The 57671-nt window shown below is 66.0% G+C and carries 50 protein-coding genes, 2 tRNA genes and 1 pseudogene (1 of these 53 only partly in view); 31 read left to right on the forward strand and 22 right to left on the reverse strand.

The annotated features are described in order from the left end of the window. Positions 1–510: 510 nt before the first annotated feature. Positions 511–822, forward strand: coding sequence for a WhiB family transcriptional regulator (locus C5E41_RS22300; protein WP_081879546.1), 312 nt, complete (start codon positions 511–513; stop codon positions 820–822). 115 nt (positions 823–937) lie between these two features. On the opposite strand, the gene C5E41_RS22305 is transcribed toward C5E41_RS22300, so the two are convergent. Continuing rightward, positions 938–2281 (reverse strand): ABC1 kinase family protein, encoded by a 1344-nt coding sequence (locus C5E41_RS22305; RefSeq protein ID WP_104377727.1) that lies wholly within the window; start codon positions 2279–2281, stop codon positions 938–940. 242 nt (positions 2282–2523) lie between these two features. On the opposite strand from C5E41_RS22305, the gene C5E41_RS22310 reads away from it, so the two are divergent. From C5E41_RS22310 to C5E41_RS22325, 4 genes are read left to right on the forward strand one after another with little or no spacing between them, the layout of a single operon-like run. Beyond that, the gene (locus tag C5E41_RS22310) at positions 2524–3543 is read left to right on the forward strand and encodes a J domain-containing protein (protein ID WP_104377728.1); all 1020 of its coding nucleotides are present in this window, start codon (positions 2524–2526) and stop codon (positions 3541–3543) included. Between the two features lie 5 nt (positions 3544–3548). Then, positions 3549–4529: a hypothetical protein gene (locus C5E41_RS22315; RefSeq protein ID WP_104377774.1), complete on the forward strand. Its 981-nt coding sequence runs from the start codon at positions 3549–3551 to the stop codon at positions 4527–4529. A gap of 36 nt (positions 4530–4565) precedes the next feature. Next, the gene (locus tag C5E41_RS22320; protein WP_104377729.1) at positions 4566–5828 is read left to right on the forward strand and encodes an adenylosuccinate synthetase; all 1263 of its coding nucleotides are present in this window, start codon (positions 4566–4568) and stop codon (positions 5826–5828) included. Between the two features lie 9 nt (positions 5829–5837). After that, positions 5838–6485 carry an NUDIX hydrolase gene (locus C5E41_RS22325; RefSeq protein WP_104377775.1) on the forward strand — a complete coding sequence of 216 codons (648 nt, stop codon included), beginning with the start codon at positions 5838–5840 and terminating at the stop codon, positions 6483–6485. A 128-nt stretch (positions 6486–6613) separates the two neighbouring features. Here C5E41_RS22325 and C5E41_RS22330 read toward each other — a convergent pair whose 3' ends face one another. Further along, positions 6614–7519 carry a TOMM precursor leader peptide-binding protein gene (locus C5E41_RS22330; RefSeq protein WP_104377730.1) on the reverse strand — a complete coding sequence of 302 codons (906 nt, stop codon included), beginning with the start codon at positions 7517–7519 and terminating at the stop codon, positions 6614–6616. A gap of 235 nt (positions 7520–7754) precedes the next feature. On the opposite strand from C5E41_RS22330, the gene C5E41_RS22335 reads away from it, so the two are divergent. Then, positions 7755–8735, forward strand: coding sequence for an FAS1-like dehydratase domain-containing protein (locus C5E41_RS22335; RefSeq protein ID WP_104377731.1), 981 nt, complete (start codon positions 7755–7757; stop codon positions 8733–8735). A 33-nt stretch (positions 8736–8768) separates the two neighbouring features. Here C5E41_RS22335 and C5E41_RS22340 read toward each other — a convergent pair whose 3' ends face one another. Beyond that, positions 8769–10298, reverse strand: coding sequence for a zinc-dependent metalloprotease (locus tag C5E41_RS22340; RefSeq protein ID WP_104377732.1), 1530 nt, complete (start codon positions 10296–10298; stop codon positions 8769–8771). Positions 10299–10348: 50 nt separating this feature from the next. On the opposite strand from C5E41_RS22340, the gene C5E41_RS22345 reads away from it, so the two are divergent. Beyond that, entirely contained in the window at positions 10349–11374 is a 1026-nt protein-coding gene (locus C5E41_RS22345; protein ID WP_181063367.1) for a YlbL family protein, read from the forward strand. Here C5E41_RS22345 and C5E41_RS22350 read toward each other — a convergent pair. Further along, positions 11371–12018: a PPA1309 family protein gene (locus tag C5E41_RS22350; protein WP_439956463.1), complete on the reverse strand. Its 648-nt coding sequence runs from the start codon at positions 12016–12018 to the stop codon at positions 11371–11373. The two genes, C5E41_RS22345 and C5E41_RS22350, sit on opposite strands and share 4 nt — an antisense overlap. 134 nt (positions 12019–12152) lie before the next feature. Here C5E41_RS22350 and C5E41_RS22355 point away from each other — a divergent pair, with 134 nt between their 5' ends. Then, entirely contained in the window at positions 12153–15167 is a 3015-nt protein-coding gene (locus tag C5E41_RS22355; protein ID WP_181063368.1) for a UPF0182 family protein, read from the forward strand. 129 nt (positions 15168–15296) lie between these two features. Here C5E41_RS22355 and C5E41_RS22360 read toward each other — a convergent pair whose 3' ends face one another. After that, positions 15297–15836, reverse strand: coding sequence for a transglycosylase family protein (locus C5E41_RS22360; RefSeq protein ID WP_104377736.1), 540 nt, complete (start codon positions 15834–15836; stop codon positions 15297–15299). A gap of 645 nt (positions 15837–16481) precedes the next feature. Between C5E41_RS22360 and C5E41_RS22365 the strand changes: the two genes are divergently transcribed. Beyond that, positions 16482–16555: transfer RNA gene (locus C5E41_RS22365), tRNA-Met, on the forward strand. Between the two features lie 483 nt (positions 16556–17038). After that, positions 17039–17112 (forward strand) — tRNA-Met (locus C5E41_RS22370). A gap of 545 nt (positions 17113–17657) precedes the next feature. Here the strand turns inward: C5E41_RS22370 and C5E41_RS22375 are convergent. Continuing rightward, a complete protein-coding gene (locus C5E41_RS22375; RefSeq protein ID WP_146097638.1) occupies positions 17658–18053 on the reverse strand; it encodes a tyrosine-type recombinase/integrase in 396 nt (131 codons plus the stop codon). 297 nt (positions 18054–18350) lie between these two features. On the opposite strand from C5E41_RS22375, the gene C5E41_RS33410 reads away from it, so the two are divergent. Together C5E41_RS33410 and C5E41_RS22380 are read left to right on the forward strand one after the other, a co-directional pair. Continuing rightward, positions 18351–18686 carry a hypothetical protein gene (locus C5E41_RS33410; protein WP_146097639.1) on the forward strand — a complete coding sequence of 112 codons (336 nt, stop codon included), beginning with the start codon at positions 18351–18353 and terminating at the stop codon, positions 18684–18686. Positions 18687–19128: 442 nt separating this feature from the next. Then, positions 19129–19707, forward strand: a complete 579-nt coding sequence (locus C5E41_RS22380) for a TetR/AcrR family transcriptional regulator (protein ID WP_036525928.1) — start codon at positions 19129–19131, stop codon at positions 19705–19707. A gap of 84 nt (positions 19708–19791) precedes the next feature. Here C5E41_RS22380 and C5E41_RS22385 read toward each other — a convergent pair whose 3' ends face one another. The 4 genes from C5E41_RS22385 to C5E41_RS22400 form a co-directional block, all read right to left on the reverse strand. Continuing rightward, positions 19792–20223 (reverse strand): LysR substrate-binding domain-containing protein, encoded by a 432-nt coding sequence (locus tag C5E41_RS22385; RefSeq protein WP_104377776.1) that lies wholly within the window; start codon positions 20221–20223, stop codon positions 19792–19794. After that, complete coding sequence (locus C5E41_RS22390) at positions 20163–20870, reverse strand: cyclase family protein (RefSeq protein WP_104377738.1); 708 nt, start codon at positions 20868–20870, stop codon at positions 20163–20165. The genes C5E41_RS22385 and C5E41_RS22390 overlap by 61 nt, the downstream gene beginning before the upstream one ends. Positions 20871–20980: 110 nt before the next feature. Continuing rightward, complete coding sequence (locus C5E41_RS22395; RefSeq protein WP_104377739.1) at positions 20981–22198, reverse strand: cytochrome P450 family protein; 1218 nt, start codon at positions 22196–22198, stop codon at positions 20981–20983. 10 nt (positions 22199–22208) lie between these two features. Further along, positions 22209–23414: a cytochrome P450 gene (locus C5E41_RS22400; protein WP_181063374.1), complete on the reverse strand. Its 1206-nt coding sequence runs from the start codon at positions 23412–23414 to the stop codon at positions 22209–22211. Positions 23415–23801: 387 nt separating this feature from the next. On the opposite strand from C5E41_RS22400, the gene C5E41_RS22405 reads away from it, so the two are divergent. Further along, complete coding sequence (locus C5E41_RS22405; RefSeq protein WP_104377740.1) at positions 23802–24314, forward strand: mycothiol transferase; 513 nt, start codon at positions 23802–23804, stop codon at positions 24312–24314. Here C5E41_RS22405 and C5E41_RS22410 read toward each other — a convergent pair. Continuing rightward, positions 24311–26899: a cytochrome P450 gene (locus C5E41_RS22410; protein WP_258081167.1), complete on the reverse strand. Its 2589-nt coding sequence runs from the start codon at positions 26897–26899 to the stop codon at positions 24311–24313. The two genes, C5E41_RS22405 and C5E41_RS22410, sit on opposite strands and share 4 nt — an antisense overlap. An 89-nt stretch (positions 26900–26988) precedes the next feature. Here C5E41_RS22410 and C5E41_RS22415 point away from each other — a divergent pair, with 89 nt between their 5' ends. Continuing rightward, positions 26989–28266, forward strand: a complete 1278-nt coding sequence (locus C5E41_RS22415; RefSeq protein ID WP_104377741.1) for a glycosyltransferase — start codon at positions 26989–26991, stop codon at positions 28264–28266. A 2-nt stretch (positions 28267–28268) separates the two neighbouring features. Beyond that, positions 28269–29021, forward strand: a complete 753-nt coding sequence (locus tag C5E41_RS22420; RefSeq protein WP_104377742.1) for an ABC transporter permease — start codon at positions 28269–28271, stop codon at positions 29019–29021. A 116-nt stretch (positions 29022–29137) separates the two neighbouring features. Here the strand turns inward: C5E41_RS22420 and C5E41_RS22425 are convergent, their stop codons facing one another. The 5 genes from C5E41_RS22425 to C5E41_RS22445 form a co-directional block, all read right to left on the reverse strand. Further along, entirely contained in the window at positions 29138–29692 is a 555-nt protein-coding gene (locus C5E41_RS22425; protein ID WP_104377779.1) for a GNAT family N-acetyltransferase, read from the reverse strand. Positions 29693–29902: 210 nt separating this feature from the next. Further along, a complete protein-coding gene (locus C5E41_RS22430; protein ID WP_104377743.1) occupies positions 29903–30559 on the reverse strand; it encodes a hypothetical protein in 657 nt (218 codons plus the stop codon). 180 nt (positions 30560–30739) lie between these two features. Beyond that, a complete protein-coding gene (locus tag C5E41_RS22435; protein WP_181063370.1) occupies positions 30740–31138 on the reverse strand; it encodes a DUF4254 domain-containing protein in 399 nt (132 codons plus the stop codon). A gap of 183 nt (positions 31139–31321) precedes the next feature. Next, a complete protein-coding gene (locus C5E41_RS22440) occupies positions 31322–31519 on the reverse strand; it encodes a hypothetical protein (protein ID WP_104377745.1) in 198 nt (65 codons plus the stop codon). A gap of 169 nt (positions 31520–31688) precedes the next feature. Next, entirely contained in the window at positions 31689–31883 is a 195-nt protein-coding gene (locus C5E41_RS22445; RefSeq protein WP_146097642.1) for a hypothetical protein, read from the reverse strand. Positions 31884–32291: 408 nt separating this feature from the next. On the opposite strand from C5E41_RS22445, the gene C5E41_RS22450 reads away from it, so the two are divergent. The 6 genes from C5E41_RS22450 (at position 32292) to C5E41_RS22475 (ending at position 41018) form a co-directional block, all read left to right on the forward strand. Continuing rightward, positions 32292–33155 carry a Scr1 family TA system antitoxin-like transcriptional regulator gene (locus C5E41_RS22450; RefSeq protein WP_104377747.1) on the forward strand — a complete coding sequence of 288 codons (864 nt, stop codon included), beginning with the start codon at positions 32292–32294 and terminating at the stop codon, positions 33153–33155. A 14-nt stretch (positions 33156–33169) separates the two neighbouring features. After that, positions 33170–33547, forward strand: coding sequence for a DUF397 domain-containing protein (locus tag C5E41_RS22455; protein WP_104377748.1), 378 nt, complete (start codon positions 33170–33172; stop codon positions 33545–33547). Positions 33548–33733: 186 nt separating this feature from the next. Next, complete coding sequence (locus C5E41_RS22460; RefSeq protein WP_181063371.1) at positions 33734–34735, forward strand: Rpn family recombination-promoting nuclease/putative transposase; 1002 nt, start codon at positions 33734–33736, stop codon at positions 34733–34735. 108 nt (positions 34736–34843) lie between these two features. Beyond that, on the forward strand, positions 34844–36352 hold the full coding sequence (locus tag C5E41_RS22465; RefSeq protein WP_104377750.1) for a type I restriction-modification system subunit M: 1509 nt from the start codon (positions 34844–34846) through the stop codon (positions 36350–36352). Beyond that, positions 36349–37503 (forward strand): restriction endonuclease subunit S, encoded by a 1155-nt coding sequence (locus C5E41_RS22470; protein ID WP_104377751.1) that lies wholly within the window; start codon positions 36349–36351, stop codon positions 37501–37503. The genes C5E41_RS22465 and C5E41_RS22470 overlap by 4 nt, the downstream gene beginning before the upstream one ends. A 14-nt stretch (positions 37504–37517) precedes the next feature. After that, on the forward strand, positions 37518–41018 hold the full coding sequence (locus C5E41_RS22475) for a DEAD/DEAH box helicase family protein (RefSeq protein ID WP_104377752.1): 3501 nt from the start codon (positions 37518–37520) through the stop codon (positions 41016–41018). Positions 41019–41151: 133 nt separating this feature from the next. Here C5E41_RS22475 and C5E41_RS22480 read toward each other — a convergent pair whose 3' ends face one another. From C5E41_RS22480 to C5E41_RS22490, 3 genes are all read right to left on the reverse strand, one after another. After that, positions 41152–41952 (reverse strand): SAM-dependent methyltransferase, encoded by an 801-nt coding sequence (locus tag C5E41_RS22480; protein WP_258081168.1) that lies wholly within the window; start codon positions 41950–41952, stop codon positions 41152–41154. 575 nt (positions 41953–42527) lie between these two features. Beyond that, positions 42528–43235 (reverse strand): hypothetical protein, encoded by a 708-nt coding sequence (locus C5E41_RS22485; RefSeq protein WP_104377754.1) that lies wholly within the window; start codon positions 43233–43235, stop codon positions 42528–42530. Positions 43236–43380: 145 nt separating this feature from the next. Continuing rightward, complete coding sequence (locus tag C5E41_RS22490; RefSeq protein WP_104377780.1) at positions 43381–44013, reverse strand: TetR/AcrR family transcriptional regulator; 633 nt, start codon at positions 44011–44013, stop codon at positions 43381–43383. Between the two features lie 88 nt (positions 44014–44101). On the opposite strand from C5E41_RS22490, the pseudogene C5E41_RS22495 reads away from it, so the two are divergent. Next, positions 44102–44230 (forward strand): annotated as a pseudogene (locus C5E41_RS22495) (short-chain dehydrogenase); the annotation flags it as partial. A gap of 18 nt (positions 44231–44248) precedes the next feature. On the opposite strand, the gene C5E41_RS22500 reads toward C5E41_RS22495, so the two are convergent. From C5E41_RS22500 to C5E41_RS22510, 3 genes are all read right to left on the reverse strand, one after another. Further along, positions 44249–44668, reverse strand: coding sequence for a DUF6508 domain-containing protein (locus C5E41_RS22500; protein WP_146097643.1), 420 nt, complete (start codon positions 44666–44668; stop codon positions 44249–44251). Between the two features lie 83 nt (positions 44669–44751). Further along, complete coding sequence (locus C5E41_RS22505; protein WP_104377756.1) at positions 44752–46257, reverse strand: phosphatase PAP2 family protein; 1506 nt, start codon at positions 46255–46257, stop codon at positions 44752–44754. 52 nt (positions 46258–46309) lie between these two features. Next, the gene (locus C5E41_RS22510; protein WP_104377757.1) at positions 46310–47017 is read right to left on the reverse strand and encodes a MerR family transcriptional regulator; all 708 of its coding nucleotides are present in this window, start codon (positions 47015–47017) and stop codon (positions 46310–46312) included. Between the two features lie 282 nt (positions 47018–47299). Between C5E41_RS22510 and C5E41_RS22515 the strand changes: the two genes are divergently transcribed. The 9 genes from C5E41_RS22515 to C5E41_RS22555 form a co-directional block, all read left to right on the forward strand. Then, entirely contained in the window at positions 47300–47776 is a 477-nt protein-coding gene (locus C5E41_RS22515; RefSeq protein WP_146097644.1) for a hypothetical protein, read from the forward strand. A 48-nt stretch (positions 47777–47824) separates the two neighbouring features. Next, on the forward strand, positions 47825–48718 hold the full coding sequence (locus tag C5E41_RS22520) for an ROK family protein (protein WP_104377759.1): 894 nt from the start codon (positions 47825–47827) through the stop codon (positions 48716–48718). 254 nt (positions 48719–48972) lie between these two features. Next, positions 48973–50121 carry a GAF domain-containing protein gene (locus C5E41_RS22525; protein WP_104377760.1) on the forward strand — a complete coding sequence of 383 codons (1149 nt, stop codon included), beginning with the start codon at positions 48973–48975 and terminating at the stop codon, positions 50119–50121. A gap of 65 nt (positions 50122–50186) precedes the next feature. Continuing rightward, the gene (locus tag C5E41_RS22530; protein WP_258081169.1) at positions 50187–51200 is read left to right on the forward strand and encodes a conjugal transfer protein; all 1014 of its coding nucleotides are present in this window, start codon (positions 50187–50189) and stop codon (positions 51198–51200) included. 17 nt (positions 51201–51217) lie between these two features. After that, positions 51218–51478 carry a hypothetical protein gene (locus C5E41_RS22535; RefSeq protein WP_030517937.1) on the forward strand — a complete coding sequence of 87 codons (261 nt, stop codon included), beginning with the start codon at positions 51218–51220 and terminating at the stop codon, positions 51476–51478. Then, positions 51475–51993: a hypothetical protein gene (locus C5E41_RS22540; RefSeq protein ID WP_258081170.1), complete on the forward strand. Its 519-nt coding sequence runs from the start codon at positions 51475–51477 to the stop codon at positions 51991–51993. Before C5E41_RS22535 ends, C5E41_RS22540 begins: the two co-directional genes overlap by 4 nt. Further along, entirely contained in the window at positions 51994–54516 is a 2523-nt protein-coding gene (locus C5E41_RS22545) for an ATP-binding protein (RefSeq protein WP_104377762.1), read from the forward strand. It begins immediately after the preceding gene. Positions 54517–54665: 149 nt separating this feature from the next. After that, positions 54666–56978 carry a hypothetical protein gene (locus C5E41_RS22550; protein ID WP_146097645.1) on the forward strand — a complete coding sequence of 771 codons (2313 nt, stop codon included), beginning with the start codon at positions 54666–54668 and terminating at the stop codon, positions 56976–56978. 38 nt (positions 56979–57016) lie between these two features. Next, positions 57017–57671: the 5' portion of an NlpC/P60 family protein gene (locus C5E41_RS22555; protein ID WP_146097646.1), read on the forward strand. It continues 197 nt past the right edge of the window; only the first 655 of its 852 coding nucleotides appear in the window; its start codon is at positions 57017–57019; its stop codon lies off the right edge, out of view.

The raw sequence follows: 57671 nt of genomic DNA on the forward strand, positions 1-57671 counted from the left end.
CACAGTGATCAGTCGGATAACGAGTAGGAGGGAGGTAGACAAAATGAACAACATCGTGACTCTCGCTTCGAGAAGCGTTGTGGCACCGGTGGTTTCTGTCGTGTCCGCCTCCCGGGGGGTCCTCGCCTTGCAGGGGACCGGTCTGTCTGTCGCAAGCATTATCGGTGCTCGACCGCAAGCGCCCGCATATGCAATTGCCGCAGACAAGTCCGCGTGGGGTTGGCACCCGGCACACGTCGGTTTCCACACCGGCGCAGCCCACGCCTTCGCAGTCGAAGCCGATCGTATGACGGCGAATCTGCAGGCAGCCCGCCTCCGCAACGCACACCCAGCGACCGTGATCAGTAACCGACACCGAGGTCGGTTCAGGTAGCACCCACTACCACAGCCTCCTGGCCACGGATCGCCCGAAGCGAAACCGTGGCCATAGTTCTTTTCGGCCTCCAGCCACCGGCACCGGTTTCGCGGAAGACAACGAAACCACCGCTGCACGAGCTGAAGGAGCAAGACGTGTCCACCGCGACCGTTACTCGCGCGACATGCCGATCGACCCAGGCCTCGAGGCCGGCCCGCACCCGCGGTGTCGCGCTCACCCTGCCCTGCCGAGTCGGTGACCCGGACCTGTGGTTCGCCGAAAGCCCGACCCAGCTGGAAGAGGCCAAGGCACTGTGCGCTTCCTGCCCGATCCGCAAGGGGTGCCTCGCGGCTGCCCTGGATCGCGCCGAGCCCTGGGGTGTCTGGGGCGGCGAGATCTTCGAACAGGGCGTCGTGATCGCCCGTAAGCGGCCGCGCGGCCGCCCGCGTAAGGTCGCACTGGCGTGATCGGCGCCGGTTCGGGCCGAGCGCGGATCCGCCTCGGCCACCTCTGGGAACACGAACGAGCCCCGCATCTCATGTCGGATGCGGGGCTCGTCCCATATTCGGCGTGGGTGAACGATCAGCTGGCGCTTCGGTATTCGGCGTAGCCGGGCACCCAGTCGTGCATCAGCCTCATGAACGGAACCTCGGCGTCGAGCTGCGCGCAGATGCCGATCGAACCCATCAGCACCCGGAACACCATGATGTGTTCGGCCGGAAGTTGCAGCGACAATCCGGTTTTCATCTCCGGGCGGCTCACGTCGGTGGCCTTGCCTGCAACGCGCTGCATCCACTTGCGGGTGAAGTGGAACGAATCCTCGCGGATGGGGTCGGTGAACGGGCGCAGATAGTCGGCGATCTCGGCGTGGGTGACGGTGCGGCCGGGAATCACCCAGCCGTTGCTGTACATCAGCTCGGTCAGTTCCTCGAACCGATCCTCGACCGCCATCGCCACCATCTGGCCGAGCACCGGCGGGAACCCGTCGGGCAGCGGTGCGCAGGCACCGAAATCGAGCACTGCCAACCGGCCGTCGTCGAGCATCATGAAATTGCCGGGGTGCGGGTCGGCATGCAGCAGTCCGGCCAGGGCGGGGGAGGAGAAGTGGAATTCAGCCATCAGGGTTGCCACGCGGTTGCGCAGCTCGACCGTGCCCGCCGGATCCTGGTGGCCGCGCTGGATGATCCCGGAGACCGCGGTGCCGTCGAGCCACTCGGTGACGATCACCTTCGGTGCCCCGGCCACCACCTTGGGTACCAGGAACCGCGGGTGGCCGTCGAATGCCTTGGCGAAGCGGCGCTGGTTGGCGGCCTCGGTGCGGTAGTCGAGCTCTTCCTCGGTGCGTTCGGTGATCTCGGCAAGGATGGGTTTGATGTCGGCGCCGGGGATGACGGCGCCGATCATGCCGGCCATCCGATTGAGTGTCTTGAGGTCCGCGCGCAGCGCCTCGTCGGCACCGGGGTACTGGACCTTCACCGCCACCGTGCGGCCGTCGGACCATTCGGCCTTGTGGACCTGTCCGATACTGGCCGAGGCGGTAGGGGTGTCGTCGAAGGAACGGAAGCGCTTGCGCCACGCCGTACCCAGTTGCTGGTCCAGCACCCGGTGCACCGCGCCGGCCGGCAGCGGCGGCGCGGCGGCCTGCAGCTTGGTCAATGCCTCGCGATAGTGCTCGCCGAATTCCTCGGGTACGGCGGCCTCCATCACCGACAGCGCCTGGCCGAATTTCATTGCGCCGCCCTTGAGCTCGCCGAGAACGGAGAAGATCTGCTCGGCGGCCCTCTGATTCAACTCGGCATTGATCTCGCCCCGGTCGCCGCCGGCGAGTTTGCGGCCGAACCCCACAGCGGCCCGTCCCGCGATACCGAGTGGAATCTTCGCCAACTTGGCATTGCGGGATGAGCTACGGCGCACAATCTCAGACACACCCCCATCATGGCTGACCCATCGTGTCGCGTGCCATGTGAATTGCGTGAACTCCACCCCTGGACCGGGGCGTGTCATCTGTCACAGCAGGGCGGTTCGGGGCGGTGGTCTGCGTGCGGGAAGCCCTGGGAAACGGCTTATCGGTGGTGGTCGGCGGGTGTCCGTTGGTCGTTTTGGTCATCTCGACAAAAAGTTGGCGCGAAAGTATGGGCGAGAGCGTTTTAGTCGTCTAGACTAAAACTATGACGACATGGCGAGCAGCCGCGGCGACGCTGCGGGAGGTGCGCCGTCCGGAAGACCTGTTCGGCGCGGCGACAACGGATTCCGCCGCTCGCCGCATCGCGCATCGGACGTATCTGCGGCTGGCCGCCGCGCTGCATCCGGACCGGGTAGCCGCGTCCGACGCCGAGCGGGCCACCGCGGCATTCGTCCGCCTCGGCGAGCTGTACCGGAGCTGGCTGGCGGCCGAGCAGACCTTCGAGGTGTGCGGCACGCGGGGGCGCTATCGCCTCGGCGCACTGCACGCCCGCGGCTCGGTCGCGGACCTGTACCGCACCGACTCGGCGGGCGCCGTGGTGAAGATCGCACGGCGGCAGGCCGCGAATTCGCTACTGGCGAACGAGCGAAGCGCGCTGACGGATATCGCCGTGCTCACCGGCGAGCACGACTGGCTGACGCCGTACTACCCGCGCCTGATCGACGCCGTCGACCACACCGATACCGAATCCGGCGAGGTGCGCGCGATCAACGTGCTCCAGGCGCTGACCGACGGGTTCGTGACGCTGGCTCGAGTCCGCGCCGCCTATCCGTGCGGACTCGACCCACGCGACTACGCGTGGATGCACCGTCGGCTGTTGCGCTGCCTGGCCGGTGCCGCGACCGCGCACTGGGTGCACACCGCGATATCCGCGGAGAACGTGCTCATCCATCCCCGTCTGCACGGGGTGGTGCTGGTCGGCTGGTCGTTCGCGACCCGGCCCGGGCGGGTGCCGGCGGCCACGCAGGCCTCGATCGACTACCCGCCCGAAACGGGCAGCGGGGTCTGCCCGCGCACCGATGTGTACCTGGCCCACCGACTCCTGCTCACCATGCTCGGCGACCGCGCGCCCGCACCGATGCGTGCCTTCGCCGAGGGCTGCCTCCAATCCGCGCCGCGGCTGCGGCCCGATGCTCGCACCCTGCTCGACGAATTCGACGACCTGCTCGACCGGCTGTACGGCGCCCGCCGCTTCCGGCCGTTCGAACTACCGAAAGGACAGTGATCACCATGGGTTACGGACAGTGGGACGACAGTGCCTACGACGCCGCCCGCACCTTCCGCGCCGCGCGTGGACTCGACGACTTCGGCTACACCGCCGACATGCGGGCCAAGCCCTATGCGGAATGGGTCGCGCATCCGCTGCTCGACCCCTTCGGTGTCGGAGTGCGCGAATCCCGCGACTCCGCCGAACACGGGGCCTCGCTGCCGATCGCGGTGCTATTCGACGTCACCGGGTCGATGGGGCGGGTCCCGCGCATCATGCAGGAGAAGCTGGCTACCTTGCACGGCCTGTTGCAGCGCAAGGGATATGTGGGGGATCCGCAGATTCTGTTCGGCGGAATCGGCGATGCCGACTCTGATCGAGTGCCGCTGCAGATCGGGCAGTTCGAATCCGACAATCGGATGGACGAACAGCTGCGCCTGATTCTGCTCGAGGGAGGTGGTGGCGGACAGAAATCCGAAAGTTACGAACTGGCCGCGTATTTCATGGCTCGGCACACGGCCACCGACGCGTGGGACAAGCGCGGACGCAAGGGTTATCTGTTCATCGTGGGTGACGAGCTGAACAAATCGCGCCTCGCCGCTACGCATGTACGCCGGGTGATCGGCGACGATGTGCCACAAGACATTTCGGTTCCCTCGATCTACCGGGAACTGGCCGATCGGTGGCATGTGTACTACATCCTGCCGAATCAGTCCCACTACTACACCGACCCGGAGATTCTCGAGCACTGGCGGGGAGTGCTCGGAGAGCGGGTGCTGCGCCTGGACGATCCCGCGGCGGTGTGCGAACTCATCGCGCTGACCATCGGCATCGGCGAGGACCGTGTCGATTTGGGTGCCGGCCTGGCCGATCTGCGTGATATCGGATCCGATGCCGCCGACGTCGTCGGTAAGGCACTGGCCCCGATCGGTACACCCGTCCGCACCCGCAGTGCGGGCGCACTGCCGGCGGCCACCCCGGGCGACGACGACGTCCGGTTCTGATCGCGAACCCGATCCGACAAGCGAAGGGAACAGATCATGTTCGGTGACCGGCATGTGATCGTGGTCGATCTGGGATTCGGCGACGCCGGAAAAGGCGCCACCGTGGATTGGCTGTGCTCGCCACAGGCCGGCCTGGAGGTGGCGGCCGTCGTGCGCTTCAACGGTGGCGCGCAGGCCGCGCACACCGTGATCGCCGACGGCCGGCGCCACACCTTCCGGCAGTTCGGATCGGGCACGCTGTCGGGCGTGCCGACGGTGCTGTCGCGGCATGTGCTGGTGGATCCGATCGCCCTGGCGGCCGAGGCCGAGGCGTTGGCCGCGGTGGGCGTCGCCGATCCGCTGGGATCGATCTTCGTCGACGAGCGCGCGCTGCTGACCACCCCGATCCACGGAGCCGCCAACCGCTGCCGGGAGGATGCGCGAGGTGCCGCGCGGCACGGTTCCTGCGGTATGGGCATCGGGGAGACTGTGCGCTACGCACTCGAGCACGATGCGCCTCGGGTCCGGGACTGTCGTAGCCCGGATGTCTTGCGTCGCAAGCTGTTCGCGCTGCAGCGGCACTACGCGCCGCTGCTGGCGAGCGGTCGGCACGGCTGGGAGCCGATCGACGCCCTCGTCGAGGTGTATACGGAATTCGCGCGGACGGTCGCACTGGTGCCGGGCGAGCAACTCGCGGTCTTCGCCGCCGCGGGCCGGCTGGTCTTCGAGGGTGCCCAGGGCGTGCTGCTCGACGAATGGCGGGGCCTGCACCCCTACACCACCTGGTCGACGGTGGAACCCCGCCATGCCCGCGCCATGCTCGCACGCATCGGCGCACCCGGCACAGTACTGGGAGTGACACGTGCGTACCAGACTCGCCATGGCGCGGGCCCTTTTCCGACCGAGGACGCGGCATTGGCGATTCCGGAGCCGCACAATGCCACCGGTCCGTATCAGGGGATCTTTCGCGTCGGCCATCTCGATCCGGTTCTGCTGCGCTATGCCGTGGAGGCGTGCGGGGGAGTCGACGCGCTCGCCGTCAACCACCTGGATCTCGTGGCCGGTCGTGACGACTTCCGTGCTGCCGCAGGGTATTTCGCCCCGGACGGATATCGGGACCGGCTCGATTGCGGTGCCTGGCGGGATCTGGACCATCAGCGGTGGCTGACAGGTCTCGTCGCGCACAGCACCCCGGATCTCGTTCCCTTGCCGGCGGATGTTCCGGAATTCCTGGAACGCCGGCTCGGCGCGCCGGTGGTGCTGACCGGGCACGGTCCCGATCGCGCCGATCGCGTGGCCCGGGTCGTGGCTGCGGCATGATGGTTGGCCGTGGAGCAGCAATCCGCCGTATCGCTCGATGTCGTCGCACTGCGATTCGGCGCCGACGACCCGGCCGTCACCTTCGGAGTGGCGCCTCGGCAGTGGGAGCCGTTCGCCGGCGAGCTCGCCCTGCCCGGTGTGCTGCTCGGCCGCGGTGAGCGACTCGCGACCGCGGCCCGCCGCGCGGTACACAGCAAACTGGGCGTGCCCGCCGATGCGACTCTCGCCGTCGGTCAGCTGGTCACGTTCGACGAACCGCACCGCGATCCGCGCGGGCCGACTCTCTCGATCGCGATGTGGGCGGTCCTCGCGGATCCCACAACACCCACCGGTGCTCAGTGGGTTCCGTTCGATGCGGTCCCGCCGCTGGCCTTCGACCACAACATGATTGTCCAGGTCGCCCGGGAACGGCTCGCCGACATGCTGTGGAAGGACCTGGCTTTCACCCGCGCGCTGATCGGCGAGCAGTTCCCGGCCACGCGCGCGGTCGCCCTCGCGACCGCACTGTCCGGTACTCGTCCCGACCCCGGCAACCTCAACCGCACCCTCGCCACGATCCCCGGCCTCACCCGCACAGGGGAACGAATGCGGACCAAGGCCACCGGACGCCCGGCGGCCGTCTGGTCCTTCACCGACTCGGCCACCAGCGAGCGCTGACCCGACCGAACCCGCCCACCTCGCGACCGAGACGACGGCCGCCCGGCTCTTGTGCGGGACAGCGGCGACCTCACCGAGGCGAGTCCCGGTCATCGCCTGCGTCACCGCGCGGACCACCGTCGACGCGTTCATGCGTGTCCTCCGGCCACGGATGCCGCGCGATCGTCGGCCGCCGGTTCAGTTACCGTGGCGCCGATTCGTCGGCACGCGCAGTCCGCGTGCGGGGTCCAGCGGCGCCGGGCGACGCGCCTGGTGCATGGATCGAATTCCAGTGTGGTGTCCAGGGTTCGGGGCGGGTCGTCGGCGGCGTCATCGATGATCGATTCGATTTCGCGCAGTGTCAGAGCGGCGGTGGCGGCAATGGTCGCGGGGGAGGCGTAGCCGGTCCGGCCGAGCAGTTGCGCCGCCAGATGCGGCCATTCCGCGTCGAATTCGGTGCGAGTCAGGTCGGCGCAGCGCAGACAGCTGGTACCGCCGGGCAGCACGAGGGGCCCGATCACACCGTGCCCGTCGCGGATGCGAACCTGCAAATGCGGGATTCGGCGCACCAGCAGCATGCTGACCAGTTCCGGTACCGGCACCAGTGCATCGGTGAGTATCACCAGATCGGTGGACGGCAGCGAATCCGAAGTACCACCGCGGTATTCGCTCGAACGCGTCGGAGTGATTCCCAGTCGCCGAATACCGCCGTGCAGCGAATCCGCCAGGGGCCCGCGGCCATGTATGTGCACGGTCCGCACGCGAGTGCGGCGTGCCCGCGGCCAGACCAGCAGTCCGGCCGCGTCGATATCTCGTAACAGTTCCAGGGCCACGCCACCGAGACCGAGTTGTCCGGCCTCCCACAGGAGCTGAGGATGGCTGTGCAAACCGTCGAGCAGCCGGACGAAGGCGAGGACCGCATCGGTGTCGTCGGCGGGCGGGTGGAGGAGTACCGCGCGTTCGGGATCCCATCCCAATTGCACCGCACCCGAGGGCCGGCGCAGAACCGCCACCCGCGGATGCAACATCGGTCCACGTGCGTGTGACAACGTCATGGCCTCAGTATTGTCGTCGGCCGCGCTCGAACCTGGAGGAAAACCGCTGGTTATCCACAGGTTCGGCGTTGTCCACAGGGTGCTTCGACCGATGTCGCGGCGCCTCTGTAAACGCACCGTTTCACAAAACTCGCCGACGACCCGCCGTGAAATTTCCAGACCGGTGCCGAGAGTGCTAACGCCCGGCCACCCGCGGCCGACAATCGGGTCGATCCGGGTCGGTTAAAGGAGCAATATGGTCAGCGCATCCCTCGACGTGCCGCCGATGGCGTCGCTGCACGGCGAACATCGGTTTCGAACCCGCGGCGATCGTCCGATCGCGGCGGACGCGATTCGCGAGTACGCCCGGGCGATAGGCGCCACCGACCCCATCCACTGCGACGAACGTGCCGCCGCCGCTCGCGGATTCGGCGCCCTGGTGGCCCCGCCGACCTTCGCCACCACGGTATGGATGCGCGCCGAGGTAAGCACGCTCGACGCACTCGTGCCGGGTTTCCACAACGGGCGCGTCGTGCACGCCGACCGCACGCTGGAAATCGTGCGCCCACTGCTGGCCGGCGACCGCATCAGCTGCGAAATCGGATTCGAGTCCTTCCGCCACTACCGCGACTACGACGTGGTCTCGGTGACCACCCTGCTGCGCGACGACGACGGCCAGGTCGTGACCAGCGGCTCCTCGACGCTGCTGGTGCACACCCAACCCGGAACCTGTGCGCGATCCGGGACGCCCGGCCGGCCACACGATCTCGAACCGGTTCCCGCGCAACGGCGCCTGCGCACGCCGCAGCGCGACCGAATCCAACCGTCGCTGCCGCGCCCGATCGTCGATCTCGGCCCGCTCGCGGTCGGCGCGGATCTGCCCGCCGATACCGTCACGGTCGCGGCCGACGATGTGGTGCGTCACGCCCGTGTCCTGAATCCACAACGGTGCGCCACCACGACGGGGGCGGTGCCCGGCATGCTGACGCTGGGCCTGGTCGCGGGGTATCTCGGCCGCTGGCTCGGCGATCCGACCGCGCTGACGAAACTGCGGGTGCAGTACGCGCCCACGATGCACTATCTGTCCGTCGACTCCGACGCTCCGGCGTCGATCCTGTTCGGCGGACAGGTCGGCTGGCTCAGTTCGCGCCGCCGCATGGTGACTGTCGTGGTCGATGCACTGTCCGTGGGGCGCAAGCTGTTCGGCTACGCGACAGCCGAAGCGCGCCTGGGCTGAAACCAGGGCGACCGGCCTCGGTGACGCCGCCGGTCAGCGATCCTCGTTCTCGCCGCGCTCGTCACCGGCGTCCGACGGATTCGCACCCGAACCGGAATCGTCCTGGGCGGCAGTGCCTTCCGCCTTCTTGTCGCCTGCTGTGTTCGTTTCGCCTGCTGTGTTCGTGTCGCCTTCCGCGTCCTTGTTCGGCCGCTCCTGTTGCGCCGCAGCGCCTTCGCGGCGTTCGCGGGCCTCGGTCTCGGCCAGCTGCGCGAGCGGATCGTCGAAAACGTTGGCGCCAGCACCGATCACGCTGTCGATGAAGCCGCTCGGCTTGTCGAGATCCTCGGAACTGGGCAGCAGATCCGGATGCGCCCACACCGCGTCGCGCGCCGACATGCCCGCGTCGGTGGTCAGCCGCTGCCACAGCGTGGCCGCCTCCCGCAGCTTGCGTGGACGCAACTCCAAGCCGACCAGGGTGGCGAAGGTCTGCTCGGCCGGACCGCCGGTGGCGCGGCGGCGGCGCAGCGTCTCGGCCAGCGCACCCGCGCCGGGCAGCCGGTCGCCGACCGCCTCGGCCACCACGACCTGAACCCAGCCCTCGATCAGCGCGAGCAGTGTTTCCAGCCGTTCCAGCGCAGCCTTCTGCTCCGGGGTGGTCTGCGGTTCGAAGGTGCCCTGTGACAGCAGTTCCTCGAGTTTCGACGGATCGGCAAGCGACATCGGATCGATGTTCTGCGCGGCTTCCTCGATCGCGGAGAAGTCCATCCGGATGCCCCGCGCGTAATCCTCGACCGCGCCCAGCACCTGCTGCCGCAGCCACGGCACATGGGCGAACAGCCGCTGGTGAGCGGCTTCGCGGGCGGCCAGATAGACCAGGATCTCGCTCTCGGGACGCTCCAGGCCCTTGCTGAATTCGCTGATCGCGCTGGGCAGCAGCGCCGCGGTTCCGGCCGGACCCAGCGGCAGCCCGATGTCGGTGGAGGTCAGTACCTCCTGGGCGAGTTGCCCCAGCGCCTGACCCAGCTGTGAGCCGAAGGCCAGACCACCCATCTGCCCGATCATGCCGAGCATCGGCCCGGCGAACTGCTTGGCCTCCTCCGGCAGTGTCGAACTCCACATACCCGAGACCTGCTCGGCGACCGGATCGCAGAGCCGCTTCCAGGTCGGCAGGGTCTGCTCGATCCAATCGTTGGGCGTCCACGCGACCGCCTTGGTGGCGCCGGCGGGCAGTGTGGTCGCCGCGTCCAGCCACAGTTCGGCCAGATGCGCGGCGTCGCTGACGGCGCGCTGCGCACCATCGGTGATCGGCGCGACCGTCGAACCGAGTTGCTGGCGAGCCAGCCGCTTGGCGACGTCGTAATTGACCGGACTCGCCTCGCTGCCCGGCTGGCTCATGGTGGAGAACATCTGCCCGAGCGAGGTCAGCATCTGCCCGAAGGCCGCGGGATCGAATCCGGCCGCGCCCGAAGACCCCATGCCGAAGGCGAAGGGGTTGTTCGCTCCGGAACCGGCCTGATCGTCACGCTTGTCGCGGTCGGGATCGTCGTCGCGGTTCGAGAATCCGAAGGGCACGTCGCTCATGCCCCCAAGGCTACGCGGATGGTGATCGTGGAGCCGCTACTGTGGGCCGGGTGAATCGTCGGATCATCACCTTGATAGCGGCTCTGGTGCCCGTGCTCGTCCTCGGTGTGGTGGGCAGTGCGGTGACGGTGCCGTTCGTCGCTCTCGGCCCTGGTCCCACCTTCAATACCCTCGGCGAGGTGGAGGGTAAGCAGGTCGTCTCGGTACAGGGGGCCGCGGTGGATCCGACCTCGGGACACCTGAACATGACGACGGTGTCCGTTCGCGACGGGCTGAATATATTCGAGGCGATGGGCTTGTGGGTGGACGGCCGCTACGGGTTGGTGCCGCGCGCGGAGGTCTACCCCCCGGGCGTTCCGCGCGATCAGGTGGACAAGTCCAACCAGGCCGATTTCAAGGAGTCCGAGGACAACGCCGAACTGGCGGCGCTGAACTTCCTGAAGTATCCGACCAGGGTTCAGGTGCGCGTGGTGGCCGACGACGGCCCGGCCAAAGCGGTGCTGCAGAAGGGCGACGAACTGGTGAGCGTGAACGGGAAACCGATCGCGACCTCCAAGGACGTGATCGACGCGGTGCAGGGCGCCGCCCCGGGTACGACGATCCCGATGGTGATCCGCCGCGGCGGCGCCGAACAAACGGTCGAGGTGAAACTCGGTACGCGCCCGGATGATTCGAACAAGGCCTACCTCGGTGTCACTCCGCAGCAAGTGCCGGCCGGTCCGCTGCAGGTCGATTTCAACCTCGCCGATATCGGCGGCCCCTCGGCCGGACTGATGTTCAGCCTGGCCCTGGTCGACAAGCTCAGCCCTGGTGAACTCAACGGCGGACGCTTCGTCGCCGGCACCGGGACCATCGATCCGCAGGGCAAGGTCGGCCCGATCGGCGGCATCCAGTACAAGATGATCGCGGCCCGCGACGCCGGTGCGGAGACCTTCCTGGTCCCCGCCGACAACTGCAACGAGGCCCGCCAGCGCACCCCGGACGGCCTGAAGCTCGTGAAGGTCGACACGTTGTCCGCCGCGGTGCAGTCGCTCGACGACATCAACGCCGGACGGCCCGCCCCCAGCTGCGGTTAGTCCGGCTCGTTCTCGAGCGTGTGACGCAGCGCGTCGACCAGGTTGGGAGCCAGGTTCGGCGCAGTGCGCAGATCCAGCTCGGGGAAGGCCTCATCCTCCTCGGGGCGTAACTGCAACAGGCACAACGAGACTCCGTCTCGCAGCACGCCCGCGTAGAGCCGGGCGTCGCGGCGCTCGGGATGCGTTTGTGCGGCGTCGCGGCCGGCGCGGTCGGCGGCGTCGCGGTCGGCCAGCAGCGGTGCGATGGCCTCGTCGAGCGTGCGTTCGGCGGTCGGCGGCAGCACCACGATCTGCTGTACCAGCACCACCCCCTCGACGGCGGGCGGCCAGCTGGTGGTGGCGAGAAATTCGTCGAGCGCCATCGAGTCGCCGCTCAGATCGTCCGGAAGCGGTTCCTGGGCAATGGGAGTCAATGCGGCTCCATCGTCGAGCTGATCCTCGAGCGTCGGCTCGGCGGCCACCAGGTCGGCGGTCGGCACCAGCGCGAACAACTGCGGCGGCTGATCCCAGCCCTCGGTGTCGGCGAACTCGGCCACGTCCCGGATGCAGCGGTACAGGGCGGAGGAGGGATTGTCCACAGTCACGGCCGACACTGTACGTCCACCGCGAGCGCCCGCGTCCCCGCCACGGCATACCGGAGCCATCGCGATCCAAGCCGACCCGTTTTACGTAGAGTGGGGCGCGAGAGACGGTCCGCAGGGACCACACGCATCATCGGACTGCGGTGTATCGGCCGACAATCGCTTCGGTACGCCGCCGGACCTGGGAGAGTGGCACCGTGGGCATGCGCCCCCCGACAGGCTTACCTTCGCTGTCTCGACGCAGCCGGATATTGCTGATCACCGCGCTCGTGATTGCGGCGTTACTGCTGGTCGGCCCGCGGTTGACCGACGCCTATACCAACTGGCTGTGGTTCGGCGAGGTCGGCTTCCGCCAGGTGTTCACCACGGTGCTCGTCACCCGGCTCCTGTTGTTCCTCGTCGTGGCGATCGTGGTCGGGGCGCTGGTCTGGCTGGCGCTGCTGGCCGCCTATCGAACTCGCCCGGTCTTCGTCCCGGTGTCCGGTCCCAGCGATCCGATCGCCCGCTACCGCACCACCGTGATGGGCCGGTTGCGGCTGTTCGGCATCGGCATTCCGGTGCTGGTCGGCCTGCTGTCGGGTCTGGTCGCACAATCGAGCTGGGTCACGGTGCAGCTGTTCCTGCACGGTGGCTCCTTCGGGATCAAGGATCCGCAGTTCAACATCGACGTCGGGTTCTACGCCTTCGATCTGCCGTTCTACAAGCTGCTGCTGAACTGGCTGTTCGTGGCCGCGGTGATCGCGTTCTTCGCCAATCTCGTCACCCACTACATCTTCGGCGGGCTGCGGTTGTCCGGGCGTGAGGGCACGCTGACCCGCCCGGCGCGCATCCAGCTGGCGCTGATCGCGGGCACATTCGTGGTGCTGAAGGCGGTCGCCTACTGGTTCGACCGGTATTCGCTGCTGTCGAGCACCCGTAAGGAGCCCACCTTCACCGGCGGTTCCTACACCGATATCAACGCCGTACTGCCGGCCAAGCTGATCCTGATGTCGATCGCGATCATCTGCGCCGTCGCGTTCTTCGCCGGCGTGGTGCTGCGCGATCTGCGCGTGCCCGCGATGGCGGCCGCCCTGCTGTTGCTGTCGTCGATCCTGGTCGGCGCGGTGTGGCCGCTGGTGGTCGAGCAGTTCGAGGTACGCCCGAACGCCGCCACCAAGGAAGCGACGTACATCGAACGCAACATCACGGCGACGCGGCAGGCCTACGGGCTCACCGACGACAAGGTCTCCTACGTCGACTACAAGGGTTCGCAGACCAAGGACCCGGGTTCGATTCCGGCCGATCAGCAGACCATCGGCAACATCCGGCTGCTGGATCCGAATCTGCTGACCCAAACCTTCATCCAGCGCCAGCAGCTGCAGAACTTCTACGGCTTCCCGGACCCGCTGGACATCGACCGCTACACCATCAACGGCGAGAAGCAGGATTACATCGTCGCGGCTCGCGAACTGGTGCCGCAGAACCTGTCGGGTAACCAGACCGACTGGATCAACAAGCACACCGTCTACACCCACGGAGACGGCTTCGTCGCCTCTCCGGCCAACCGGGTGAACGTGGCCCCGCCCAAGGAGACGCAGCAGGCCGCCACCGGCGCCGGCACCAGCAGCTCCAGCGGCGGGTACGGATATCCGGTCTTCAACGTCGGCGACAAGTCGACGGTCAGCGATCTGTTCACGCCGAAGGACAGGCAGGCCATCCCGGTCGATCAGCCGCGCATCTACTACGGCGAGATGATCTCCAAATCGGATGCCGACTACGCGATCGTGGGCGGGAACAACCAGCCGCCGCGCGAATACGACACCGGCACCGAGCAGTACACCTACACCGGCAAGGGCGGTGTCCCGATCGGCAACTGGTTCAACAGGCTCGCCTTCGCCGCCAAGTACGCCGAACGCAACATCCTGTTCTCCGGCGCCATCGGCTCGGATTCGAAGATCATCTACAACCGCGATCCGCGCAGCCGCGTGCAGCAGGTGGCGCCGTGGCTGACCACCGACGGCGATATGTATCCGGCGGTGGTGAACGGACGCATCCTGTGGATCGTCGACGCCTACACCACGCTGGACAACTTCCCTTACGCACAGCGCACCTCGCTGGAAGGCGTGGTCGAGGACAGTATCGACCAGAACACCGGACGCACGCTGCCGCGCAAGGAAGTCAGCTACATCCGCAACTCCGTCAAGGCCACGGTCGACGCCTACGACGGCACGGTCAACCTCTACGACGTGGACCCCACCGATCCGGTGCTCAACGCCTGGCGGGGGGTGTTCCCGAACTCGGTGAAGCCGCAGAGCGAGATCTCGCCGGAGCTGCGTGCCCACTTCCGGTATCCGGAGGATCTGTTCAAGGTGCAGCGCGAGATGCTGGCGCGCTACCACGTCAACGATCCGCGCGAGTTCTTCACCAACAACGCGTTCTGGTCGGTACCCAACGATCCGACCTCCGACACTCCGACCAACGCCCATCAGCCGCCGTACTACGTGTTGATCGGTGATCCGAAAACCGGTCGGCCGCAGTTCAATCTGACCAGTGCGATGGTCGGCTTCAAACGCCAGTTCCTCGCGGCGTACATCCAGGTCGCATCCGATCCGGAGAACTACGGCAAGTTCACGGTGCTCAAGTTGCCGACCGATTCGCAGACGCCGGGCCCGCAACAGGTCCAGACATCGATGACCACCGATGCCCGCGTCTCGAACGATCGGACGTTGCTGACCGGTGGCAACACCAACAAGATCAAATACGGAAACCTGCTCACTCTGCCGATCGGCGAGGGCGGCATCCTCTACGTCGAACCGTGGTATCTGGAACGCAACAGTGGACCGACCACGGCGTCGTTCCCACAGCTGGTGAAGGTTCTGGCCTCCTACGGCGACAAGGTCGGCTATCAGTCCACGCTGGGTGATGCGCTCAACGACGTTCAGGACGGGCTGGGCGCCGCGACCACGCAGCAGCCGGGCCAGGCGGCGATCAACCCGCCCGGCCAGCAGGGCAGTACGTCACCACCGCCGTCGAATCAGAACACGCCACCGCCGTCCACGACCACGCCACCGCCCCCGACCGGGTCGGCCGGGAAGGACGCCGCGGTCAAGGAACTCAACGATGCTCTGAAGGGCGTCGAGGACGCTCAGAAGTCCGGTGATCTCGGCCAGTTGGGCAAGGCGTTGGAGGGCCTGCAGAAGGCTATCGACGACTACAACAAGGCCGGCGGTTAACGGCGGCCGGTGATCGACCACAACGGCGCCCCGGAATCATCCGGGGCGCCGTTCGCGTTCGACGACATTCGGGCCCTACAACGAATGCGTTCGGGTCGTAAGCCGCGCGGGAAACTACCGCGCCGCGGCTCAGCGGCCCAGGGAGTCGATCAGACCGCTGTTCTGGTCGAGGATCTGCTGGAACTGCTCGCCCACACCGAACTGCTGCGCGGCCTGCTTGCCGGCGTCGGTCGCCTTGTTGATCAGGTCCTGGCGATCGTTCGGCAGCTGGACCGGAGCGGTCGGCTCGGGCTGCGGGGCCGGCGCCGGCTGGGGCTCCTCGGCGGGCGCGTAGCGCAGGTACTGGCCGCACACCGGCCAGGCGCCCGGACCCTGGGTCTGCAGCACGTTCTCCGCGACGCGGATCTGCTCTTCCTTGCTCGCGTTCTGCGGCGAGCCGCTGCCGCCGTTGGCGTTCCAGGTGGACTGCGTGAACTGCAGGCCGCCGTAGTAGCCGTTGCCGGTGTTGATATTCCAGTTGCCGCCGCTCTCGCACTGCGCGACACCGTCCCAGTCATGGGCGGGCGCAGCCGAAGCAGTGGTGGAAGCTGCGAACGGGACGGCAACAAGGGCGCCGGCGACGGCGGCGAAGCCGAGGGCGCGACTGCTGATCTTCCGGTTCTTGTTCATGGTGGTGTCCCTCCCTGCGCCCGCCGGCCCGGCGATGGTCCGCCGCGTCCCTGCCCCCAGGAGGTCGGGGATCCCCGAACCGCGGGGCAGGGTTGCCGGTGTGCAACGGTTCGGGTCTGGATGCCCGTCACGGGTTCGCTCCGGGCCGCGTTCGACCATAACGAAGAGATCTCGACAGATCACGTCTTGATAACAGACACAATTGCATGAAGCGAATAACTGGATTTGCCTGTTGATGCAGGTTGGCTATGCAGGATCGGATATTCCAGTCGTTAGTTATATGGTCGTTATGTGTGATGAATCACGTGCAAGCAGTGGCTTAGGTCACGTTTTTCAGGGTTGCTTTGGGAGACGCGCGCGTTTCCCGCGATGTTCTTCGTCATTCACGGTGTAGCGAGGCTTCCGCAGCAAGTCGCCGGTTCGAATGGTTCGGCGTGTTGGTGTGGAGATGCCGCGATGGTCGCCGGGTCGATGGGGAGCTGTGCTCCGCGAGAGCGGGGTCGCCGACCGTATTGCATGGCGTGAAAGTCGTTGTGCGGAGGTCGGGGCGGTGGGCGCCAAGATCGCGTCGGCGCTCCTCGAAAACCGCGCTGACCACAGGATTTGCTACGTCTGTCGACTCGTGTGTAATGTTGTGTTCACCGACGCGGGGTGGAGCAGCTCGGTAGCTCGCTGGGCTCATAACCCAGAGGTCGCAGGTTCAAATCCTGTCCCCGCTACTAGTGAAGAGGTCCCGGAACCACAAGGTTCCGGGACCTCTTTCGTTTCTGTCATGCCGTTGCGGGTCCTCGCCGCAGCTCGGTCCGGGCCGATGGCCGTGCGGCGGCCGCCCGGGCGGATACCCGGCGGTCGCGGAGCTGCCGACACTGCGCGAGCTGGGGCTGAAGCCTACGCCGACGAAAACCTCGGCGGCGCAGATGTTCTCGCAGGTGGTGCCTGTCCTCGACTGTCGCCGTCGGGTGCGCACCTGCCGCGGCAGCGGTGGCGTCCCGGTCTCCGACTCCGGCAACCCCGTGATCGGGTCACCAAACTCCCGGCTACAACCACCTCGACGTACTCACCGCCGCCGCGAGGCAGAACAGCGGACAACCGGAAGCGGTGTCGGCAGGGCTCGCCGAATTCGCCGAGGAGTAGGCGACCCGACCCCCGTCACCAGGCGTTTTGGTTTTCCCCATGCGGTTGCGTAGGGTTGAACATACCGACGCGGGGTGGAGCAGCTCGGTAGCTCGCTGGGCTCATAACCCAGAGGTCGCAGGTTCAAATCCTGTCCCCGCTACTAGGGGAAACGGCCCCGGAACCATGGTTCCGGGGCCGTTTTCGTGCGGTTCGGCATCACGTTTGGCATCATTAGCCAAACTAAGTGTCAGCTGTGCTGTGGTGTCCGTGGTGTCCCGCCCAGTAGGTCGGCGGCAGCGACGGCGGCGTCTTCGTCCATGCCTGGCAGGACGTGTTGGTAGGTCTTCATGGTGAATGCCACGTCGGTGTGGCCCACGCGTTGGCTGACGACCTTGGGGTTGATTCCGGCGATGAGGGCTCCGGTGATGTAGGTGCGGCGTAGGTCGTAGAAGCGGATTTCGGGCAGCCCGTTGCGGGCGGCCCGCGCTTGAATCGTTCCCGGACCGAGTCCGGGTGGGCGTCTTCGTAGGTGAAGACGAAATCGGTGCCGCGGTAGTCGTCGCCGTAGTGCGCGCGTTCGGCGTCCTGGATTGCTTTCCAGGCCCGTAGCGCGTGGACTGTTTCTACGTCGAGGGCGATCCAGCGGGCGGAGTCCTCGGTTTTGACTTCGGCGTCTTGTGCGTGACCGGCGACGACGATACGTCCTTAATGAACTGACAGCGCTCCGGTGTCGAGATCGAGAGAGTGCCAGTGCGCACCGCAGATCTCTGCGCGGCGTAGCCCGGTGGTCAGCTCGAGGCGGAACAGGGCGTAGAACCGGTCGAAGCGCACGCTGTTCATGAAGCGGGTGGCTTGTTCGGGTGTCCAGACCGGCCGCCGTGTTTGGGCGACGCGGGGTGGTTTCGCGTTGTCGGCGGGGTTGTCGACGCGGTATTTCCAGATATTGACGGCGTCGACGAGGGCCCGGTGGAGGGCGATGTGGATATTGCGGACTGTTTTGGGTTGCAGCCCAAGTGATTTCGGTGTCGGAATCCGGCCAGACTTGTAGCGTCGCACGGCTGCGCGGCCGATCGCAAGGATGCTGGCACCTTCGGCCGGCAACGTGTGGACCTCGTTCCAGCGCTGGCGTGTCCGCACCGCCGGTCGATCCTGACGTTGCTCGGGTGCGACTGGCCCGCAATGTATTTCGGTAGCGAGCTCGGTGATGTCGGGCCGATCCTGCGGTTCGGATTCGGGTGTTGTCGAGTGGTCGACGTGCGATGTGCAGCGCGAATGCGACCGCGATCCGTCGGCAGGAGTAGCAGGGGTGTCGGGGCGGCGTGCTACGTTGCTCTGTTCCCCGCTGGGGGAAGGTGATTCGATAGGAGGCTTCCGTTGAGAAGCATGTTTCGTGCTGGTGTGATCGCGTCGGTCGTGACTGTCTCGTGCGGTGTTCTGGGCGCGGGTATCGCGGGCGCGTCGACTGGTAGTGCAGATATTTTTGACTATCCGCCGCCGGCGCCGACGGTGACGCTGCTGCCGCATGGGGTCGTGCGTATCGAGGCCGGTGTCGGGACGCCGGGAGGCGGGTCGTGGTGGTGTGGCGGGGCTACATTCAACCCGCCCTCGTATGTCGTGGCGCCGCACGGGGCTCCGCTGCCTCAGGATTTGCAATTCCCGCCCGGTTCCGTGGTGAATTTGGATTGTAGTTCCGGCGAATATCACTCTAAGGCGCAAATCCAGACGCTGCCGTGATCACGGGTCTTTGCTGCGCCGGATGACAAGCGGAGTCGCCTGAATCCGCTGTTCGGGATCCCATTCCACACCATCAAGCCGAGCCGATGCCTCAGGCGCGAGTTCGAGGCATCGGCGTTGGTGGGCCTCTACGCACTCACGATGGCTGTGGTCTAACCGCGGACTGTCACTCAGTCCCGCCCCGGGCCGCCGCACTCCGAGCCCGCGGTCGCCGGCGGAGCAAAAACCGGGCTGTGCTACCGCGCCCCATGCCTGCCGTGCCGGGGCCACCCGCCCTTGGAAGTGGTGACTGTGCGCGGAGGCACGGGGCGCGTGACGAAGCGCCGCTGGTCGGCCTGGGCAGGGAAGGTGCTGTGGTGCTTTCGCATATCGTGACCGCCTCGTATGTAGTACTCTGATCGAAGTGTTTTGAACCGTAGTACTACGAATGGAGTGGTGTCAAGTGGTGCGCACGAATCCGGAACGCCGGCAGGCTCTGCTGGACGCGTCCATCGAGGTCCTGGCTCGGGAGGGGGCGCGCGGGCTGACCTTTCGAGCGGTGGATCAGGAGGCGGGAGTGCCGGCGGGAACGGCGTCCAACTACTTTCCCAACCGTGATGCGCTGCTCGTTCAGGTCGGTCATCGTTATTACGAGCGGCTGATCCCGAGTGAGGAAGCGATGGCGAAATCGCGCGGACCGCAGACCCGCGAGACCATGACCGAACTCATGACCGAGGTGGTCGAGCGGGTCTTCCATTTCCGCACCGGCTATCTCGCCATTCTCGAACTGCGGTTGGAGGCCACCCGTCGTCCCGAACTGCAAGCGCTGCTGACCGAGCGAGTGCGCGCGGATCTGGACTTCAACATCAGCAACTTCCGGGAGTCGCAGCTGCCCGGCGACGAGGATGCCGTGGTGCTGCTGTACCTCGCCCTGAACTGGCTTATCCTCGAAAGACTTACGCTCCCGGGCATTTTCGACGAGCAGCGGGCCGCGGAGCTGGTGCGCACGATCGTGGAGCGCGCCATCCCCGCCGCGGGCTGATCGGCGTTTGTCGGGTGGACACCCGACGCCACCGACGACCCCGCCGCCTTCAGCTACTGACGCGCACCGCGCCGCGGGGGAGAGTCAGCGGCGCGTCGGTGCTGCCGCCACCCGGCGCTCGCCGTTGTTGCGCTCCTTGCTGCCGTGCTCGGTGCTGCCCGCGAACCAGCGCTCGCCACGAAATTCCGCCGGCGCCGCACTGATCCGCCCGGCCAGCCGGTGGCTGGGCGCGACCGCGACCAGCAGCGGATCGTCGAGCAGCAATTCCACCTCCACATCGTCGGCGAGCGTGCCGGTTTCGGTGATGACGGCCAGGTCCAGCCGGCCGCGCGCTACCGCGGTGAGCAGCCGAGGACTGGCGACACCGCCCTGGTGGAGCGAGTTCTCGAACCGCTGCGGTGAGTGACACCGCCGAGAAGCCCGGCGACTCGGGGCCGTGACCCACCACCGGCGATTCAGGACCCGATCAACGCGTATATCGACGCCGGTGACCCCGAGCCGCTCTCGGTGACGAATCCGCCCACGACGACGGTGAAGTCCCGGTCCGGCAGATCCCCCAGGTGGGCGAGGATTTCGAGGCTGAGGCGGTGTTCGCGGTACAACAGCTTCGATACCCGGAAGGTGTCGTCGATGCCGACATCGGGGCTGAAGGCATCGGTGCCGAGGGCGCCGCGTCGGCCGAGTACGCCGTGGTCGAGCAGCCACTGCACCGCCGCCACCGAGAAACCGGGGTGATGCATCCGGCCCTGCGCATCCATCGAAGCGAAAGCGTCGGTGCCCCAGTATCTTTCCCAGCCGGTGCGCAGGAGGACGGCGGCCTCGGCGGGGAAGGGGCCGTGCCGTTCCTGCCATTCGAGCAGATCGTCGACCGTCACCGCGTAATCGCGGTCGCGTTCGGCCTGCGCGCTGATATCGATCCGGACGCCGGGCAGGACGAAATCCTCGGGGTCGAGCCGATCGGCCGTCGCCGCACCGGCGGTGAAGTGGGCCGGTGCGCCCCAATGGGTTCCGGTGTGTTCGCCGACGGTGACCGCCTGCAGATGGAAGCCGTGTTCGTCGAGTGTGGCGATGGTGTCGATCCGCGGCGCGGGATCGCCGGGGAACACCGATACGACCTCGGCGGACAGTGGATGCGACAGGTTCCGCACGGCCGAATACGCCATCGGTTCGCCTCCCTGTGTGGCACTGCCCCTGTCCTACGCTGTCCGCACGAGATCTCCCGGCAAGCGGTTCCGCGCCGGCACCGATCTGTGGCGACGCGGAACCGGCGGAACTATCGCAGGTATACCGGAACCGAGATGTGCCCGTTGGAGATGAAACTGCCCAGCGGCTTCAGCTCGGACGGATCGACCGCCAGCCGCAGATCGGGGAAGCGCTCGAAGAGCGCCGGCAGCGCGATCGAGGCCTGCATCCGTGCCAGGGGAGCGCCCAGGCAGTGGTGCGCACCGTGGCCGAAGGCGAGATGTTCCTTGTTCGCCCGATGCACGTCGAACTCGGCGGTGGTCTCGCCGTGCACCTTCGGGTCGCGGCAGGCCGCGCCGTAGGAGGCGAGGATCGCCTCACCCTTCGGAATCCGGATGTCGCCGACCTCGATGTCCTCGACGGCATACCGCAACGGCAAGTGCGCGACCGGCGCCTGATAGCGCAGCGTCTCCTCCACCAGCTCCGCCCACGGCACTCGGCCCTCGACCACATCGGCGCGCTGCTCCGGATGGCTGAGCAATGCCACGATGGCCTGATCGATCAGGTTGAGCGTGGTCTCGTGGCCGGCGTTGATCACCAGCATCAGGGTGTCGACGAGTTCGGTCTCCGAGAGCTGGGCGCCGTCCTCATTCCGGGTCGTGATCAGCACACTGGTGATGTCGTCGCCCGGGTTCTCCCGGCGGAACGCCACCAATTCACCGATCAGACGGCCCATTTCGATGAAGTTCGCCTGCGCCTGTTCCGGTGTGAACGAGGTGTCGAAGAAGCCGTCGACACAGGCGTGGATGGCCGAGTCCAGATGGTCGGGCACCCCCAGCAGTTCGCTGATCACCCGGATCGGCACCGGATAGGCGTAGTTCGGGCGCAGGTCCACGACCTCCCCGGGCGCGGTCGCGCTCAACCGCTCGAGCAGATCCGCCACGATCGCCTCGATCCGCGGGCGCATCGCGGTGGTGCGGCGGTGCGTGAACGCCGGGGCGACCAGTTTGCGCAGTCGCCGATGCTCGGTGCCGTAGGCGGTGAACATGTTCTGCGCCGCCACCCACGGTTGCAGCGGCCAGGACTCGTTGATGTCACCGTTGATATAGGCCGACCAGTGCCGTCGCGGATCCTTCGACACTCGTGGATCCGACAACAGATTCTTCAGCACGACCGCATCGGTCACCGACCAGGCCGGCACCCCGCCCGGCAACTCTACCAGCGCCACGGGACCACGTTCCCGGATGCGCTCGTTCTCGGCGTGGATATCGGCGCCGGTCAGATCGAGCACCAGTGGTTCCTGCTTCATCGGAAGCTCCTTACACCAAATTCAACGGAGGAGATGCGGGGAAGGCGACCGGCAGCGCTGCCATCGCACGGTGGAACGGGCCGGGGCGCCAGGTGATTTCGCTCGGCTCGATGGCTAGGCGGATCTCCGGCAGTGCGTCGAGCAATTGGTCGATCGCGTCCTGCACCACCAGGTAGGCCACCGAACGGGCCGGGCAGGCGTGCGGTCCGGCGCTCCAGGCCAGATGCGAGCGGTTGCCGGTGCGGTCGCCGCCGGCGATGACCGGATCGTTGTTGCACGCGGACAGGCTGATGACGACCGGCTGATGCGCGGGCAGCCAGGCGTTGTCGATCAGGATGGGCTGGCGCGGGTAGCTGATCGAGAAGTTCGCCATCGGCGGATCCTTGAACAACACCTCGTCCAGCGCGTCGCGGGTGGACAGACTGCCGCCGAGCATGCCGCCGAACCGGTCGTCGGTGATCATCAGCAGCAGGGTGTTGGCGATCAAGTTCTGCTGGGGCTCGATGCCCGCACCGTAGAAGCTGATCAGGTTGTAAAGCATCTCCTCGTCGCTGAGGTTGGCCGGGTGGTGGGCCAGCCGCGAGGTGACGTCGTCGCCGGGTTCGGCGCGGCGCAGGTGGATCAGCTCCATCAGCGCCTGGCTCAGATGTTCCATACCCCACGCCGCGTTCACGGTGTCGAACAGCGCCGCCATACCGGTGGCCACTCGCTGACCCAGCTCGGTCGAACATCCCACCATGCGATTCAGCGATTCGAAGACCAGCGGGAAGGCGTACTGCGACACCAGATCCGCTGATCCGGCCTCGCAGAAGCTGTTGATCAGCGGGATCGCGATCTTCTCCACCGTGCTGTGCAGCGCGTGCAGGTCGATGCCGTCGACGGCCGCCGTATAGGCCTGCCGGTAGCGCAGGTGGACGTTGCCCGCGTTACGCAGCGCGTTCGGATACCACTGCATCATCGGCCGCACCGGGCAGTCCTCGGGAACCGTGTCCTGCCACGCCCGCGGGTCGGCGGGGAAGTGGTCGGGATCGTTGAGGATCCGCAACGCGGTGTGGTAGCCGATCACCAGCGTGGCCGGGACGCCGGGAGACAACTCGATCGGCACCAGCGAACCGTAGCGCCGGCGCATCTCCCGATACTTGGCGTGTGGATCGGCGGCGAATTCCGGTGTGTCCAGCAGAATTCGAGGGCCGTCGGTGTCGACCGGGGAGCCCATGTGCTGGATCGGGCAGGTGGCGGGACCGCCCGCGCCGGGCAGTGCGGACAGTGCAGAACGTGGTGTGGTCAAAAGATGTGACTCCAGAGGATAAACTGTCGAGCGCGACGAAGAATTCCGCTGTCGGTATGGTCCTACCTGTCGGTATGGTCCTACAGCGTCACCCCACATCTGTTGTAGGACAAGAGGCTTGATCAGCCGCCCGGCCGGACATCCGTAACCGGACTGTCGACCAGGGTAGCAGGAACGTGCCGAACTCTCTGTCGGTCTTCCACTCTCGGTACGCCGAGGCGGACCGGGCCGGTGCATCACGGTGAAACACCCTGTGAGCGGGCATATTCACACCGGTTCCGCCGAACTGTCGGTGCGATGTGCTTGCATACCAGCATGACGAGCACCGATCTGCTGGTAGACGCCTTCGGGCGGATCAAGGAGAACGTGCACGGCGCGGTCGCCGGGCTCACCCAGCAGGAACTGGCCGCGCGGCTGGATCCGGGGGCCAATTCCATCGCCTGGCTGATCTGGCATCTGACCCGCGTGCAGGACGATCATGTCGCCGACGTGGCCGGCACCGAACAGGTGTGGACGGCGGCCGGCTGGGCTCGCCGCTTCGATCTTCCCTTCGACGAATCCGCCACCGGGTACGGCGATGGTCCGGACGCGGTGGCGGCCCTCGACGGTGTCCCCGCCGAGTTGCTGCTGGGCTATCACGACGCCGTCCACGACCGCACCGTCGAGTACGTCCGGACCCTCACCGATGCCGACCTGCCGCGGATCGTCGACACCCGCTGGGATCCGCCCGTGACCCTCGGCGTGCGGCTCATCAGCGTGGTCGACGACGATATCCAGCATTCCGGGCAGGCGGCGTTCATCCGCGGGGTGCTGCTGCGCCGTCGCTAGCGCCGGTGCAGGGTCACCGGAATCGCGGAGGGGGAGAGGACGAAGTCGCGGTTCGAGGCCCGCACGACGTAGGCCGGGTCCGGCTCGGGCCGCCACCGCGACAGCAGCGCCGCCGAGGCGAGCGTGATCTCCAACAGCGCGAAGTGATCGCCCAGGCAGCGCCGGCGACCGACACCGAAGGACAGGTTCGCCTGCTTGTCGATCTCGCCGGTGCGGCCCGGCGACCAGCGGTCGGGATCGAAGGCCTCGGGATTCGGGAAGTGGCGCGGGTCGTGCTGGATCAGATACGGGCTGAACATGATGGCGGTGCCGTCGGGAATGGTGAGTCCGCCGACTGTCACCGGCCCGGACGCGTTACCGGCGCTGATCCACGGCCCCCAGAACCGAAGAGTTTCCGAGACAACCTGTTTCAAGTAGGTGAGCTCGGCGATATGTTCCGCGAGCACCGGGCCGGCGCCCACCACCTCGTCGAGTTCGGCTCGTATTCGCTCGGCGATATCAGGACGCCGCATCACCTCGTGCCACAGCCAGCCGGTGAGCGAGGCCATCGACCCCACCCCACCGGCCAGCATCAGGATGGCCTCGTCGATGATGTGGTCGTCCGACAGTCGCGCGCCGGTCTCGGGATCGGTATGGCGGATCAAGGCCGACACCACGTCGTTGAAATCCTCGTCGCGGCGGCGGTACTCGGCGATCGCGGCGCCGATCGCGGCACGCAGATGGTGCGCCTTGCGCTGCCAGCGTCGATTCGAAATCACCCGCAGGCGGCGGATCTGCGGCGGCAGCGCGGTGCGCAGAATGACCTGGCTCAGCAGCCACGGCACGTTGTCGCGAATCCGGCGGCGGGCCGCCTCGCTGAATTCGGCGGTGAACAGGGTCGAGGACACGGTGTCGAGGATCAGTCCATGCGCCTCGTCCATCAGGTCGACCCGGCCACCGGCGGGCAGTGCGGCCGACCAGATATCGGCCAATCCGGCCGCGGTGACCGTATATTCGGCGAGCCGGCTCTGCCGCAGTGCGGGCGCGATCATGCGCCGGCGCAGTTTGTGTTCGGCGCCGCGCAGCACGTTCACCGAACCGCCCGCCACATCGGCGATCGCTTCCCGCAGGTCGTCGCGATTCAATTCCGCGTCGCCGAGGCCGACCTCGCGTACCAGCTCCGCAGTGGTGAGCACATAGCCGGTCTTGCGGCCGAACCGGATCCGCACGATCGGGCCGAGGTCGGCGAGCGAGGTTACGAAACCCGGTGCGTCGCGCAGGGCGCGCAGGCTGTGGCCGATCAACGGCAGGGCGCCGGGCGCGGTGGGGACCTCGGAGAGCCGTTGCGGCACCGGCGGCTGCGCGGCGGGCTCGGTATCGACCCGTGCCTGCCGGTAGACCTCGACGATCGCGTCGATGCGGCCGGACTGTCGCACCGAATCCCGATGCCTGGCCATCTCGGCACGCATCGCGAGCAGCTCGCCGCGATCTGTCACCAGCAGGTCGATCGCATTCGCCAGGGCCGCGGGGGAGGCGTCGTCGGCGCGCAGACCGCCGCCCGCCGGGACGGATTCGTCCAGGTCCGGGTCGCAGTACAGCACGGGCAGCCCGGTTGCGATCGCCTCGAGCAGCACCATGCCTTGGGTGTCGAAACCCCACGACGGAAACAGCAGGGCGTCCGCGGCGGCCATGGTATCGAGGCATTGCTCCTGAGAAACCCTGCCGTGCAGGGTGATTCGGTCCGCGAGGCCGTGTTCGGCGACAACCGCGGCGGCGCGTTCGAACAGTTCCCCCTCGCCGTACACGTCGAGGGTGCAGTCCGGGATGCGCCGCACCGCGTCGATCGATTCGAGCAGTCGTTTCTCCGCGGAAAGCCGGCCGCACCAGATCAACCGCAGCGGGCCTTCGGCGGCGCGCTCGACCGGGTGCCGGTTGTCGACGAGTGCGTCGTCGACGCCGTTGGACACGACCCGGATCGGCCGGGTGAGGCCGTGGTCGAGCAGCAGATTCGCGAAATGGCGGGTCGGTGCGATGACCCGGTCGGCGCCCTGCGCCTGACCCACGATGGTGTGCCACGCATGGCGAGCCGCCTGGCTCTGCGCGCCACGCGGCATCCGTGCGGGATGGGTGACGAAGCGGCCGTGCAGGATTCGCAGCGCCAGCGCGGAGAGGTAGGGCGCCGGTGCGGTGTGTTCGATAAAGGCGTCGTCGCGGCTCTGCGCCGTGTGCACGAGCGGAATCCGGTGCCGTCGTGCGGCTTTCATTCCCGAGATCGCGACACCGTAGGTGGTGTGGGTGTGGACCAGATCGATCGGGCCGCGGGCGGCGAAGGCGGCGTCGATCAGTGCGGCGTTGCGTGCGGTGGGCAGCACCATCGGGAAGCCGTTCACTACCGCGCCGGCCAGGGGAGCCAGTTCGATCACCCCGTCGTCGGCTTCCGCAGTCTGCGACAGGGTGCCCGACAGTGGCGCCACGAACAATGTCACTCGGTGCCCCGCGCGTTCGAGGCCGCGGCGCAGTGCCGCCACCGCGGTCTGCACCCCGCCCAGTGTCGCCGGGTGATAGTCCATGAACATGGCGATGTGCACGCCCGGCACGTTACCCACGCGCCCGATGGTTCGATATCCCATAGTGTCCCCATCGGGTTTCTCGGCCGAAAGTGTTGCGCTCTCGGAAAAAGGGGAGATAACTCGACATGAGAATCGCCATTCCGCTGACCGGCACCCGCGGCGACGTGCAACCGGTGCTGGCCCTGGGACTGGAATTGCGGCGCCGCGGCCACGACGTGGTGCTGGGCGTGCCGCCGAATCTGGTCGATTTCGCCACCTCGGCCGGGCTCGCCGCGCGCGCCTGCGGCCCCGATGTGCAGCAGCTCTACAGTTCGGAGGAAGGGCAGCGCGCCCTCGCCACGGGCAATACGCTGCGGCTGATGCAGCTCGTCGCGCGGCAGATGGCCGACTATGCCGATCGGATGAACCGCGAGGTGATCGAGGTGTGCGCGGGCGCCGACCTCATCGTGGCCAGCACCGTCACCGAGGACCGGGCCTGCTCGGTCGCCGAGGCGATGGATGTGCCGCTGGTGAGCCTGCACTACTACCCGGCCCGGGCGAACGGGGCCTATCCCTTTCCGGGTGCGCTGCCGGCGAGCTGGGCGCCGCCCGCTCCGGTGAATCGCGCGACGTGGGCGGTGGCGGAGAACGTGCGGCGAGTCGTGTTCATGCGCTATCTGAACGATCTGCGCGCCATGCTCGGGCTGCCGAAATCGCGGGCGAGTATCGCGGCGGTACTGGCGCGGAGGCGGATCCCCGAGGTGCAGATCTACGATCCGGCGCTGGTGCCCGGGCTACCGGCGCAGTGGGACGGTCGGCGCCCGTTCACCGGCTTCCTCACCCTGGATCAGCACACCCGGCACGCGGTGGGCGAACTCGGCGACGACCACACCGACATCCTGTCCTGGGTGCGGGCGGGGGAGGCGCCGGTCTTCTTCGGATTCGGCAGTATGCCGATCAGCGATCCCGCCGCCGTCTTGGGCATGGTCGGTGCGGTCTCGCGGCGGCTCGGGGTGCGAGCATTGGTGAGTGCGGGCTGGAGCGGTATGGAAACCGCTCCCACACAGAGCGATTCGCGGGTGAAGGTGGTCGGCCCGTTCGCCCACGACCTGGTGTTCCCGCACTGCGCGGCCGCGGTGCATCACGGCGGGATCGGCACGTTGTTCGAAAGTCTGCGGGCCGGTCTGCCGACGCTGGTGTGTTCGGTGTCGTTCGAACAGCCGATGTGGGGCGGGCAGGTGGATCGGCTCGGCCTCGGCGCACATCTGCGTTTCACCGATCTCACCACCGAACGACTCGTTCGCGGCGTGACCGCGGTGCTGGAACCCGAACGCCGTGCCCGCGCACGGCAATTCGCGGCCACCTTGCGCACCGACGGCGCCGCCGCCCATGCCGCCGATATCGTCGAGGCGGCAGGCCGGTGAGAATGATCGCCGCGGATTCGGCGGTGATGTTCCGCCGGTGCGCCCGGCATACCCTGCGCAGCCCCGATACGCTAATCATCTCGCTGCTCATGCCGATCCTGGTGATGCTGCTGTTCACCTATGTCTTCGGCGGCGCGATCGACGTCGGTGGTTCCTATCTCGACTACGTCGTACCCGGAATCATGTTGTTGTGCACCGGATTCGGTGCGTCGATCACCGCGACCGCGGTCTCCGCGGATATGACCCGGGGCAGTATCGACCGATTCCGGACGCTGCCGATGTTCCGGCAGGCGATCCTCGCCGGACATGTCGGGGAGGGGGTGGCGCGCAATCTCGCCGCCATCGCGATCGCGGCGGCCGTGGCCGTGCTACTCGGCTATCGCCCGCGGGCGGATATGCTCGGCTGGCTGGGGGCGCTGGCCATGATCGTGCTGTTCGTGGTGGCGATCTGCTGGATCGCGGTCGCGCTCGGGCTGGTGGCGCAGAATCCCGAGGCGGCCGGCGGGATGACCTACGCGATCATGTTCATCCCCTACATCAGCAGCGCGTTCGTGCAGACCTCCACCATGCCCGGCTGGTTGCGCGGTTTCGCCGACTACCAGCCCGCCACGCCCGTGGTGGACACCGTGCGCGGTCTGTTGAATTCGAGCGGAGCCGGCGGAAGCGCCGCACTGGCCCTGGTCTGGTGTGCGGGGCTCGGGGTGCTCGGTTTCGGCGCGGCGAGCGCGGTGTTCGATCGGCTCTCCCGGCGATAGCGGACCGCGGGGTCTCAGCGCCACAGCGAGTCAAACGTCTCAGCGTCGCGGCCGCGACCTCCCGGGTGTGCCCCGTGGCGCCACACCTCGTCGAATGACCAGGCGGCTCGTGCGGCTCAGTGCGCGCCGCGATTGTCGCCCGCGAGGCGGCCCCGCCGGATCAACGCCCGTTTGGCGCCCGGCGCGATCGGCGGCAGCGGTGCTTGCGAATCCGGTTCCGGCTCAGCGGGATTGGGCCGGACGAACAGGGTGACCGAGGCGGCCGGACTGAATCCGCTGCGGGTCATCAGGGTGGCCGAGGCGGTATTGCTCTGCTCCACGTCGGTCACGATGCGGCGCGCTCCCCGCGCGAACAGCGCCTTCGAACAGATATCCACCAGTCGCCGCGCCAGCCCGCGGCCCTGCATATCCGGCGCCACCGCAATCCACTCCAGGTATCCCCAGTCGTCCCGCAATTCGAATTCCATGGACCCGAGCACGAATCCCACCACCCGATCCGAATCCAATGCCACCCAGCAGGCGTTGTCCGCCGAATCCAAATGTTCGGCCACCGACGTCAACGACCACGAGGTGTAGGGCTTGACGCTGGTGTCGAACACTTCGTGCCCCAGATCCAGCACCTGCCGCAAATGCCCCAGCCCCATGGGCACGATCACCGCATCACCATCCATTCGCCCAGTTTGCCAGAGGTGTGCCAGCGGTCGGGCGATGTGGATCGGCGGCGCCATCCCAGGTCCGCCACCGAAGCGGCTCGACCGACCGGTGCGGCCACCCATCTGCCCGGATTCGGCGCCGCTCGTGATCGCGGTCGCGGTCGCATTTCTCTTCTCGGCCGATGAAGCCCTGAGCTACGTGGGACATCGTCGAAAGATCACCTCGAGTTATCCCTTCCCGATCGTCTTGCCGACCTTGAGCATCTCGTCGAAAAGCTGACGCCGCCATACCTTCTGCTGTTCGGTTGAGCCGGCATAACCACGGGGCCCGGTACTGCGGTGCCAGAAGTGTTTCAGGCTGCGCGCTGTTTTGGGATAGGACTGGCGGAAGAACTCCCATCCGCGCTCGGGACCATGACCGAATACGAAGACGGCCCGCAGATGAGGGAGTCGCGCGATCACGTGGATGAGGAGGTCCGCGCCTTCGCGCAGATAGGGATCGCGAACGCTTGCGTTCAGCTCACCCAGCCCCTTTTTGTACCAGGGGTACATATTCCAGCCGACGCAGTCCGCCCGAGCGATCGCCGCGTGATCGAGCGCCTCCGCGATCCGCTCAGCCGCCGGATCAGCGTTCTCGACTGAGAGCATGCCCGAGCCGCCGGGCACGTCGAGCCTTGTCTGCTCTCCGGGGGACAGGGTCAGCAAAAGCAATCGCGCCGTAGATCCGCCGAACTCCGGGGAGATATGAGGGACGAACTCGTCCGGCTTCCGAACGCGCAGCTGGTCGACGTAGTCGTTGAGCTCTCGGATGTGCGGGTCGTAGATGCGCGCTTGGTAGTCATCGCGAAACCCACGGGTCCGCATTTGCTGGTATATCCGAGCCATCGCCCCTCCAAGTCAGCCACATTGCGCTCGAATCTCGACGATGCCATAGCAGACTGACACCATCGGGGAGTTTCGGCTGACGGAGGTCGGCGGACCGCAAAGCCGACATACTTCGAATCATCGAGCACGCCGACAGTTGCGGGGGTGCCCACACTGTCGCAACGGAACTCGTCAGGCAGTTCAAACAACTTCCGTAGCTCCGGCGGATTCGGCAAGGCCCGGATACGTGAGGGCTGGGACGTTGCGGAGACCGGCGCTGATTTCGAACGCCAGATCCGTGTAGCCGACCGCGAGTTCGGCGAGACGTTGCCAGAGGAAGTGGCAGTCCGGTTCGGGCACAGCGTTATTCAGTGCGGCGTGCGCGTCGCTGCGGTAGTGGGCGATGCGGTCGACGACCATGCCGACCGACTCGGTGTGAAGGTAGGACGCACCGCGCGCCTGGGGGAGGTGGGTCGTTACCCAGCGGTCGATCGACCGGACGAGTTCGGCTCGGGAGCGCCCTACTGCGCTGGTCTCCGCCGGTAATGCGGCACTGCGGGCGGAGTGGAGTTCTGCCAGTTCGCGTGCGGCGTGAAGCACGGGATGGTTCAGTCGAACCGTTCCATTGCATGCTTCCAGAAGTTCGTCTATCGGTGGCAATTTGACCATCACCGGGGTGGCCTCCAGTTGCGGATCGAGTTGGTCGGATGAAGAGTCGGCTGCTTCGCGGTGAAGTCCGTGACGCCCGAATGGGCTGGTGACGCGCCGAATTCGTTCGTCGTATCAGCTGTCCTCGATAAGCAGGAGATACGCCGCTTCGAGATGGACGATGCATTCGTCCGGGCAGTGGGCCTCGTGGATCGTTCGCAGTTCGCGGGCACGTGCAGGGGTCAAGCCGAGCAGATGGACCTGGCACATGAACTCGGCGAGCTTGCCATCGGCATGGACGAATGCCTTCTGCCCCAACGGATCAGGATTCACGGCGTCTCGTTCGGTGGTGGTCCCGTAGTCGCGAGACGATGTAAAACGCGGCACGGGCAATCGGACAGCATAAGGGTTCCTTCGGAGGGGGTCGCTCAGGATTGCCGAGCAGATCGCGAATCGGAAGTGAATTAGCCGCAGTGACTTTCGGCCGCCTGTGCGGCGGCGGCTAACGTCTTCCGGGGAGCCACAACGGCTTTCGCCGATGCCAGCCGGTGGAGTCGGGCGTACTCGGAGCCTCGGGGATCTCGTATTCCACGCCGAGAAATCCTGCGAGGTCGCGAATGCTCAGGCCGAGTAGTCGGGCACCCTCGCCGATCTCCATCCACTGTTGCGCGCCACCCGCCGGCCGCTGAAGAAGCATTTCGGCGACGATCGTGCCGATCACGGCCTCGTTCGTGGAGAGCCTTCGTCCCGGCAACCAGCGCGCGGTCCACCACTGTCTATCGCCGCAACTTCCGACGTACAAGGCCGAGAGCGAATCTGTCGCTGCCGTACCTGAAATGAGCTGCATCGCATCATCACCCCTCGGTCGGATGCTTGAAGTCCTGATGAGCAATCGGTGGAAGCGGGAGACCTTCCGCTCGGCACGCGTGTGCCGTGGTCGAGGTCGCCGGCTTGGTGTTGTGATTGCCGACACTGCCGAGGCTAGATTGCCGAGACCTGTGCAGTCAAGCTGCCTGGGACATATGTGGAACAGATATAATGACAGCTGTCATTCCAGCCGAATGATAGGGTGTCGCTGGCCGACAACAGGAGAGGAACAGCTGCGATGGCACCGACGTCACCGGTGGTAGCTCGTTGGGAACTGTCGTACCGAACCCGGAAGCGGAAAGATGAGCTGGGTATAACCGGTCCGCAGATTGCGAAGGCTCTCAAGTTTTCGCCTACCTACTGGCCGAAGGTCGAGCGTGACCAGCGAATCTTGAAGGAAGACAAGCTGATCGAGCTGCTGCAGTTCCTCGGATTCGGTGAAGACGAGCAGGCGGACCTGGTGGAGGCCCGCCGACTGGCGGGGCAACGTGGCTGGTGGTCGGAGTATGAGGGGTTGTTCAGCGAGCAGCAGCTGCGTCTATTCGGGATGGAATACGGCGCCGAGGAGATCAGCACCGTCGAGAGCGTCCTGATTCCGGGACTACTGCAGACGGAGGAGTATGCCCGTGCACTGATCACCGGTGACACGGCGTTCATCCGGCAGATCGAGGTGCAGCAGCGGGTTGAGGCCCGGCTGAAACGGCAGGAACGCCTTACCGGCGAGGACCCGCTTCGGCTGAATGTGGTCGTGAGTGAGGCGGCTCTGCGTCAGCAAACCGGCGGCCCGGAAGTCTTGGGCAATCAGCTGCGGCATCTGGTCTCGATGATCGAGCAGAATCACGACACGATCGACTTCCGTGTGCTGCCGTTCACGAGCACGGTCGGAGCCATCCGTGGCTGCTCGACCTTCCACATCCTCGACTTCGCTCGGCCGTTGCTGCCTACGCTCGGTTGGAGCGAAGTACCGGCTCACGATGAACTCGTTGAAGATCAACAGCGCATACGGAACATGACCATCGTGTTCGGGCACCTGCAGAAGGAATCGCTCAGTCGCGAGGATTCGCTGGAGCTCATCAGCAAGATCGTAGAGCTTGGCACGTGAGTAGGATCGTCAGCATGAACGCCAGCACCACCGCAAGTCTCCAATGGTTCAAGGCGACGCGATCCAGCTCGTCATCGAGCTGCGTGGAAGTCGCCCGTGCGGGTGCGTTTTGGCTTATCCGCGACAGCAAGTACCTGCGCGATCCTCGCAACGATGCGACCGCGCAGCCGATCATCGCGGTCTCCGTCGGTAAGTGGCGCGGATTCCTCGATGCGGTTCTCGACCGCAGTGTGGCCGGCGGTGACGGGCTTCCGTCGATCGGATACCGCAAGGACGGATGGGTGTCCATTGTTGCGGGCTCGATCACGCTCACCTACACGCCGTCCGAGTGGGATGCGTTCTGCGACGGCGTGAGGAAGCGCGAGTTCGATCGGTTTCCGTCCGCGGCCTGAGACGGGCAGTTGCTGGAGGGGATGCGAGTTCGCTCCTGCCCCAGTGTCTCGACGCCGCTTCGCCGTGCCGGTCAGGCATCACCGAGGCCGGCCATCCTGACCACGGAATTCCCTGCTGCCTGACGAATGTCCGGTTATCGCAATAGGATTCGGAACGTGTCGGTAGTCACCGATACGGTGAGGTCTGTGCCCGCCGACCCCACCAACTACCACGACGCCTTCTTCCGGGAAGTCATGTCCAGCCCGGTCAACGCCGCATCCGAACTCCGCGCCGTCCTCCCGGAAACTTTGGCGGCGCACGTGGATTGGGACCACCTCGAACTTCAGTCGACCAGCTTCGTTACCAGTGAACTGCGGCCCCGCTACGGTGATCTGCTCTTCCGTACCCGGATCGACAGTCATCCCGCTTACATCTATTTGCTGGTGGAGCATCAGAGCAGCCCCGACCCGTTGATGGCCTTCCGGATCCTCGAGTACATGGTCAGCGTCTGGAATCACCACATCGGCCACCACCCGAAAACCCGCACGCTGCCCGCCGTCGTCCCCTTGGTGGTCTACCAGAGCCCCAGCGGACGCCGCTGGACGGCGCCCCTGGACATCGCCGAACTCATCGATCTCGACGAAGCCACCCGTGAGGACGCCGCGGCCTACATCCCACGCCTGCGCTACATCCTCGACAACGTCACCCTGACCGACATCCCATCCCTGTTCGAACGCGAACTCACCACGCTCACCCGGATCATGCTCACAACCCTCAAAACCGCCCCTGGAAATACCGACATGTTCGTCGTGCTGGAAATGCTGCGCGAGGACTTCGAGGACATCCTCTCCCGCCCCGCTGGTGTGCGTGACATGCAACTTGTGCTCACTTACATTATGAGTGTCGGTGAAACCGACCCCGCCGACATCGAAAAGTTCGCCGACCAGCTCGGACCACGTGCCAAGGAGGCATTCGTGACTACGGCAGAACGCCTGAGCGCTGAAGCTGAAGCGCGCGGAGAAGCGCGCGGAGAAGCGCGCGGGGAAGCGCGAGGCCGGGTGGCAGTCCTGCTCGAACAGCTCACCCTGAAGTTCGGGCACGTCCCCCAGCATCTCGTTGACACTCTCCGGGCGGGGAACATCGAACAGCTGCAAGCCTGGAGCGCGCGAGTCCTCGAGGCCGAGCGGATCGACCAGGTGTTTTGCTGACCACCCGTCCATGATTGCTCGAGCCGGTCGGGTGCGTATAACGGTCGGCGGTGGGGCGTAGGGGCCGTTCGGTGAAACCTGTCCCCGGCCTCCGATAACCTCGTCGGCATGATTACTGGGGAACTGCGGAGCAGGATCGATCGGCTGTGGGATGCGTTCTGGTCCGGGGGGATCTCCAATCCGCTGGAGGTGATCGAGCAGATCACCTACCTGATGTTCCTCAAGCGGCTCGACGACATGCAGATTCTCAAGGAGCGCAAGGCCAATCGCAGTGGGCGGCCGGTCGAGAACCCGATCTTCGACGCTGACACCGAGAGCCTGCGGTGGTCGCGGCTTCGGGATCTGGACTCGGAGGCGCTGCTGCGGACGGTCCGTGATGACGTGTTTCCGTGGTTGCGGCTGCTCGGTGGTGAGGAGTCGACCTACGGCGAGCATATGAAGGATGCGCGGTTCACCATCCCGACCGCGAGCCTGCTGACGAAGGCCGTCGATATGCTCGACGAGCTGCCGCTGAGCGAAGGCGGCGATGTCAAGGGCGATCTGTACGAGTACATGCTGTCCAAGATCGCCACGGCGGGGCAGAACGGGCAGTTCCGGACGCCGCGCCACATCATCGAGCTGATGGTCGCCATGATGGCGCCGGGGCCGAACGACGAGATCTGCGATCCGGCCTGTGGTACGGCCGGCTTCCTGGTCGGTGCGGCCGAGTACGTCCAGCGGACGCACGGCGAGGCGCTACTCGTCGAGCCGCAACGGGATCACTTCCACCACAGCATGTTTCACGGATTCGACTTCGATTCGACCATGCTGCGGATCGCCAGCATGAACATGCTGATGCACCAGGTGGAGCACCCGGATATTCGCTACCGTGACTCGCTTGCCGAGTCGGTGGCCGGTGAGGCCGGGCGCTACTCGATGATTCTCGCCAACCCGCCGTTCGCCGGCAGTCTCGACTTCGAAACCACCGCGAAAGATCTTCTCCAAGTGGTGAAGACGAAGAAGACGGAGCTGCTGTTCCTGGCACTGTTCCTGCGTCTGCTCAAGACGGGTGGACGGGCCGCGGTGATCGTGCCTGATGGTGTGCTGTTCGGTTCCACCAAGGCGCACAAGGATTTACGGAAGCTGCTCGTCGAGAAACATGGCCTCGATGCGGTCGTGAAACTCCCGTCGGGAGTCTTCAAGCCGTACGCCGGTGTGTCCACGGCGATCCTGTTCTTCACCAAGGACGACGAAACCGATCAGGTGTGGTTCTACGACGTCGCCGCCGACGGTTTCAGCCTGGACGACAAGCGCAATCCGCTGCTGAGCGACGAAAAGCTCGGTGCCACAGCCACTCTCACCGAGGAAGAGCACGCCAAGAACAACCTCCCCGACGTGCTTGCCCGCTGGTCCCGGCGCACCACCACCGAGCGCGATCGGGCCCGCACCGAGCAGAGTTTCTGCGTGCCGAAGGCAGATATCGCCGCCCAGGACTACGACCTGAGCCTCAATCGGTACAAGGAGATCATTCACGAGGAAGTCGAGCATCGGCCGCCGCTGGAGATCATCGAGGAATTGGAGTCGATCGAGGCGGAGATCCAGCAGGGGATGTCGGATCTGAAGGGGATGCTGGGATGAATTCCTCGTACCCGGAAAGCTGGGAAGTGGTCTCGCTAGATTCGATATGTAGGCCAAAACAGTGGGCAACGATTAACGTCGGCGAACTTACCGAAGATGGTTTTCCGGTGTACGGCGCAAATGGGAAGATTGGTTACTACTCGAGTTATAATCACACACAGCCCACGGTGCTTATCACTTGCCGTGGGGCCTCGTGTGGGGCAATTAACATTTCCGAACCTAATTCGTATGTCACCGGAAATGCTATGGCTCTGGATGATATGAACACCTCTCGTGTCGACCTAAATTATCTTGCCCGAACCTTGGCGCGGAGAGGATATCTTCGAAAAGCGATAACCGGTTCTGCGCAACCTCAAATCACTCGCGAAACTCTCCGGTCAGTGTCCGTGCCTCTTCCACCGCTGGCTGAGCAGCGCCGGATTGCGGAGGTGCTGGATCGGGTGGATGCGCTGCGGGAGAAGCGGCGGAAGTCCATCGCCCTCCTCGACGAGCTCGCCCAATCCATCTTCCTCGACATGTTTGGCAACCTGAGAGAGGCTGAGGCATCATATGGTGTCACATCCATCGGTGAAGTAGCGCTGCAGGTGACTGATGGCGAGCATCAAACACCGAAAAGGCAGCTGTCGGGAATTAAATTGCTCTCCGCGCGCAATATTAGAGATGGGTACCTAGACATTGGTAATGTCGACTATATCGGTGAGGAAGAATACGTCCGGATAAGTAAGCGGTGTGATCCGCAAATCGGAGATGTACTCATTTCCTGTTCCGGGTCAATCGGGCGAGTTGCGACATTCGATCTGCAGGAACCGATCGCACTGGTCCGCAGCGTGGCCCTAGTGAGGCCCGACCCGTCGATTGTCGCACCAACGTATCTTTCCGCGCTCCTTCGTACGCCCGAGCTGCAGAACAAGATGCAGCAATCCGCGAAGTCGTCGAGCCAAGCGAACCTGTTTCAAGGACCTATTCGAAAGCTCCCGGTTCCTGTTCCCCCGATGGAAGAACAGAAGCTATTCGAGCAGCGCATCCGTGGAGTCGAGTTGGCAACGGTGCGTAACCAGGAACACCTCAACCAACTCGACACCCTCTTCGCTTCCATCCAGTCCCGCGCCTTCCGCGGCGAGCTCTGGCAAGATGAACTGAAAGATATGTAAGGGGAGGAACTTTCGTGGCCGAGAACAACCACGGTACCGACGCCGAGAGCAACTTCGATTTCCTGGCCGCCGAGTGGCCGGAGTTGTTCGCCGAGGCGCGGCGGGCGGAGCGGTCGGCGGTGGGGGATCCGCGGGTGGCGTGCTTTTTCGCGCGGCGGGCGCTGGAGCTGGCTGTCAACTGGTTGTATCAGGCCGATGCCTCGCTGCGGACGCCGTATCGGGACGACTTGAGCGCCAAGCTCAAGGAGCCGACGCTGGTACAGGTGGCGGGGTCGGTGATCGTCACGAAGATGGATGTGGTGCGGCGGCGGGGGAATGTCGCGGTGCATCGCAATGGGGATGTCGCCGTTCAGGATTCGGTGGGTACGGTCGCGGAACTGTTCCATGTGCTGTATTGGCTGGGCCGCACCTATGCCCGCACCGAGGAGGGCAAGCCGTTCGACGGGCAGCGGTTCGATACCTCGCTGATTCCGCGGCCGCTGCCGGAGGATGTGCGGCGTAAGAAGCAGGCCGAAATCCGCCAGATGGCAGACGATTTCGCCGCGCAGCAGGCGGAGCTGGCCACCGAGCGCCGGCGCCGCAAAGAGCTCGACGACGAGGTCAAGCTGCTGCGGGCGCAGGTGAAGGCGGCGAAGGCGGCCAATGCCACGGTGCCCGATCATCACGACTACAGCGAGGCGCAAACCCGCACCCAGCTGATCGACCTGCTGTTGCTCGAGGCCGGGTGGGCGCTCGACGGGCCCGACGACCGTGAGTACCCGGTGACCGGTATGCCCACCACGGGCGGCAACAGCACCGGCAAGGGCCGCATCGATTACGTGCTGTGGGACGACAACGGCAAGCCGCTCGCGGTGGTGGAGGCCAAACGCACCTCCAAGAGTGTCGAATCGGGCAAATACCAAGCCTCGCTGTACGCCGATGCGCTGGAACAGCAGCACGGGCAGCGGCCGGTCATCTTCTACACCAACGGCTACGAGACGCAGATCTGGGACGACACCTACTATCCGCCCCGGCCGATTCAAGGTTTCTATACCAAAGAGCAACTGCAGCTGCTCATTCGGCGGCGCGCGGGCCGGCGGCCACTGACCACCGAGCCGATCAACGAGGCGATCGCCGGCCGCGGTTACCAGAAACAGGCGATCGAGCGCATCGACGAAGCGTTCGAGAAGGACCGGCAGCGGGCGGCACTACTGGTCATGGCGACGGGTACGGGTAAAACCCGTACCGTGATCGCGCTGGTCGATCAGCTGATGCGCGCCGGTTGGGTGAAGCGGGTGCTGTTCCTGGCCGACCGGCAGGTGCTGGTGACGCAGGCGACGAATGCGTTCAAGCAGCATTTGCCGAGCGCGCCGACGGTGAACCTGCTCACCGACAAGGACAGCAACGCCCGCGTCTACGTGTCCACCTATCCGACCATGCTGAACCTCATCAACGAGGTCGACGACGCCAACCGGCGGCCGTTCGGTCCCGGATTCTTCGACCTCGTGATCATCGACGAGGCGCACCGCTCGGTGTATCAGAAGTACGGTGCGATCTTCGAGCACTTCGATTCGCTGCTGGTCGGTTTGACCGCGACCCCGAAGAACGAAATCGACCGCAACACCTACCGGCTGTTCCACCTCGAAGAGGGCGTGCCGACCGACTCCTACGATCTGGAACAAGCCATCGACGACGGCTGGCTGGTCCCGCCACAGGCGAAGGCGGTGCCGCTCAAGTTCATTCGATCCGGTATCCGCTACGACGAACTCTCCGACGAGGAGAAGGAATACTGGGAGGATCTGGACTGGCGCGACGACGACGATATCCCCGACCAAGTGGATGCGCACGCGCTCAACCAGTTCCTGTTCAACCACGACACCATCGACCAGATGTTGCTGGTGCTGATGGAGAACGGCGACAAGGTCGCCGACGGTGAACGGATCGGCAAGACGATCATCTTCGCTCGCAACAACCGCCACGCCGAACTGATCGTGCAACGGTTCCGGGTGCTCTATCCCGACCTGCCGGGCGATTACATCGAAATGATCACCCACAGTGTGAGCCACGCCCAGAGCCTCATCGACAAGTTCGAAAACCCCGACAGCGCACCGCATATCGCCGTCTCGGTCGACATGCTCGATACCGGCCTCGATGTGCCGGCGGTCGTGAATCTCGTCTTCGCCAAGGCCGTGCGCAGCAATACCAAGTACTGGCAGATGATCGGCCGCGGGACTCGGCTCTGCCCGGATCTGTACGCGCCGAACCGGGACAAGCAGCGATTCCTGATCTTCGACCTGTGCCAGAATGTCGAATACTTCAACCAGGACCTGCCCGTCGCCGACGGGCGCACGCAGCCGTCGATCAGCGAAAAGCTCTTCGCCGCCCGCGCCGACTTGCTGCGCGATCTCGACCAGCTCGAGGCTCCCGGTGCACGGCCCGCCGACATTCCGAACGCTGAGCCCACCGACCGGATCGACGTGCGCTGGCAGTTGGCCGAACGCCTCCGCACCGAGGTGGCGAGCATGAACACCCAGAACGTGGAGGTCCGCAAAGAGCTGCAGTACGTCGAGAAATTCTCTGACCGCGACAACTGGGATGTCATCACGCCGGAAGTCCGCGTCGAGGTCGGCAAACTAGCCGGCCTGCCCACCCAATTCCGCGACGACGATCCGAGCCCCGCGGCGAAACGGTTCGACCTACTCGCACTGCGGCTGCAACTCGCGCATCTCACCGCCGACACCGGCTACGACGGGTTGCGGGAGAAAGTGCAGGAAACCGCCCAAGCTCTACTCGACCCCGATCTGAACAACATCACCGCCATCCGGCAGCGGCACGAATTCATCGAGGACGTGGCCGGGGATGCGTGGTGGGAGGACGTCACTCCCGCCATGCTGGAAACGATGCGGCGACGGTTGCGGGGACTGGTCAAGGCGATTCCGTCCAAGGGCACGCAGAATCCGCTCTACACAGACTTCCGGGATCAGCTCGGCGATATCGACGATGTCGAGATGACGGTGCTGGCCGGCGGCGGGAAAGGCATGGCGCGCTTCGAATCCAAGGTCCGCACCTACCTGCGCAGCCACGAAGACGTGCTCGCCGTGCAGAAACTGTTGCGCAACAAGCAGATCACCTCGACCGACCTCAGCGAACTCGAACAGATCTTCATCGACAGCGGCTTCGGCACCGCCGAGGACATCGAACATGCCGCCAGCACATACGGTGGACTCGGGCTGTTCCTCCGTACGCTCACCGGCCTGGATACCACCGCGGCCACCGCCGCGTTCGAGGAGTTCCACGCCGGGCGCACTCTCAGCGCCAACCAATTGCACTTCCTGAAACTGCTCATCACCTACATCACCAAGAACGGTGTGATCGAGGTCGGCGCCCTCTACGAACCACCGTTCAACTCGGTGGCCCCGACCGGGCCGGAAGACATCTTCTCCGAAGACGATGTGGACCGAATTGTGGCGGTAGTGAAGAACATTCGCACGACGGCCGTGCCGAATACCGCGGAATCCGCGGCGGCGAGCGGATAGGCGGTGCGGTCCGTTGTCGCCGTCGAGGAGAACGTCTTCGGCGACGACACGGATATCGTGCACGCGCGGCAGGCGTCGTGCGTGAGGACGTCGCCCGCCGACTGACAGTCCGGTTGAACTCGTTGCGGCTCCGCTACGGCTTTCTGGCGACCGCCGCGTAGAAGTTGACTTCTGCGTCCAGGGATTGTGGTGGCTCGATTCCCGCGCGCCAGCGGTGGGGCGGGACAACGCCGGGTTCGACGAGTTCGAGGCCGTCGAAGAAGCGGGAGAATTCGGCCTGGGTGCGAACCTGGGGCGTCAGGCCGCGTTGCGTGTAGATCCGGACGGCCTCGCCGATAGCGACGGGGTCGAAGTCGGCGGTCGCTTGGCTCATGACGAGGTAGGAGCCGCGCGGCAGCATCGAGAGCACTGTGTTGACCGCCTCGTAGGCACCGGCGGTATCAGGGACGAAATGCATGAGCGCGATCATGGTGAGCGCTACCGGGCGCGAAAGGTCCAGCGTTTCGCGTAGTTGCGGGGCGTCGAGGATGTCGTGCACTCGCCGCACGTCGGCATCGATATAGGCGGTGCGCCCATTGCTACTGGTAAGCAGCGCGCGAGCGTGCGCGAGAACGATCGGATCGTTGTCGACGTAGACCACACGCGTGTCGGGGATGATTTCCTGCGCGATCTGGTGCAGGTTCGGTTCGGTCGGAATGCCGGTGCCGATATCGAGAAATTGATCGATTCCTGCCTCGGCGGTCAACCATCGCACCGATCGATGCATGAAGTCGCGGTTGGTGCGCGCCATGATGCTGACCGAGGGATAGTGCTTCTCGACCTCGGCGGCGGCTTCGCGGTCGACCGCGTAATTGTCCTTCCCGCCCAAATAGTAGTCGTACATGCGGGCGGCCGCGGGCTGTGTCGCGTCCGTCTCGTGACTCTCGACCACCACGTGTGGGCCTCCCCTTCTCATCCGTTTTGGTGCGGATTTCGTGTCCCGCCCGAAATATCTTCGCAGCCAATGATATTAGAGGCCGAAAGGATTCGCTCCAAGATTACGTCTCCGATTCAACCCACTGGACTCGGGGGGCTCGCTCATCTTTCCCTCCGCATCCGCCACACAGTCCGCGCATAGGTTCGGCAAAGAGCCGGCCCAAGTTTGAGGGTGATCCGCGAGGCAATGGCCGCGGCTCGGATTGCCGGCGCCGCTTGTCGCGACAGCGTTCCTGTATCTGTGGGGGCTGAGCGCGTCCGGTGACGATTGAATCGGGACCCTGCCATCGACGGCAGGGTCCCGATTCGCGTTCCGGAGTCCACGGAGGCGCGGCCGCTACGAAATACCGCACAGCTCAGCGGAATTCGACTTCCATCCACGGTATGTCGATCGGAAACGGATGGTCGATGCGAACCGATTTCGAGGCGGTGGGCGACTGAACCGCGCGGTTCAGCGGCTCGACGTGCGCGGTTCGGCGGGCGGTTGGCCGGTAGGGGCGTGGGCGATGGTCCGCTCACGCCCGCCATCCGTTCTCAGTTGCTCTCGCCGTCGTGAGCGTGCTGTTGGTACGGCTGATTCATAGTGTGCTGGAACTTGATCGCGGAGGCGATGCCGACCGGGACGCCCAGGAGGGCGGCGCCGAGGATGGCACCCATACCGCCCAGGACGCCCGCTCCGGCCAGGCAACCGGCGATGAGGGTGAGTCCGGCGGCGTCGAGGACGGGCGCGCCGAATACAGCGCCCGCTACGGCGCCGACTCCGCAGCCGACCGCGAGGCCGATCAGGCCGCCGGTCATCGTTCCGACGCTGGTCGCCAACCCGAACTCGTTGATAGCGGCCTGAATCGCCGCGTCGAACCGCTCGGTCTGCGGATCGCCGTCGATGTTCTCGAGGTGGAGCTCCGGCGTCGCGGCGCGTGCCGCTGCGCGCACCTCGGGTGCTGCGTGGACGGCGGTCAGGGCCTTCGGCTCGGCCGGGAAGGCCGGGACACCGGCGACCGTGGCCCCGGAGGCGTCGCGCACCTGGAATTGCCCACCCGCCGCGACGAGCGTGGCCGTTGCCGTCTCGATCACCACGGACTGATCCGCGGTGGAGCTCGTGTACTGCACGCCCGGCATGATCTCGGTGCTCAGGACGTGATCTGCCGCTGTCGTGGGCGCGGCGGAGGCGATAGCCGAACCGGCGCCCAACGCGCCCACCACCGTCATCGCCGTGACGGTCATGCGGGTGATCTTGTTCATCTGATCTCTGTTCCGTTCTGTGTTCTGCGCAGCGCTCGATGGAGCGGCATCAGACATTAACGGAAATGATTTCCATTTTCCATTCGGCGGGTGGGCCGAGTGGCGTGAAGTGGGCGCGGCTCGCCCGTAATCAGGGCTTGGCTCGTTATCGGGTGGAGCGGCGGCTCCGCTCGGAAGTGCCGGCGGGGGCGTGCGTCAGCGCGGGCAGAAGGTAGGTGCGCAGGTGGTGGGACACCGCGGTGGGATCGTCGGGGTCGATGGTGTCGCCGGGGACGGTGCCGAGGCTGATGAGGACCCGGGCCACCCACTCGGCGACCTCGGCCCGATCGTGGCCGGGGTGCACCTCTCCGCGTTCGGCGGCGCGGTCGATGTAGGGCCGCCAGAACGCCGCGAGAGCCGGAACGAGGGCGGTGACGCCGGCGCCGGCGCAGGCCGCGAACTCCTCTGGTTCGGACGAGCGCAGGCGCATGAGCAGCGCGCCCGGATCGTCGTAGGCGCCGCGGCCGATGCGCACGCCGATGGTGAGCTGTTCGGCGAAGGTGTCGATGCGGTCGAGTTCGGTGCGGGCGTCGTTCCACCAGGTGTCGGTGAGCCGCACGATCGCGGCGCCGATCAGTGCGGGCTTGTCCGGGAAGTGCCGGTACAACCAGGCGCGCGAGACCCCCGCCTCCTCGGCCACCTCAATCATCGTGGTAGCGCGAATTCCCTTGGCGGCCAGCAATTTCTGTGTCGCTTCCAACAGTCGGTCGACCACCGTCGTGGTCGTCGTCTCGCTCATCCGCCGCCCCTTTCGCCGCATACCCGCACTGGTTCGCCGTCGAACGGTTTCGGGAAAACCCTAGCAATGAGTGGACAGATCTGAGAATGTGTCTATTCCGCCGGTCGCCGGTATCGCCTACGTTCCGGAGCTGACTGAGGAGTACCTCGAGAACACCCCGCTCGGGCGCGGCGGTCGTCCCGAGGAAATCGCCGAAATGGCGGCATTACTGGCCTCCGACTGAGCGGCCTTGGGGTTAACGTCCCGCGTGCGGGTAGGTGTGCTGATGCAGGCGGTGCAGGAGCGCCTGCATCAGCCCCGACTCGAAGGCCGACACCAGTGTGCCCTCGGTGAAGCGGTCCGCGCGGACCAGCAGGGTGAGGTATTGCAGGCACTGCTGCGCGGTGCAGGTCGCCAGCGCCGCGCGGTCACGCCGCTGGATCGCCTGCTGCCCTTCTTCCCAAGCGCCCCAATTGAAGTGGGTCAGCAGCAGATGCCGATCGACCAGGAAACGCACCACCTCGTCGACGAGCGGCGCCTTCCGCGACGAGGCCGCGCCGGAGGCCGCTTTGTCGACCCGGCACACCAGATCGGTGAGCACGCCGCGATCGTGGGCGGTCAGCCGTGCCAAAGCGGCCTCGGCCGATTCGACCGTCATGGGGTTGGCCTGCGTCACGATCCGACACCTCCATCATGTGAAATCTAGGGATTTCATACCATGAGGTGTGTAGTTCTTCTCGGCGCAGTCTCCGGTGCCGGCTAGCGTCGGGGCCCTACATTACGGTCGGCAACCCGGAACACCGGCAGTGTCGAAGGATCGCCGATGAACTCGAATTCCGCACCGCGCGTGTCGACTTCGCCGTCGGTGGCCAGTGAGATCGGCGGCCCGTCCACGCGTACCCGCAACTTGTCCGCATGCCGGTGGACGTAGGTGGGCGAATCGCCGAGAGTGCCGGTGAGCGACGCCCAGATCAGCCGCAACCGGGAGAACCGCCGGTCCGCGCGCAGATACCGGATATCCAGGCCGGCGCCGTGCAGATCGGTTCGGGCAGTGGGCACCTGATCGCCGGGGCGGTAGGTTCCGTTGCCCACGAACAACATCCACACCGAGGCCGGAACGCCGTCGATGGTGGTGCACAGCGGCTGGGCGCGCACGAGCACGCACACCATCGCCACCGCGGCTGCCGGCCATTTGCCGATGCGATGCTCCCAGCGCTCACGCAACCGGACGAAATCCGGGTAACCGCCGAGGCTCGCGGTGTTCACCAAGGTGCGTTCGCTGCCGTCGTCCAGGCGCACCCGCGCGGTGTCGGCCAGCGCCAGCTCGCCGGAGGAGAGCGCGGTGAGGGTGGCGGCGATATCCTCGACGCCCACGTCGCGGGCGAAGTGGTTCAGGGTGCCGCCCGGGAAGACGGCCAGCGGAAGTCCGTGCCGCACCGCCGCTTCCGCGACCGCCGAGACCGTGCCGTCCCCGCCCAGGACGCCGAGAGCGCGGATCGATCCGGATCGCAGCCGGGTGTCGATCTCGGTATCCAAGTCGATGTCGTCGCCGAGTTCGAGCAGCGTCGCCGCCGGTAGCTTCCGGATCAGATCCGCCAGCAGCCCGCCGCCGTCGCCGCTACCGGCGTTCGGATTGGCGACCAACAGCAGGCCGTCGCCGCCGATCAGCGGTTCGATCCGTTGTGCCGGGCCGACCGTCGCGGGCTCGTCGCGACGCACCGCCCACCACCGTCTGGTGCCGACCGCGACGGCGGCGCCGAGTGCCGCGCCGGCGAGCACGTCGGTGGGCCAGTGCACGCCCACGTGAACCCGCGAATACGCGACCGCGGCCGCCACCGGCGCCACCGCGACGGCCAGTGCCGGTGATTCCAGCGCGACACCGGTGACGAAGGCGGCCGCCGAGGCGGCGTGGCCGGAGGGAAACGACGAGGAGATCGGGGGCGAGATCAGACGCCGCATCTGCGGCACCGCCTCGGCGGGTGGCCGGCGCCGCGGGAACAGCGGTTTGCCGACACCGTTGGCCAGCCCGCTCGCGATGCCGACGGCGACGAGTCCGCGCGCCCCGGCACGGCGCTGAGCCGTGGTCCCCACCGCGATCGCACCCACACCCGCCGCGATCCAGAGCCGATTGGCGTTGGCGGCGTGGCTCAGCGAACGCAGCACGGTGTCGGCGGCACTCGGCCGCAACCGCGCGCTGCGGTCGACCAGTCGCCGGTCCAGCGTGTTGATTCCGCGAACCCGCCGCGGGACGAGAGGCCTGCGCATTCACCCGAGCGTACCGGCACCGTGCACCGGGCACATCGAACAACAACCGGACTTATCGGGCCGGCTCGTTGGGGGCCGGCAGTTCGGCGTGCCGGGCGAAGGCCTGGTCGATGAGCTCGGAGGCGGCGCGGGTGACGATCAGGCGCGCGATGGCCACCTCTGTTTCCAGCCGTGCGCGGTCCTTGCTGTCGCGCTGCGAGCGCTCGTAGGCCTGCCCAGCGAGGCAGTAGAACAATTCGGTGGCGTAGCGATCCGCGATCTGATTGCAGTCCGCGCGCATCCGCTCGACGAGCTGGAAGGCGGTGGCGTCCGGCACCCCGCTGTCGATGAGGCGCGCGGCGAGATCGCCGCAGCGCGGATTGGCGACCCGGTAGGCCTCCAGCGGGTCCGAACTGCCGGCCAGCGCTTGTTTGACGTAGTCGGGCAGATCCGCGAGCGGATCGTCGCCGACCGGTTTCTCCTGCGCGGCAACGGGTTCACGCTCGCCCGGACTGTCGCTGACCCCGAGGACGTCGGCGAGTCCGTCGCCACGATCCCATGCCTCGAGCAACTCGCGGATCCCGTTGAGCTTCATACCTCGGCTGAGCAGCCGGCTGATCGTATGCAGCCGCTCCAGATGATCGGATCCGTAGTAGCCGATGCGCCCCCGGACTTCCGGTGACGGCAACAGCCCTCGTTCGTGGTACACGCGGACACTGCGCACGGTGGTGTCTGCTGCCCGCGCCAGCTCGTCGATCGTGTACTCCGAGTGCACAGCCATACCTCTTAGGAAATCACAACTTACCCCGTAGAAAAACGGACCGTACAAAAACGTCCCGTTAAGTGACGATACATCCGTGCAACGACTTGGTCAATGTGCCGTTAAATAGCGGCGGAAGTGGTTGCTGACAGCCAAATCGTGGGTTAACGTGCCGAGTACAGCAGTTCGCTGCTGGTTGCCGGGGACTGTTGAGCAGCCCCGATGCCCGCCCGACCCATGGGCCACGTCTGCGAACCACACGGTGACTGCACACGTGGGTCCTCGGCATCCCCGGAGACGGAAATGAGCACAATTCACTCGCGTCGGCTACCCCTCGGATCCACTGTGGCGCCGCCGCTTTCGACTGTTCCCACGCCCGTCGTCGCGACGGTCGCCGTCGCGGCCGCGCACCGCCCGCCGTGCGCTGACGGACCCGACGACTGGGACCTCGACGTCGGCACCCCCGACTCCTGGCGCTCCGCGGTCCGGATCTGCGCGAGCTGCCCACTGCTGACCGAATGTTCCCAGCTCGCAGCATCTTTGATCGCACGCGGCGACGGCCCTCGGGCCATGATCTGGGCCGGGGTCGCCTACGACAGCGCCGGCAAGATCGTGGAGAACCTCGATCGGCACCGGACGGCCCCGCTGGATCACAAACGGCCACTGCGGATCATCCGGACCGGTGCGCGACCGGTCTGTGTGGAACCCGCGCCCGCGACGCCGCGTCGTCGTATCGTGCTGGGGCGCCGGTTGCGACCGGCAGCGACCGGTGGCTGCTGAGAGCAGTCACCATCGACAGGCGAAAACTACTGTGACGGTGGGTAATTCATGACTGTGCTGGCGTTGGAAATCGGCCCGGCGGGCTTCGCGGCGACTCGCGTGGCAGAGGATGTCGGTGCGGACGAAATTCGCAGGGTGCCGATCCCCGCCGCCGGCGCCTGGGAGACCTGCCGGGCCTTGCTGCACGAGATCGCCGGCGGCGAGGATGTCGCGGCGATCGGCATCGGATCGGCCGGGCCCATCGACATGACCGCCGGCATCGTCGCGCCGACCGCGGTCAAGGAATGGCAAACCGGTTTCGACCTCGTCGATTCCGTGAAGAAGGCATTTCCCAGCGCGAGTGTGCAACTGGGCCTCGACGGTGTGTGCCTGGCGCTGGCCGAACAGAATTTCGGCGCCACCGGCCAGGTGATGGACGCGGTGTCGATCGCCGTGTCGGACCGGATCAGTGCTGGGGTGATGGTCGGAGGACTGGTGGTCGTGGGCCGCACCGGAAATGCGGGCCATCTGGGCCATCTGCTGGTTCCGGGTTACGACGAACCGTGTGAATGCGGTGGTCGCGGCTGTCTCGAGGCCGTCGCGGGCGGTATCGCCGCGGTGCGGTGGGCTCGGGGCGGAGGCTGGCCGGGAGCCACAGTGGCAGAACTGGTTTCGGCGGCGCAGTCCGGTGACGAGATCGCGGTCGCGACGTTCGATCGTGTGGGTACCGCGCTGGGGCGGGCCATCGCCTCCGTCGCGCCGCTGCTCGACGTCGGTCTCGTCGTCGTGGGCGGTTCGATGGCCACGGCCGGACCGGCGCTGTGGAAGCCGCTGAATACGGCCGTGGCCACCCACGCCCGGGCGGGCTTCCTGGCCGCATTGCGGGTGGTCCCTTCGGAATTGGACGATCTCGGCGTGCTCGCCGGAGCGGGCGTGCTCGCCCTGATCGCGGCCCAGGAGTAGGACCGCCGTCGTCGATCACGGCCGGCCCCGCGCGGTAGGGCGGGGCCGGCCGTGAATCCGCATGTTTACCGTCTGATTACGAAATGGGCGTTCGTTCAGCACGGTTCGCCCGCGGTGACAAGACTGCTGACCAGGGCAGTTCTCCGTCACCTATTGATCGCACCGCTGGATAACGGTACATTGGCTAGGTCACAGTGATCGTCTGAACCCGTCGGTCATGAGTGCGGAGGAACGGCTGGTGCAGGGCAAGTGCGATGAGTGACGCGGTGATCGGATGGACGACGATCGAAACATTGACGCCGGAGACGATGTCGGTCGCCTCGGTCGGGGAAACGCCCCGCGAGTTCGCGGCATGGCAGCGTGTGCTGCAACGGCAGCTGGCGAAGATGCCCGCGATCTACGACGGCCTGACGACCGCGCGGATCGCCGAGGCCATGATCTCGGCCCGCGATCACGCGCAGGAGGTCGATCTGCGGATCGCGACCCGCTCGGGTCCGCATCGGCTGCTGATCAAACCCGTCTTCGGTCCCGCCAGTGACGTCCATGCCATCCGGCTGTGGCTGGGTCCGGCGACCGCTGAGGTGCCGGCGCTGCGTCCGGCGGTCGGAGCGTTCTGGGATCTGTCGACACAGACCATCCAGCTGCCGGGGGGTATCGCGCGATTATCGGGAATGTCCGCCGAGGAGTATGTGCCGCGAATATCGATCGCTGAACTGTTCCACCGGATGTCGGGATTCGACCGGCACACCGAGGTGCTCGATCTGCTGTACGAGCCGACCGCCGGCGCCAAGATGCAGTTCGACGTGACCGTCCGTGCCGACGGTGAACGTCCGGGCCGCTGGCGCATCACGATGCGCGCGCGGGACGACGAACGATCCAGGGGCGCATGGCTGCTGATCGAGGAGATCGGTGCCGACCGGGCGGCGATGTCGTGGTCCACGCTGGAGCAGGTCGGTCTGCGGGAAGCGCATCGCCGCGCCGGCACCCATCTGGCTGTGGTGCAACTCGAATACACGAGCATTTCGCACTGGCTGACCGATCCGGCGCCCTGGATCAGGTGGGATTATCTGTTCCGGCCGATCGACGTCTTCCATCCCGACGATCGCCATCGCCTGCTCGCCCTCGACGAGCGGTTGCGCGCGGGCGACACGGCGGGGGTCACCGTCCGGGCTTTGAATTACGGTGGCGGCTATACCCCGACCTCCCTGCTGCTCTATCCCTATCCGGGATATTCGGCGCGGCAATTGGCGATCGCCCAGATGGTTCGCGTGGCCGACGATCTCCCGGTGATGGAGCCGCAGCGGCAGTCCTCGGGGCTACCGCACCTGCACACCCCCATCGGCTACGACGACCAGCTGCGGCATCGCCTGGCCGGCCGGATGAAGCGCAGCCCCGTGTACTGAGCGCCTTCCCACGGCAGGGAACAGTCCGAAAGGTGAATGCCGTTGCCCTCTCTACCATTCCGAGAGTGCGGGCAATTGCTGGTAGATCGGCGGATTCGGGCGAAGCACTGCTTCGCCGGATGGCCGCGCGACGCCGCCGCGACAACATTGTCGTCGCGGTACTGGCCGTACTCGCCGTCCTCGGTGGTGGACATGCCGTCCTGTCGTGGTTCTCGGATCCGCCGCAGGGACCGTCCGATGCGAACACGACGACCCTGATCGGCCATGCTCAACTCGCGGCATCGTTTGCCGAGGACTTCGTGGTGAGCTACCTCGGTTCGAGCGCGGGGCAGCAGGATCGGATCGCCGAATATGTCGATCCGGGGCAGCAGATGCGCTTGCCGGCCACCGCGCATCCTGTGAGCGACCCGATGGTCGTCCACGTCAGCCGCACCGAATCCACTGCCAGCGTGGAGATCTGGGCGGTCACGGTATCGGTACACCCCGGGCGGACCGGCAGCGTAACCGACGCCCGTCAGTACTACCAGGTCGCGGTATCGGTGACACCGGACGGCCGCAGGCGGGCGCTGTCGCTACCGGCCGCGGTGGAGCCGCCGGGGCGTGGCCCGGATATCACTCTCGCCTACGGCACGCCCTGTCCCTCGGATACGCCGCTGGCCGATGTCGCCACGGGCTTCCTGACTGCCTATCTGACCGGATCGGGGGATGTCGCCCGCTATACGGCCGTCGGCGCCGGAATCACGGCATTGCGCCCGGCTCCGTTCACCGGCCTCGAGAGCGTCTCGGTCGCGGCGGACGAATCCAGTTGCGGTAGTGGCGGAAACAGCGCGAAAGTGCTCGCTACGGTGGCGCCGAAGGGCAGTGGTGGCTCCTCGGTCTCGCTGTCGTATCCGCTGACCATGGTGCGCCCCTCCGGACAGTGGCAGATACAAGCCGTCGATCGTGTTCCGGCGCTGACGAATCCGCTCACGGTCGTGAACGGCACTGGTCCCGGCGGCGTCGGCGCATCGGCGCCGAGCAGTAGCCAACCCGCCGCACCGACGACGACCGTGCAGATCCCGCCGGCGACGCAGAACTGATCCGAGAAGGGACGCTCATGCACAATCTCAACGCGCTGCTGTATTACATCCTGCTGGTGGTCCGCGCGCTCGGCATCATCGTCATCACGATCCTCGCCATGGGCATCCTCATCTCCGAGGCGGCCAAGTCGAAGTTGTCGCCGACGAAGGTGCTCGGCGTGGTCGGCTCGGCGATCCTCGCGGCGGTGCTGTTCTGGATGCTGCCGACACTGGTCAACTACGCACGATCCGATGCCACCAGCGTCGTGCCCGATCAACCGGTCGGGCGATACCGATGACTCAGCTGATCAAGGTGTACACGCCGATCAAACGGGTGCCCACCATGATCGGCAAAGCGCAGAACGGGCAGAAACTGCCATTCGGGCCGTACACACTTCCGCAGGTGGCCGGCGGTATCGCGGTCATTCTGGTGACCTCGGTTCTCGCCATGATCGTGCCGGTGAATCCGGCGATCACTTTCGTGGTGGGGCTGATCCTGACGATTGTGGCGGTGTTCGGCCTGGGGTTGCTGCCCTATACCGGGGTGCGAATGATCTCGCGGGCCATGTGGTTCGGCCGTTTGGTCTTCGTCCGCAAACCTGTGTCGGCCTCGGGTTTTCCGGTAACCGCCGAATCCGCCCGGCACACCCTGTTCATCGAGGAATCCGTGGTCATCATCTTTCCGGACGGGCCGGCGCCCGAGGCCGCGTCCGTCGGCCGGTCGGGATCGGGAAATGTCGCCGAGTTGCTTGCTACCCAGTCCGCTTCGCTTCGTGTCGAGGGTAGCCGCGCAGTGGCAGGAGGAGTGCACTGAATGGCGTTCGAGCGAGATATCCAGCCCACCGCGGCCATTCGGGGCAATCTGCAATTCACGCACGCCGGATTGGTCACCGCGACGTATTTCATCAATCCGCTCGGCTACGGATTGCGCAAAGCCGGTGACAAGTTCGACGTGAAGGCGGCCCACCACGCGCTGATCAACAACCTGCCCAACGGCTCGCTCCTGCTGGGAATTCAGGCGCGGCTCAACACCATCGACGTGCTGGGCAAGATGGTCGAGGGCGTCGATCTCGACGAATGCGAGGATTATGCGCTCGAGGTGGTCGCCGCCTACGAGCGAGTGCGTGCCATCGTGCCGCAGACCCGGATCTTCCTGCTGTCCATACCCGTCGGATCCAGCGGCCCGGCACTGTCGGGACTGTCGCGGATCTGGCGCGGCAGCACCACCACGATGGACGCGACCGCCCTGTCACGCGCCGATCTGGAGGCCTACGACGACACCGCGAACGAGATTCTTTCGCGCATCGGCGGCGATTTCGAACCGGTGCCGGTGCCGGCGGCGTTGTTCCAGTGGCTGTGGGAGCACTATCTGTCCCGGGGCGCGGTCGGCGATCCGGTCGCGCCGACCCGCGCGGGCGTTCTCGACGATGCCACTGCCGCCGTCTTCCGGTCCGCGGCCCTCGACGAAGGCGCACAGGCCGACAGCACCCGGCGCCTGCGTCCGTCGTTCGTGCCGGTGATCAAAGTGGTTCAGCCCGACTTCGAGTTCCGGCCGTCCTATCAGGCGATCCTGACGCCCCATTCGTTCCCGTACGCCGGGATGAACTTCCCCGGCGGCAGCGAATTCCTCAGCGTGCTCGACGGTATGGAAAACGTCACCATCGACTGGGGGATGCGGATCTCCACGCGGCCGGCGGACGCGGTGCTGAAGAACAACGAGCAGAATCTGCGCCGTCTCGGTGAGCAGATGGATCAACGCGATCAGGAGGTGTCGTTCGCGCAGAACACCTTGATGTCGAAGGTGCAGATGCTCGGTGAATACAACAATCACTTCGAGGTCAACGGTGGCGAATCGGAGGTTTCGTTCACGACCGTGATCGCGGTCGGCAGCTCCTCGCACGACACCACCATGGATGCGGTCAATACCCTCAAGCGCCGATACAAACGCTTTCAGGTGGAGATGACGGCACCCGTCGGCGCTCAGGTCGACCTGTGGTCGATGATGATTCCGGGCAGTCCACCGCGGCGCGCCTACGACGACTTCGCCCATATCGTGCCGTCGGATATGTGGTCGGGTTTCGTGCCCTTCACCACCAGCCAGATCGGTGACGACAGCGGTCCGGTGATCGGCGTCAATTTGCTCTCCGGCCAATTCGAGCCGATTCACTTCGGCATCATGGAAGCGGCGCTGCACGATCTGTCGGCCTCGTTCGCGGTGACCGGCGAACTGGGTTCGGGTAAATCGTATTTCCTGAAACTGATGGCGGTGCTGGTCCACGATATGGGCGGGCAATTTCTCGCCATCGACCGCAGTCAGGTCGGGGAGTGGGAACATTTCGCCTCCTCGATCGACAATGCGGTCGTCATCGACCTCAGCAATCCGACCGTGTCGCTGGATCCGCTGCGATTGTTCGATCCGCGTGTCGCCGGTGAGCGCGCGCTGGACTCGATCCTACCGCTGCTGGACCTGTCGCCCACCAGCGGTGCCGGCGCGCTCATCGGCAGCATGCTCACTCCGAAAGGTATTGCCGAGCACGGTATTCGGAGCCTGCTCGATCTCTACCGCGTGGTGTGCCGGCTGCGGGACGAGCGCGGCAGTGCCGAGGAGTACGCCGATCTCGCCGCCCGGCTGGGAGCCATCGTGGAACGAGTGCCGGTCCTGTTCGATCCCGGCCTGCGACCGCTGCGACTCGACGCCGCGGCCACGGTCATCCGCAGCCACAACCTGGCGCTGCCGACCGCGGAAGAACTCGTCACCCCCCACCTCTACAACCGGTTGCCGCTGACCAAGCGCCTGGGCACCGCGCTGTACGAATTGGTGGGCGTCACCGCGCGAGAGGCCTTCCTCTCCGACAACGGCCGGTTCGGACTGCTCGTCGGCGACGAGGCGCACCACTTCACCCAGACTCAGGTGGGATCCGCGGTGACCAGCGACTTCAGTCGCGACGGCCGAAAGCACCTGGCCGCGATCGGCTTGGCCTCACACGATCCGGCCACCGACTTCCAGGGCGCGGCACACAATCTGATCCCGAACCGGTTCGTCTTCCGGCAGCGCGACGAAACGCTGGCCCGCAACAGCCTGGAATGGCTGGGCGTGGACCTCGACGAGGCGCCCTTCCTGCTGCAGATTCTGCGCGAGGAGACCTCCCCGCCGATCGGCCCCGGGCGGCAGGTGCCCGAGGAGCGGCGCGGCGAGATGTTCATGCGAGATGCGTTGAACCGCATCGGTCGCGGCAAGGTGCTCGGTCCGGCCCGGCCCGATCGCGCCGAGGCCATCAGCAGCACGCCGAATGCCGCGCCCAAGCGCGCGATACTGGAAAGACAGGCGGTGCCATGACCAGCGATACGGGCACCGTGCGCGGCAGGTTCGGTCCGGACTGGGAATTCGAATTCTTCGACCCGGCTCGGTGGCAGCCGCGCGCGGTGGCCCGCCGATGCTGGGGCTGGATGTCGGCCACTCGGCGCCGGCGCTGGAGCGTCTCTGCGGTGGCCGCGTTCGTCGTGATGGTGGTGCTGCCGGTGGTGCTCGGTGCGGTGGCCACGGCACAGACGGGGGAGGGGGACGCGGAGGGATCCTCGGTCAACAGTGGACTGAGTTGGATGCATGTACGCGACTCCTCGGGGGCGGAGTTGTCGAGCTACATCTTTGCGACCAATCACGGCGGGCTGCTTCATCCGGCCAATACCGCACTATCGTTGGTTCTCAGCCTGGAATTCGCGGGCTGGATGGTCATTGTGACCACCGCGATCTGGCTGATCGGATATGCCTTGAGCTTCGAATGGCTCAACTTGTTCAGTCGTGCTCTCGAAGGTGTCGCGCACAGTCTCAGCGGCCAGATCGCCACGCCGATGATGTTGGCGGCTGCGGTGACTATCGGAGCGTTCTTCGTGGCGTGGTTCGTGGTCCGCGGATTCCATGCCAAGGCCACCATGCAAGTGGTGTCCATGTTGTTGATCGCGGTGGCCGGACCGATATTTCTCGCGGAGCCGCTCGCGGATGTGCTGTCATCGGACGGCCTGCTCGCCCAGGGGCGCAATATCGGTGTGTCGGTGGCAGCCGGCTTGAACGGCAACAGCAACCCGAACGCGACAGCGCTGGTGCCGCAAATGCAGGCCGATCTTGCCGACAACTTCGCCCGCCGCCCGTTGCAGGTATGGAATTTCGGTCGCGTCGTCGACACTGATTCCTCGTGCAAGGCAGCGTGGACCTCGGCGGTGATGAACGGTAGCGAGAAGGCAGTCAAGGAGGGCATGAAGAACTGCGACAAGGCTGCTTACAAGGCGACCGAGAATCCGACGGTTCCGCAGATCGGGGCGGGCTTGATCCTGTTGGTCGCGGGCACGATCTTGCTGCTGTTCGCCGTCTACTTGTCCCTCAAGATCATCAAAGCCGCGCTGGACACCATCTACCACGGCCTCATGTCGATCTTCGGTTTTGCGGCAGGCGGGTTCATATACGGGCCGACCCAGACCTTTCTGGTGCGTAATGTCGTCGACGGGTTCATCGCGGGTGCGCGAATGGCCTGTTACACGATCTTTTTGGGCGTCTATGTGCTCTTCCTGGGCAATCTGTTCAAGGAAGCGGAGAACGACGTGATGGCGATCTTCGTGATCGGCGCCATCGTGGAAGTCATCGCGATCTTCCAGTTGCAGCGTTTGAGCGCCGGGCTGAGTAGCGGGAACGAATGGGTCGCCAATCGTTTCGCGCTTGCGATGCAGGGCGTTTCGCGCGGCGGCGGAGGCGGAGGCGGCGGTACGGCACTGGGCATGGGGCAGGCCGGAGCAAAGCACAAGCTGGGCGGCGCCGCGATGCTGGCGACCCTGGCCGGTGTCAGCACCGTGAGCAATTCCCCACTCACCGAATGGATGTGGGGGCGCACGCGCAGTCCGCTGCGGCCGTTCTCGCGCACGGAACGCCAGTCGCAGCTCGCCCAGTGGGGGGTGTGGGGCCGGGAGAACTTCGGCGGTCCCGACGGCTTGTACACGCAGTCCTATATGAACCGACATCAGTTCGCCCACGCGGCCCGACAAGCTGCCGAGGCGGCCGGCGGTGTCGACACCGTCATGGGTGCTTCCGCAGCGATCCAAGGAGTATTCGATTACGGCGGTGGACTCGACAGCGCGTGGGGCGCGATGCTCGGCGCCGGATTCACCGATGAGCAAATCATGTCGAATGCGATCCGATCGTGGGGCATCGTCGCGCAGAACGCCGAGGACGAGACGCTCACCGACAAACATCTCGGCCATGTGGTCTCGGCCATTTCGCGCGCACAGCATTCTGCCAATCGTGTGCTTCGAGGTGAGGGTACGGCGGAAGAGGCCGCAGCCGATCTGGCGACGCTACAAGCGGCGACCTTCCGGTTTCGGCGCGCGAACCCGGGTGGCGTTACATTGGACGGCGGGGCTCGCCATGGCCGAGAGCGACGATTTGTCGAGCAATACATGGCGGCCCCGAGCCAGGAGCAGATCGAGCAACTGCAGCTGGTGGCAAGTGGTGGTAACTCGACCCTGGCGTCTCTGGCCGGAATCGACGAAACGAGTGCCGACCGGATGCTGATGTGGATCGGTAACGAGCACGCGCGGGTTGTCTCCGCCGCCGTGGACCGGTTGGTCGACGATCCGGGAAATCCGGGCCATATTCGAGAGGTTCGCCGGGTCATCTCCCACGCGGCCGATACGGACCTTTGGGCGTCGCGGGTCCACCGGACGCCGTGGAACGCTCCACAGCCGCCCGGCGCCAACCCTCCCAACCCGAACTGGCGACGTGAAATGGGACGCGTCGGTCGCCGCATTCGCTAGGCAGCGGATAAACCGAAAGGCTTGTGAGGAGGCTGTCGATGAGCAATCGGCCGGACGGACTGCGGACAGCATTGGCATTCGTACCGTGGTGGGCTTGGGGTCTTGTGGTCGTCGTCGCCCTGTGCGGAGTGGTGCTCATGGGAGCGGTGTTTCCTACTGCGGCACAGTCGGGTTCGTCGGCAGCGGACCTGCAGTGCCAATGCGCGAGCGCGATCGGCGACGACCCCAGCGAGACGCCCACGGCCACCACCACCGCCTCGAAGTGCGGGGGCGGCGGCACGGTCGTCGCATCGGATGTGCCGTCCACCAATCCGTACGCGAGCGTGACCGTCGACCCGGGCGACAACGACGTCTCCGACTGGATTCGCTCGTGTCTGAGCGGACCGATGCAGTCGGCGCCGTATCAATTGCCGGAGTTGGCTTTCGGCAATACCGGCTTCGCCGGCAGCTGCGCGGGTGCGCTCGCCGCGAGCTATCGCTCCGAGGCGGCCGATATGGCCGAACTGGTGCGGGGAGTGATCTATCAGGCATCGGTGGCCGCGACCACACAGCGATGTGAGAAGACGTCACTCGACGGAATACCCGCACCCACCGGGAACGGCTGCCAGACATCGACGGACGCCATCCGCGGTAGCAATTCGGGGGCGGTGATTCTCCCGACGACCCTCGCGGGGCAAGCGATCTGCGGTCAGC

This window comes from Nocardia nova (assembly GCF_002933465.1).
GTDB classification, from domain to species: domain Bacteria; phylum Actinomycetota; class Actinomycetes; order Mycobacteriales; family Mycobacteriaceae; genus Nocardia; species Nocardia nova_B.

Coding starts and splice junctions, on each gene's coding strand:
- C5E41_RS22320 (WP_104377729.1), top strand. CDS start 4,566: ATGTTCGGTGACCGGCATGTGATCGTGGTCGATCTGGGATTCGGCGAC.
- C5E41_RS22310 (WP_104377728.1), top strand. CDS start 2,524: ATGACGACATGGCGAGCAGCCGCGGCGACGCTGCGGGAGGTGCGCCGT.
- C5E41_RS22470 (WP_104377751.1), top strand. CDS start 36,349: ATGAATTCCTCGTACCCGGAAAGCTGGGAAGTGGTCTCGCTAGATTCG.
- C5E41_RS22485 (WP_104377754.1), bottom strand. CDS start 43,235: ATGAACAAGATCACCCGCATGACCGTCACGGCGATGACGGTGGTGGGC.
- C5E41_RS22425 (WP_104377779.1), bottom strand. CDS start 29,692: ATGGATGGTGATGCGGTGATCGTGCCCATGGGGCTGGGGCATTTGCGG.
- C5E41_RS22465 (WP_104377750.1), top strand. CDS start 34,844: ATGATTACTGGGGAACTGCGGAGCAGGATCGATCGGCTGTGGGATGCG.
- C5E41_RS22335 (WP_104377731.1), top strand. CDS start 7,755: ATGGTCAGCGCATCCCTCGACGTGCCGCCGATGGCGTCGCTGCACGGC.
- C5E41_RS22520 (WP_104377759.1), top strand. CDS start 47,825: ATGACTGTGCTGGCGTTGGAAATCGGCCCGGCGGGCTTCGCGGCGACT.
- C5E41_RS22490 (WP_104377780.1), bottom strand. CDS start 44,013: ATGAGCGAGACGACGACCACGACGGTGGTCGACCGACTGTTGGAAGCG.
- C5E41_RS22510 (WP_104377757.1), bottom strand. CDS start 47,017: ATGGCTGTGCACTCGGAGTACACGATCGACGAGCTGGCGCGGGCAGCA.
- C5E41_RS22535 (WP_030517937.1), top strand. CDS start 51,218: ATGCACAATCTCAACGCGCTGCTGTATTACATCCTGCTGGTGGTCCGC.
- C5E41_RS22525 (WP_104377760.1), top strand. CDS start 48,973: ATGAGTGACGCGGTGATCGGATGGACGACGATCGAAACATTGACGCCG.
- C5E41_RS22445 (WP_146097642.1), bottom strand. CDS start 31,883: ATGCTTCTTCAGCGGCCGGCGGGTGGCGCGCAACAGTGGATGGAGATC.
- C5E41_RS22545 (WP_104377762.1), top strand. CDS start 51,994: ATGGCGTTCGAGCGAGATATCCAGCCCACCGCGGCCATTCGGGGCAAT.
- C5E41_RS22395 (WP_104377739.1), bottom strand. CDS start 22,198: ATGAAGCAGGAACCACTGGTGCTCGATCTGACCGGCGCCGATATCCAC.
- C5E41_RS22430 (WP_104377743.1), bottom strand. CDS start 30,559: ATGGCTCGGATATACCAGCAAATGCGGACCCGTGGGTTTCGCGATGAC.
- C5E41_RS22400 (WP_181063374.1), bottom strand. CDS start 23,414: ATGGGCTCCCCGGTCGACACCGACGGCCCTCGAATTCTGCTGGACACA.
- C5E41_RS22455 (WP_104377748.1), top strand. CDS start 33,170: ATGAACGCCAGCACCACCGCAAGTCTCCAATGGTTCAAGGCGACGCGA.
- C5E41_RS22515 (WP_146097644.1), top strand. CDS start 47,300: ATGAGCACAATTCACTCGCGTCGGCTACCCCTCGGATCCACTGTGGCG.
- C5E41_RS22405 (WP_104377740.1), top strand. CDS start 23,802: ATGACGAGCACCGATCTGCTGGTAGACGCCTTCGGGCGGATCAAGGAG.
- C5E41_RS22450 (WP_104377747.1), top strand. CDS start 32,292: ATGGCACCGACGTCACCGGTGGTAGCTCGTTGGGAACTGTCGTACCGA.
- C5E41_RS22420 (WP_104377742.1), top strand. CDS start 28,269: ATGATCGCCGCGGATTCGGCGGTGATGTTCCGCCGGTGCGCCCGGCAT.
- C5E41_RS22505 (WP_104377756.1), bottom strand. CDS start 46,257: ATGCGCAGGCCTCTCGTCCCGCGGCGGGTTCGCGGAATCAACACGCTG.
- C5E41_RS22315 (WP_104377774.1), top strand. CDS start 3,549: ATGGGTTACGGACAGTGGGACGACAGTGCCTACGACGCCGCCCGCACC.
- C5E41_RS22340 (WP_104377732.1), bottom strand. CDS start 10,298: ATGAGCGACGTGCCCTTCGGATTCTCGAACCGCGACGACGATCCCGAC.
- C5E41_RS22350 (WP_439956463.1), bottom strand. CDS start 12,018: ATGGCTCCGGTATGCCGTGGCGGGGACGCGGGCGCTCGCGGTGGACGT.
- C5E41_RS22360 (WP_104377736.1), bottom strand. CDS start 15,836: ATGAACAAGAACCGGAAGATCAGCAGTCGCGCCCTCGGCTTCGCCGCC.
- C5E41_RS22390 (WP_104377738.1), bottom strand. CDS start 20,870: ATGGCGTATTCGGCCGTGCGGAACCTGTCGCATCCACTGTCCGCCGAG.
- C5E41_RS22415 (WP_104377741.1), top strand. CDS start 26,989: ATGAGAATCGCCATTCCGCTGACCGGCACCCGCGGCGACGTGCAACCG.
- C5E41_RS22540 (WP_258081170.1), top strand. CDS start 51,475: ATGACTCAGCTGATCAAGGTGTACACGCCGATCAAACGGGTGCCCACC.
- C5E41_RS22330 (WP_104377730.1), bottom strand. CDS start 7,519: ATGACGTTGTCACACGCACGTGGACCGATGTTGCATCCGCGGGTGGCG.